General features: G+C 67.8%; 60 protein-coding genes and 1 riboswitch (1 of these 61 running past the window's edge). Of the genes, 37 read left to right on the top strand and 23 right to left on the bottom strand.

Going from position 1 to position 55,394, the window contains the following annotated elements; all coding sequences use genetic code 11:
* Positions 1–297, top strand: partial view of a TetR family transcriptional regulator gene (locus CUR96_RS09120; RefSeq protein ID WP_102193000.1) — the 3' end only. Its footprint begins 300 nt before the window's first position; 297 of the gene's 597 nt are visible here — the last part of the coding sequence; the start codon falls outside the window, past its left edge; it ends in the stop codon at positions 295–297.
* A 31-nt stretch (positions 298–328) separates the two neighbouring features.
* Here CUR96_RS09120 and CUR96_RS09115 read toward each other — a convergent pair whose 3' ends face one another.
* A complete protein-coding gene (locus tag CUR96_RS09115) occupies positions 329–775 on the bottom strand; it encodes a MarR family winged helix-turn-helix transcriptional regulator (protein WP_102192999.1) in 447 nt (148 codons plus the stop codon).
* A 90-nt stretch (positions 776–865) separates the two neighbouring features.
* On the opposite strand from CUR96_RS09115, the gene CUR96_RS09110 reads away from it, so the two are divergent.
* The 3 genes from CUR96_RS09110 to CUR96_RS09100 are packed head-to-tail and all read left to right on the top strand — an operon-like array spanning position 866 to position 2,870.
* Positions 866–1,333, top strand: a complete 468-nt coding sequence (locus CUR96_RS09110) for a redoxin domain-containing protein (protein WP_180968986.1) — start codon at positions 866–868, stop codon at positions 1,331–1,333.
* Positions 1,334–1,365: 32 nt separating this feature from the next.
* The gene (locus CUR96_RS09105; protein WP_102192997.1) at positions 1,366–2,139 is read left to right on the top strand and encodes an ABC transporter ATP-binding protein; all 774 of its coding nucleotides are present in this window, start codon (positions 1,366–1,368) and stop codon (positions 2,137–2,139) included.
* Positions 2,136–2,870, top strand: coding sequence for an ABC transporter permease (locus CUR96_RS09100; RefSeq protein WP_102192996.1), 735 nt, complete (start codon positions 2,136–2,138; stop codon positions 2,868–2,870). Before CUR96_RS09105 ends, CUR96_RS09100 begins: the two co-directional genes overlap by 4 nt.
* 7 nt (positions 2,871–2,877) lie before the next feature.
* On the opposite strand, the gene CUR96_RS09095 is transcribed toward CUR96_RS09100, so the two are convergent.
* Positions 2,878–3,885: a LacI family DNA-binding transcriptional regulator gene (locus CUR96_RS09095; protein ID WP_102192995.1), complete on the bottom strand. Its 1,008-nt coding sequence runs from the start codon at positions 3,883–3,885 to the stop codon at positions 2,878–2,880.
* A 173-nt stretch (positions 3,886–4,058) separates the two neighbouring features.
* On the opposite strand from CUR96_RS09095, the gene CUR96_RS09090 reads away from it, so the two are divergent.
* The 4 genes from CUR96_RS09090 (at position 4,059) to CUR96_RS09075 (ending at position 8,494) form a co-directional block, all read left to right on the top strand.
* Positions 4,059–5,336, top strand: coding sequence for an ABC transporter substrate-binding protein (locus CUR96_RS09090; RefSeq protein ID WP_102192994.1), 1,278 nt, complete (start codon positions 4,059–4,061; stop codon positions 5,334–5,336).
* 67 nt (positions 5,337–5,403) lie between these two features.
* Positions 5,404–6,345: a carbohydrate ABC transporter permease gene (locus CUR96_RS09085; protein ID WP_102192993.1), complete on the top strand. Its 942-nt coding sequence runs from the start codon at positions 5,404–5,406 to the stop codon at positions 6,343–6,345.
* The gene (locus CUR96_RS09080; RefSeq protein WP_102192992.1) at positions 6,342–7,211 is read left to right on the top strand and encodes a carbohydrate ABC transporter permease; all 870 of its coding nucleotides are present in this window, start codon (positions 6,342–6,344) and stop codon (positions 7,209–7,211) included. The genes CUR96_RS09085 and CUR96_RS09080 overlap by 4 nt, the downstream gene beginning before the upstream one ends.
* 8 nt (positions 7,212–7,219) lie before the next feature.
* Positions 7,220–8,494, top strand: a complete 1,275-nt coding sequence (locus CUR96_RS09075) for a family 1 glycosylhydrolase (RefSeq protein ID WP_102192991.1) — start codon at positions 7,220–7,222, stop codon at positions 8,492–8,494.
* Positions 8,495–8,593: 99 nt separating this feature from the next.
* Here the strand turns inward: CUR96_RS09075 and CUR96_RS09070 are convergent, their stop codons facing one another.
* From CUR96_RS09070 to CUR96_RS09055, 4 genes are all read right to left on the bottom strand, one after another.
* Entirely contained in the window at positions 8,594–10,210 is a 1,617-nt protein-coding gene (locus tag CUR96_RS09070; RefSeq protein WP_102192990.1) for an SPFH domain-containing protein, read from the bottom strand.
* Positions 10,211–10,308: 98 nt separating this feature from the next.
* Positions 10,309–10,737, bottom strand: coding sequence for a MarR family winged helix-turn-helix transcriptional regulator (locus CUR96_RS09065; RefSeq protein ID WP_102192989.1), 429 nt, complete (start codon positions 10,735–10,737; stop codon positions 10,309–10,311).
* Positions 10,738–10,968: 231 nt separating this feature from the next.
* Positions 10,969–11,421, bottom strand: coding sequence for a Clp protease N-terminal domain-containing protein (locus CUR96_RS09060; RefSeq protein ID WP_102192988.1), 453 nt, complete (start codon positions 11,419–11,421; stop codon positions 10,969–10,971).
* A 6-nt stretch (positions 11,422–11,427) separates the two neighbouring features.
* The gene (locus tag CUR96_RS09055; RefSeq protein ID WP_102192987.1) at positions 11,428–11,631 is read right to left on the bottom strand and encodes a helix-turn-helix domain-containing protein; all 204 of its coding nucleotides are present in this window, start codon (positions 11,629–11,631) and stop codon (positions 11,428–11,430) included.
* 85 nt (positions 11,632–11,716) lie between these two features.
* Between CUR96_RS09055 and CUR96_RS09050 the strand changes: the two genes are divergently transcribed.
* Positions 11,717–12,631, top strand: coding sequence for an ABC transporter ATP-binding protein (locus tag CUR96_RS09050; RefSeq protein ID WP_102192986.1), 915 nt, complete (start codon positions 11,717–11,719; stop codon positions 12,629–12,631).
* Positions 12,628–13,458: an ABC transporter permease gene (locus CUR96_RS09045; protein WP_102192985.1), complete on the top strand. Its 831-nt coding sequence runs from the start codon at positions 12,628–12,630 to the stop codon at positions 13,456–13,458. Before CUR96_RS09050 ends, CUR96_RS09045 begins: the two co-directional genes overlap by 4 nt.
* Before the next feature lie 169 nt (positions 13,459–13,627).
* Here the strand turns inward: CUR96_RS09045 and CUR96_RS09040 are convergent, their stop codons facing one another.
* Together CUR96_RS09040 and CUR96_RS09035 are read right to left on the bottom strand one after the other, a co-directional pair.
* Positions 13,628–14,092: a DUF6326 family protein gene (locus CUR96_RS09040; RefSeq protein WP_102192984.1), complete on the bottom strand. Its 465-nt coding sequence runs from the start codon at positions 14,090–14,092 to the stop codon at positions 13,628–13,630.
* On the bottom strand, positions 14,089–15,114 hold the full coding sequence (locus tag CUR96_RS09035; RefSeq protein WP_102192983.1) for an NAD(P)-dependent alcohol dehydrogenase: 1,026 nt from the start codon (positions 15,112–15,114) through the stop codon (positions 14,089–14,091). Before CUR96_RS09035 ends, CUR96_RS09040 begins: the two co-directional genes overlap by 4 nt.
* A 131-nt stretch (positions 15,115–15,245) precedes the next feature.
* Between CUR96_RS09035 and CUR96_RS09030 the strand changes: the two genes are divergently transcribed.
* From CUR96_RS09030 to CUR96_RS09010, 5 genes are all read left to right on the top strand, one after another.
* Positions 15,246–15,932 carry a DUF2306 domain-containing protein gene (locus tag CUR96_RS09030; RefSeq protein ID WP_102192982.1) on the top strand — a complete coding sequence of 229 codons (687 nt, stop codon included), beginning with the start codon at positions 15,246–15,248 and terminating at the stop codon, positions 15,930–15,932.
* A gap of 4 nt (positions 15,933–15,936) precedes the next feature.
* On the top strand, positions 15,937–17,052 hold the full coding sequence (locus CUR96_RS09025; protein WP_102193008.1) for a sensor histidine kinase: 1,116 nt from the start codon (positions 15,937–15,939) through the stop codon (positions 17,050–17,052).
* Complete coding sequence (locus CUR96_RS09020; protein WP_102192981.1) at positions 17,049–17,726, top strand: response regulator; 678 nt, start codon at positions 17,049–17,051, stop codon at positions 17,724–17,726. The genes CUR96_RS09025 and CUR96_RS09020 overlap by 4 nt, the downstream gene beginning before the upstream one ends.
* Before the next feature lie 338 nt (positions 17,727–18,064).
* Positions 18,065–18,586 carry a glyoxalase superfamily protein gene (locus tag CUR96_RS09015; RefSeq protein WP_219721973.1) on the top strand — a complete coding sequence of 174 codons (522 nt, stop codon included), beginning with the start codon at positions 18,065–18,067 and terminating at the stop codon, positions 18,584–18,586.
* 362 nt (positions 18,587–18,948) lie between these two features.
* Positions 18,949–20,097 (top strand): Cmx/CmrA family chloramphenicol efflux MFS transporter, encoded by a 1,149-nt coding sequence (locus tag CUR96_RS09010; RefSeq protein ID WP_102192980.1) that lies wholly within the window; start codon positions 18,949–18,951, stop codon positions 20,095–20,097.
* A 728-nt stretch (positions 20,098–20,825) separates the two neighbouring features.
* Here CUR96_RS09010 and CUR96_RS09005 read toward each other — a convergent pair.
* Complete coding sequence (locus tag CUR96_RS09005; protein ID WP_102192979.1) at positions 20,826–22,256, bottom strand: MFS transporter; 1,431 nt, start codon at positions 22,254–22,256, stop codon at positions 20,826–20,828.
* Between the two features lie 115 nt (positions 22,257–22,371).
* On the opposite strand from CUR96_RS09005, the gene soxR reads away from it, so the two are divergent.
* Positions 22,372–22,806, top strand: coding sequence for a redox-sensitive transcriptional activator SoxR (gene soxR / locus CUR96_RS09000; protein ID WP_245861158.1), 435 nt, complete (start codon positions 22,372–22,374; stop codon positions 22,804–22,806).
* A 60-nt stretch (positions 22,807–22,866) separates the two neighbouring features.
* Here soxR and CUR96_RS08995 read toward each other — a convergent pair whose 3' ends face one another.
* The gene (locus CUR96_RS08995) at positions 22,867–23,445 is read right to left on the bottom strand and encodes a TetR/AcrR family transcriptional regulator (RefSeq protein WP_102192977.1); all 579 of its coding nucleotides are present in this window, start codon (positions 23,443–23,445) and stop codon (positions 22,867–22,869) included.
* Positions 23,445–24,323 (bottom strand): alpha/beta fold hydrolase, encoded by an 879-nt coding sequence (locus tag CUR96_RS08990; protein WP_102192976.1) that lies wholly within the window; start codon positions 24,321–24,323, stop codon positions 23,445–23,447. Before CUR96_RS08990 ends, CUR96_RS08995 begins: the two co-directional genes overlap by 1 nt.
* A gap of 163 nt (positions 24,324–24,486) precedes the next feature.
* Here CUR96_RS08990 and CUR96_RS08985 point away from each other — a divergent pair, with 163 nt between their 5' ends.
* The 3 genes from CUR96_RS08985 to CUR96_RS08975 all read left to right on the top strand — a co-directional run bounded on the left by CUR96_RS08985 (position 24,487) and on the right by CUR96_RS08975 (position 27,349).
* On the top strand, positions 24,487–25,362 hold the full coding sequence (locus tag CUR96_RS08985; protein ID WP_102192975.1) for an alpha/beta fold hydrolase: 876 nt from the start codon (positions 24,487–24,489) through the stop codon (positions 25,360–25,362).
* A gap of 88 nt (positions 25,363–25,450) precedes the next feature.
* Positions 25,451–26,302: an alpha/beta fold hydrolase gene (locus CUR96_RS08980; RefSeq protein ID WP_102192974.1), complete on the top strand. Its 852-nt coding sequence runs from the start codon at positions 25,451–25,453 to the stop codon at positions 26,300–26,302.
* 51 nt (positions 26,303–26,353) lie between these two features.
* The gene (locus CUR96_RS08975) at positions 26,354–27,349 is read left to right on the top strand and encodes an NADP-dependent oxidoreductase (RefSeq protein ID WP_102192973.1); all 996 of its coding nucleotides are present in this window, start codon (positions 26,354–26,356) and stop codon (positions 27,347–27,349) included.
* Positions 27,350–27,421: 72 nt separating this feature from the next.
* Here the strand turns inward: CUR96_RS08975 and CUR96_RS08970 are convergent, their stop codons facing one another.
* Both CUR96_RS08970 and CUR96_RS08965 read right to left on the bottom strand, forming a co-directional pair.
* Positions 27,422–28,135, bottom strand: a complete 714-nt coding sequence (locus CUR96_RS08970; protein WP_102192972.1) for an SDR family oxidoreductase — start codon at positions 28,133–28,135, stop codon at positions 27,422–27,424.
* 44 nt (positions 28,136–28,179) lie between these two features.
* Positions 28,180–29,256, bottom strand: a complete 1,077-nt coding sequence (locus CUR96_RS08965) for an alkene reductase (RefSeq protein WP_102192971.1) — start codon at positions 29,254–29,256, stop codon at positions 28,180–28,182.
* A 158-nt stretch (positions 29,257–29,414) separates the two neighbouring features.
* Between CUR96_RS08965 and CUR96_RS08960 the strand changes: the two genes are divergently transcribed.
* A complete protein-coding gene (locus CUR96_RS08960; protein ID WP_102193006.1) occupies positions 29,415–30,017 on the top strand; it encodes a TetR/AcrR family transcriptional regulator in 603 nt (200 codons plus the stop codon).
* Between the two features lie 53 nt (positions 30,018–30,070).
* On the opposite strand, the gene CUR96_RS08955 is transcribed toward CUR96_RS08960, so the two are convergent.
* Together CUR96_RS08955 and CUR96_RS08950 are read right to left on the bottom strand one after the other, a co-directional pair.
* Entirely contained in the window at positions 30,071–30,646 is a 576-nt protein-coding gene (locus tag CUR96_RS08955; protein ID WP_102192970.1) for a TetR/AcrR family transcriptional regulator, read from the bottom strand.
* Between the two features lie 59 nt (positions 30,647–30,705).
* The gene (locus CUR96_RS08950) at positions 30,706–31,185 is read right to left on the bottom strand and encodes a ferritin-like domain-containing protein (protein WP_102192969.1); all 480 of its coding nucleotides are present in this window, start codon (positions 31,183–31,185) and stop codon (positions 30,706–30,708) included.
* 170 nt (positions 31,186–31,355) lie between these two features.
* On the opposite strand from CUR96_RS08950, the gene CUR96_RS08945 reads away from it, so the two are divergent.
* The 5 genes from CUR96_RS08945 (at position 31,356) to CUR96_RS08925 (ending at position 35,903) form a co-directional block, all read left to right on the top strand.
* Positions 31,356–31,970, top strand: a complete 615-nt coding sequence (locus tag CUR96_RS08945) for a hypothetical protein (protein ID WP_102192968.1) — start codon at positions 31,356–31,358, stop codon at positions 31,968–31,970.
* 122 nt (positions 31,971–32,092) lie between these two features.
* Positions 32,093–32,698 carry a copper resistance CopC family protein gene (locus tag CUR96_RS08940; RefSeq protein ID WP_102192967.1) on the top strand — a complete coding sequence of 202 codons (606 nt, stop codon included), beginning with the start codon at positions 32,093–32,095 and terminating at the stop codon, positions 32,696–32,698.
* Between the two features lie 10 nt (positions 32,699–32,708).
* On the top strand, positions 32,709–33,242 hold the full coding sequence (locus CUR96_RS08935; protein ID WP_102192966.1) for a copper chaperone PCu(A)C: 534 nt from the start codon (positions 32,709–32,711) through the stop codon (positions 33,240–33,242).
* A complete protein-coding gene (locus CUR96_RS08930) occupies positions 33,242–34,477 on the top strand; it encodes a Dyp-type peroxidase (RefSeq protein ID WP_102192965.1) in 1,236 nt (411 codons plus the stop codon). Before CUR96_RS08935 ends, CUR96_RS08930 begins: the two co-directional genes overlap by 1 nt.
* Before the next feature lies 1 nt (position 34,478).
* Complete coding sequence (locus CUR96_RS08925) at positions 34,479–35,903, top strand: PepSY domain-containing protein (protein WP_102192964.1); 1,425 nt, start codon at positions 34,479–34,481, stop codon at positions 35,901–35,903.
* Between the two features lie 57 nt (positions 35,904–35,960).
* Here CUR96_RS08925 and aztD read toward each other — a convergent pair whose 3' ends face one another.
* The 4 genes from aztD to aztB form a co-directional block, all read right to left on the bottom strand.
* A complete protein-coding gene (gene aztD, locus CUR96_RS08920; protein WP_102192963.1) occupies positions 35,961–37,160 on the bottom strand; it encodes a zinc metallochaperone AztD in 1,200 nt (399 codons plus the stop codon).
* A gap of 32 nt (positions 37,161–37,192) precedes the next feature.
* A complete protein-coding gene (aztC, locus tag CUR96_RS08915; RefSeq protein ID WP_102192962.1) occupies positions 37,193–38,110 on the bottom strand; it encodes a zinc ABC transporter substrate-binding protein AztC in 918 nt (305 codons plus the stop codon).
* A gap of 1 nt (position 38,111) precedes the next feature.
* Positions 38,112–39,341, bottom strand: a complete 1,230-nt coding sequence (locus CUR96_RS08910; protein ID WP_102192961.1) for an ABC transporter — start codon at positions 39,339–39,341, stop codon at positions 38,112–38,114.
* A 68-nt stretch (positions 39,342–39,409) separates the two neighbouring features.
* Complete coding sequence (aztB, locus tag CUR96_RS08905) at positions 39,410–40,279, bottom strand: zinc ABC transporter permease AztB (protein ID WP_245861157.1); 870 nt, start codon at positions 40,277–40,279, stop codon at positions 39,410–39,412.
* 55 nt (positions 40,280–40,334) lie between these two features.
* Between aztB and aztA the strand changes: the two genes are divergently transcribed.
* Positions 40,335–40,979, top strand: a complete 645-nt coding sequence (gene aztA, locus CUR96_RS08900) for a zinc ABC transporter ATP-binding protein AztA (RefSeq protein ID WP_102192959.1) — start codon at positions 40,335–40,337, stop codon at positions 40,977–40,979.
* Between the two features lie 9 nt (positions 40,980–40,988).
* Here the strand turns inward: aztA and CUR96_RS08895 are convergent, their stop codons facing one another.
* A complete protein-coding gene (locus CUR96_RS08895) occupies positions 40,989–41,999 on the bottom strand; it encodes a GTP-binding protein (RefSeq protein WP_102192958.1) in 1,011 nt (336 codons plus the stop codon).
* An 83-nt stretch (positions 42,000–42,082) separates the two neighbouring features.
* On the opposite strand from CUR96_RS08895, the gene ykgO reads away from it, so the two are divergent.
* From ykgO to thiC, 4 genes are all read left to right on the top strand, one after another.
* Positions 42,083–42,205, top strand: coding sequence for a type B 50S ribosomal protein L36 (ykgO, locus tag CUR96_RS08890; protein WP_036311902.1), 123 nt, complete (start codon positions 42,083–42,085; stop codon positions 42,203–42,205).
* A 178-nt stretch (positions 42,206–42,383) separates the two neighbouring features.
* Positions 42,384–43,070 carry a phosphatase PAP2 family protein gene (locus CUR96_RS08885; protein WP_102192957.1) on the top strand — a complete coding sequence of 229 codons (687 nt, stop codon included), beginning with the start codon at positions 42,384–42,386 and terminating at the stop codon, positions 43,068–43,070.
* Entirely contained in the window at positions 43,067–43,879 is an 813-nt protein-coding gene (locus CUR96_RS08880; RefSeq protein ID WP_102192956.1) for a DUF1206 domain-containing protein, read from the top strand. Before CUR96_RS08885 ends, CUR96_RS08880 begins: the two co-directional genes overlap by 4 nt.
* A gap of 84 nt (positions 43,880–43,963) precedes the next feature.
* Positions 43,964–44,071, top strand: a riboswitch (TPP riboswitch).
* Positions 44,066–45,847, top strand: a complete 1,782-nt coding sequence (gene thiC, locus CUR96_RS08875; RefSeq protein WP_102192955.1) for a phosphomethylpyrimidine synthase ThiC — start codon at positions 44,066–44,068, stop codon at positions 45,845–45,847. (Overlaps the previous riboswitch by 6 nt.)
* Before the next feature lie 7 nt (positions 45,848–45,854).
* On the opposite strand, the gene thiE is transcribed toward thiC, so the two are convergent.
* On the bottom strand, positions 45,855–46,496 hold the full coding sequence (gene thiE, locus CUR96_RS08870) for a thiamine phosphate synthase (protein ID WP_219721972.1): 642 nt from the start codon (positions 46,494–46,496) through the stop codon (positions 45,855–45,857).
* A gap of 51 nt (positions 46,497–46,547) precedes the next feature.
* On the opposite strand from thiE, the gene CUR96_RS08865 reads away from it, so the two are divergent.
* Genes CUR96_RS08865 through CUR96_RS08850 form a run of 4 tightly spaced genes read left to right on the top strand, consistent with a single transcriptional unit; the run spans position 46,548 to position 49,750 of the window.
* Complete coding sequence (locus CUR96_RS08865) at positions 46,548–47,636, top strand: FAD-dependent oxidoreductase (protein WP_102192954.1); 1,089 nt, start codon at positions 46,548–46,550, stop codon at positions 47,634–47,636.
* Positions 47,633–47,872 carry a sulfur carrier protein ThiS gene (thiS, locus tag CUR96_RS08860; RefSeq protein ID WP_102192953.1) on the top strand — a complete coding sequence of 80 codons (240 nt, stop codon included), beginning with the start codon at positions 47,633–47,635 and terminating at the stop codon, positions 47,870–47,872. Before CUR96_RS08865 ends, thiS begins: the two co-directional genes overlap by 4 nt.
* Before the next feature lie 52 nt (positions 47,873–47,924).
* The gene (locus tag CUR96_RS08855) at positions 47,925–48,641 is read left to right on the top strand and encodes a thiazole synthase (protein ID WP_245861159.1); all 717 of its coding nucleotides are present in this window, start codon (positions 47,925–47,927) and stop codon (positions 48,639–48,641) included.
* 11 nt (positions 48,642–48,652) lie between these two features.
* Complete coding sequence (locus CUR96_RS08850; protein ID WP_245861156.1) at positions 48,653–49,750, top strand: ThiF family adenylyltransferase; 1,098 nt, start codon at positions 48,653–48,655, stop codon at positions 49,748–49,750.
* Between the two features lie 3 nt (positions 49,751–49,753).
* On the opposite strand, the gene CUR96_RS08845 is transcribed toward CUR96_RS08850, so the two are convergent.
* Entirely contained in the window at positions 49,754–50,989 is a 1,236-nt protein-coding gene (locus tag CUR96_RS08845) for a beta-ketoacyl-[acyl-carrier-protein] synthase family protein (RefSeq protein ID WP_245861155.1), read from the bottom strand.
* Between the two features lie 14 nt (positions 50,990–51,003).
* Positions 51,004–52,479, bottom strand: coding sequence for a class I adenylate-forming enzyme family protein (locus CUR96_RS08840; RefSeq protein WP_245861154.1), 1,476 nt, complete (start codon positions 52,477–52,479; stop codon positions 51,004–51,006).
* 142 nt (positions 52,480–52,621) lie between these two features.
* Here CUR96_RS08840 and CUR96_RS08835 point away from each other — a divergent pair, with 142 nt between their 5' ends.
* From CUR96_RS08835 to CUR96_RS08825, 3 genes are all read left to right on the top strand, one after another.
* On the top strand, positions 52,622–53,227 hold the full coding sequence (locus CUR96_RS08835) for a TetR/AcrR family transcriptional regulator (protein ID WP_102192948.1): 606 nt from the start codon (positions 52,622–52,624) through the stop codon (positions 53,225–53,227).
* Entirely contained in the window at positions 53,224–53,820 is a 597-nt protein-coding gene (locus tag CUR96_RS08830; RefSeq protein ID WP_102192947.1) for a GNAT family N-acetyltransferase, read from the top strand. Before CUR96_RS08835 ends, CUR96_RS08830 begins: the two co-directional genes overlap by 4 nt.
* A gap of 104 nt (positions 53,821–53,924) precedes the next feature.
* Positions 53,925–55,286, top strand: coding sequence for an FAD-binding oxidoreductase (locus CUR96_RS08825; RefSeq protein ID WP_102192946.1), 1,362 nt, complete (start codon positions 53,925–53,927; stop codon positions 55,284–55,286).
* Positions 55,287–55,394: the final 108 nt, after the last annotated feature.

Below are 55,394 nucleotides of genomic sequence, written 5' to 3'. Positions count from 1 at the left end.
GGGGAGTGGGAGAAGCCGGAGGTGCGCCGACGCGGTGTACTGCTGCTGCGCGCGACCGTCAGCAGCAAGCTCACGACACCGCTGTTCGCCGGGTTCCTCACGCGCGAGCTGCTCTCGCGGGTGACGGCAGCGATGGATGCGCCGGATGCGGAGCTGCGAGCGGGCCTGGTCGCGTCGCAGATCGGCGGATTGCTACTCGCCCGGTACGTGATGAAGGTACCCCCGCTCGTGGACGCCACCGTCGACGACATCGCCGCACAGGTCGGGCCCACACTGCAGCGCTACCTCTTCGGCTGACATTTGCGGGCGCGCGGCGCCCTCGGACCGTCTACTCGGCGAGCCGGCGAAGAGCGGAGCGGATCAGCTGCGTGTCCTCCGCGCCGAGAGTCTGCTCGATCTCACTGTTCATCTCGGCGGCCACCACCATAGCCGCGCGGCAGAACTCGACGCCGCGCCGATCCAGTTGAACCAGCGTGGCTCGCTGGTCGGTCGGATCCGTCTCCGCCGTGACATATCCGGCCGACTCGAGCGATCGGACCAGAACGCTCATGGCCTGCCGACTGATCCCCGCGCGGGCGGCGAGACTCGAGACTCGCGTGCCATCCGGATCAAGCCCGGTGAACACTGCGATATGCGCCGGATGCACCTCCGGGTACCCGATTCGCGTGATGCGTTCGAAGGCGTCGCGCATCAGCTTCGCGGATGCCGCGGCGATGAGCTGGCCGAGATCGTCCCGGGCGGCATCAGCGAACTCCCTCAAGACGTCACCGTGCATACGCAACCTCCTTGACACAAGTAGGCAATGGGGTTGACTATTAACGCAACTCCCTTACCTATCGGCCATCTTCCCAGATCAGAGGTCTTCATGTCGGATGCCCACACCATCGTCGTTCCCGCCATCGGCGCGTTTCTTCCCGACTTTCGGGTGGTCGACTCCGCGGATGCGATGTCATCACTCGCCGAACGCACGCGCGGAGACGGCAGCACGGTCGTCTTCTTCATGCGGGCGAGCACCTGCCCGATCTGCCGTGCCCACGTACGGACGCTGGAAGCGATGGCCGAATCTGGAGAACTGGGCGGGGCTCGGGTTGTCGTGGTGACGCCGGGTGGCGCGGCCGAGGCCCGGGCGGTCGCGCGCTCCACCACCCTCGACGTATTCGGTTCCGGTGATCACCACCGCGACGTCGGACTGGGCCGGTTCCTCACACTGCAGCACAGTGGGACGTTCGTGCTCGATGCGTCAGGGCGCGTGCTCGCCCGCCGAGCCAGTGCGCTGCCTACCGCGAGCTTTTCCAGGAAGGACATCCGCGAGACGCTCGCACGCACCCATTGACCGCGGCCCCGCTCAGGCGCATAATTCATCACATGATGAATAAAGCGGCCGTCGAGATCTCGCAGCTCCGCGTGCGGCGAGGGAAGACGCACGTGTTCGACGGCATCGACCTCGTGGTCCCGCGCGGCGAGATCACCGGGCTGCTCGGTCCGTCGGGATGCGGAAAGACGACTCTGATGCGATCCATCGTCGGGGTGCAGCGGATCGCATCCGGCGACGTCACCGTGCTCGGACAGCCGGGCGGTTCGAGCGCGCTGCGCGACCGTGTCGCCTACGGCACTCAGGGCGCGGCGGTCTACGGCGACCTCAGCGTCCGCCAGAACCTCAAGTACCTCGCGGCGCTGCTGAAAGCGCCGAAGGGCGACGTCGACCGCGTCATCGACGAGGTCGGTCTGGGCCCGCAGGCCGGGCAGCTCGTGGACTCGCTCAGCGGCGGCCAGGAGATCAGGGTCTCGCTCGCGATGGCGCTGATCGGATCGCCCGAACTCGTGGTACTCGATGAGCCGACCGTCGGCCTGGATCCGGTGCTGCGGACTGAGCTCTGGGGGCTGTTCCGCGGGCTCGCGGACCGCGGCGTCACGTTGATCGTGTCGAGCCACGTCATGGACGAAGCCCTTCGCTGCGACCGGCTGCTGCTCATGCGCGACGGCCGGATCATCGCCGACACGACGCCCGCGGCTCTCCTGGCGGACACCGGCACCGCCGATCCGGAGGCGGCCTTCCTCGCGCTGATCGAGCGCGATCGCCACGTCTCGGGCGACACCCGCAGATCTCGGCGCGAACTCCGAGAGGAGGAGGGCGAATGAACGGCATCCGCATGCTCGCCACGGCCGGCCGCGTGCTCGGGCAGCTGCGTCACGACCCTCGGTCGATCGCGCTGATGCTCGTCGCGCCGAGCCTGCTGGTCGGACTCTTCGCCTGGTTGTTCAGCGATCAGGAGGGCGTCTTCGACCGGTTCGGCGGGGCGATCCTGGCGCTGTTCCCGTTCATCGTGATGTTCCTCATCACGTCGATCACGACGCTGCGCGAGCGCAGATCCGGCACGCTGGAGCGGCTCATGACGACCCCGCTCGGCAAAGCGGACTTCATCCTCGGGTACGCGCTCGCGTTCGGCCTGATGGCGGTCCTGCAGGCCGTCGTGACGGTGTCGTTCGCCGTCGGCGTGTGCGGGCTCGACGTCGACGGTCCGCTCTGGCAACTCGGGCTCGTCGCGGTCGTCGACGCCCTGCTCGGCACCGCTCTCGGACTACTCGCCAGCGCCTTCGCGCAGACCGAATTCCAGGCGGTGCAGTTCATGCCGCTGCTGGTGTTCCCGCAGATCATCCTCGGCGGACTGTTCATGCCGCGCGATCAGATGCCCGAGGTGCTGTACGCGATCTCGGACTGGCTCCCGCTCAGCTACGCGATCGACGCGGTCAACGCCGTCGCGGCGGGCGAGGAGGGGCGGGACGTGTTCCAGCCGCTGCTCGTCGTGATGGCGTTCGCCGTCGGGGCGCTCGTGCTCGCGTCGCTCACCCTGCGGCGGCGGACGAAGTAGGTCGCGGTCAACTTGCGGCTGTCGATTCTCGTGTGACGAGCCGGAAGTCGACGACGACGTGGCGGGGTTCGGCCGGGCCGTCTGTGCCCAGCTGGTCGACCAGTGCTCTGACGGCCTCCTCGGCGATCTGAGTCGATCCGAGGTCGACCGTGCTCAGGCTCGGGATGGAGAATTCCGATTCTGCGATGTTGTCGATGCCGATGATGGCGACATCGGCGGGAACGCGCAGCCCTGCCTCCTCGAGCGCACGCATCGCACCCAGCGCGAGGCTGTCGTTGAACGCGACAACGGCATCGAAACGAGTGCCCGTCGCCAGCAGTTCGCGGGCCGCGTTCGCGCCGTTCATCTGGTTCCAGGGGTCCGCCTCGCAGACGAGTTCAGGATCGAAAGCCACCCCGGCTGCGTCCAGCGCATGTCGATAACCGGCGAATCGAAGACTCGCCGCATGTCGCGGGTCCACGATCCGTGCACCGATCGCGACGATCTGTCGTCGTCCGACGTCAAGCAGGTGCTGAGTCGCGACCCGGGCCGCCGCGGACTGGTCTGAGCTGACATGCACGGCACCGGGGCCCACCGCATGTTCGCCCAGGATGACCGTGGGTACCGGGAGGGCGACGGAGGTCAGTTCGTCGGCGAGGTGGTCCGAGGGGTTGAAGATCAGTCCATCCAGGTGGTGCACCCTCGCGCTGGCGAGGAATGATCGTTCGCGGTCCACGCTGCCGGTCCGCTCGATCTGCACGACGAGTCCGAAAGCCTCGGCGGCTGCGATCACCCGCTCCGCGAGCTCGGCGAAGTAGGCGACGCTCAGCGATGGGACGGCGAGCCCGATGACCCCGCTGCGGCCAGACCGCAACGTGCGCCCGGCGAGGTTCAATTTGTAGTCGAGAGACCTGATCGCAGACTCCACCCGCGACCGAGTGGTGGTGCTGACGTAGCCCGTTCCGTTGACGACGTTCGACACCGTCTTCGCAGACACCCCGGCGAGTCGGGCGACGTCTTGCATCGTGGTCACCATTCGCATCCTCCTCTCCTACCGTACATCGATGAACTGCCTCTTGACGTGGCCTTCGGCAGCGAGTAAACATATGTAGGTAATCGATTACCTACATCGATTACCGACACGAGCGGTATCCCGAGTCTCGTGACGGCGCACAGCAGCGTCAGCGATCACAATCAAGGAGGATTCTGATGATCAGGAAGCCGCACGCCGCGCGGTTGGCTGCCGTGGGAGCCGTTGCTCTCACGGCTGTCGCGCTGGGCGGATGCAGCGCCCCCGGCGGGTCGGAAGGTGGCGAGAAGACCACCGTGACCGTCTGGCACGGCTTCACGGAGGCGGACGGAAAGGTCGTCGACGCGATCACCGACGAGTTCAACGCCTCGCAAGACGACTTCGTGGTCAAACTCGAGGTCAACCCGTGGAACGTGATCACCGACAAGCTCCTCCCCGCGGTCTCGTCGGGGAACGGCCCCGACCTCGTCGTGCAGACTCCGGAGGCCGGGCAGGGATACGTGAACCAGGGTGTCTTCATGTCGTTGCAGGACTTCTACGACGATCCCGACTTCGAGGCCGACACCTATTACCCGAATGTCGTCGACGCGGTGACGTTCGACGGCGATGTGTACGGAGTCCCGATGGGGTACGCGCCCTTCGCCGTCTGGTACAACAAGTCGATGTTCGACGCCGCGGGAATCACTGAGTTCCCGAAGACATGGGAGGAGTGGATCGCCCTCGCCGAACAGCTCACGGTCGACGAGAACGGCGACGGGGCTCCCGAGGTGTACGGACTGTCGCTGGCAGACAAGACGCCGACGTTCCTGCCGACCTGGCTGGAGGGTGCCGGCGGGCACGTCTACGCCGACGGGGAGGTCGTTCTCGACACCGAGCAGAATGTGGAGACCTTGCAGTGGTGGCGCGATGCGTATGCCGGCAATTGGGGTCCTCGCGATATCACGCTGGCCGAGTCCGTCGATGTCTTCAAGGCCGGCAAGGCCGCCATGACCCTCATCGGCCCGTGGATGATCGGCATCGCGGACAGCGTGGACATGGAGGTCGGGGTGTTCGAACTTCCCTCTGGACCGGAGAAGGTCGCCGCGGATGCGGCCGCGAACTACTGGTGGCTCACCTCGCAGGCGGAGGATGCCGAGGCGCAGGGCGCGATGGAGTTTCTCGCGTATTTCAACTCGCACGAATCGCAGGTGAAGTGGGCGCTCGAGGCCAACTATCCACCGAATCGCACGGACATCACGGCGGAGGAGCTGGCAGAGAATCCGTTCGTCGCCGACATGCTGCCGTTCACGGAGCACACCTTCGTCCGGCTCGGCGGCCTGCCGGGCGGAGCGACAGACGTCAATGCCGAGCTCGACAGCCTCTCGGTGCACATCACGCAGGGCACCGGCGGCGATGTGGCGACTCTGGTGGCGGAGACTGACCGCTCGCTCACCGAGATCCTCGCGGAGTTCGAGTAGACCCCGCTCCCGGACGGTCGCCACACCAGCGGCTGTCCGGGAACGTGATCCATCAGGAGAAGCAGACATGAGTGAGACCACCGCCCGGCGCTACCGCCCACCGCGGCCCCTGGGGGGCCGTGCCCCCCATCGTCAGGAGCGCGAGCGGAGCTTGAAGGCAGCCGCCTTCCTGGCGCCTGCGCTCCTCGTGATCGTGGGCTTCGTGTTCGTGCCGGCAGGCATCGCGCTGTGGACTTCCTTCACCGATGCGAGCGGATTCGGAGCGGCCGAGTGGGTCGGGCTGGACAACTACATCGAAGCGCTGACGGATGCCACCGAACTGCGTGCCCTCCTGAACACGGTGCTCTACGCGCTGTTGTACGCTCCCGCGGTCATCGCGGTGGGCTTGGGATCCGCTCTCCTGCTCAACCGGAGCGACATCCCGTTCCGTTCGTTCTTCCGGACCGCGATCTTCATGCCTTTCGTGATCTCGATGGCGGTGGCCTCGCTCGCCTGGAACTTCCTCCTCGATCCGAACCTCGGCCTGATTCCTCACTGGCTGGGGGCGATCGGCATCCGTCTGGGCGATGTGTTCGCCAATCCCGCAGCCGCGCTACCCGCGGTGGCGGCGGTCGCGATCTGGAAGAACTTCGGCTATTTCATGGTGATCTTCCTCGCCGGTCTCCAGGGCGTGCCGGCGCAGCTCTACGAGGCCGCCCGTCTCGACGGTGCCGGAGCCTGGCGTCGGTTCCTCGCGGTGACGCTTCCCGGTCTCCGCGGAACCATGACGTTCATCGTGATCTTCGCGATGATCGGCGCGTTCCAGGCGTTCGATCAGATCTACATCATGACCCAGGGCGGTCCCGACCACGCGACCGAGACCATCGTCTACCGCATCTACGTCGAGGGGTTCCGTGATTTCAAGCTCGGGTTCGCCTCGGCCCTGTCATACATCCTTCTGATGATCACCCTCGTCCTCGGGCTGATCCAGTTGAGAATCGGCGCCAAGCAGGAAAAGGATCTCGAATGATTCCGGCATCCGTGAGCCGCCCGCATCGACGGCGGAATCGTTCCTCCCTGTTCTCCCGGGCAGCTGTGCTGATCGGGCTGATCCTCCTCACCCTCGCAACGACCTTTCCGGTCCTCGTCGTCGTCATCGGCGCCTTCTCCCCGGAAGTCGACGTGATCAGTGCGCCGCCGACGTTGTTGCCTTCGCGATTCACTCTGGACAACTTCGTTGAGCTCTCCGAACGGATCCCGCTTCTCCAGGAGGGCTGGAACTCGGTCGCCTTCGCGGGGGCCGTCACCCTGTGCTCCCTCATGTTCAATGCGCTGGCCGCCTATGCGCTGGCACGTATCGACTTCCGCGGGCGGAGTGTGATCTTCACGGTGCTCGTGGCGACCATGATGATCCCGTTCCAGGCGCTGCTCGTGCCGATCTACCAGATCGCATCCGACCTCGGCTGGGTGAACACGCTGGCCGGACTCGTGATCCCGCGCGCGGCCGACGTCGCCGGTATCTTCCTGCTTCGCCAGTTCTTCGTCACCCTGCCGCGGGATCTGGATTCGGCGGCGCGTATCGATGGGGCAGGGGAGTTCCGGATCTTCTGGTCGATCGTGCTGCCCAACGCCAAGCCCGCACTTCTGACCATGGCGTTGTTCAACTTCGTCGGCAACTGGAACGACCTCCTCTGGCCGCTCATCATGACCAACGACGCAGCGGTCCGCCCACTCACAGCGGGCTTGGCTCTGCTCACCGGGTCAGCCACCGGCGTCGCACCCTACAGCGTTCTGATGGCGGGATCGCTCGTGGCGATCCTTCCCCTGCTGATCATCTATCTGCTCATCCAGCGACGTTTCATCGAAAGCGTCGCCATGACCGGCCTGAAAGGTTGAGAACTCACGTGAAATGGTTCGAAGACGGCGCACTCCACTTCGGGGTGGGCATTGAAGACACGTTCATCCCGCAGAGCGGGCCGGGCGAACGGAGGCTCGATGAGTATGAGCTCACCGAGCATTATGAACACTGGCACTCGGATCTGAAACTCGCGACCGACGCCGGTGCGCAGTTCATGCGATGGGGCATTCCCTGGCACCGGGTGAACCCAGGCAGGGGACAGTGGGCTTGGTCCTGGCTCGACCAGGTCATCGACCGCTTCGACGAGCTCGGATGCCGACCGATCATCGACCTGCTCCACTACGGAACGCCACTCTGGCTGGAAGGCGAGTTCGCGCATCCGGACTTCTCCGACCACTTCGCAGAGTTCGCGACCACTGTCGCGGAACGCTACGCCGACCGCGTGACCGACTACACGCCGGTGAACGAGCCGATGATCCATGCCCGCTTCTGCGGCGAACTCGCCTACTGGCCGCCGTACCTGTCCGGCGACCGTGGATACACGACGGTCGCCGTCGCGCTCGCGAAGGGGTTCGCGCAGGCGCAGCACGGGATCACTGAGGTCCTGGGCGACGGTGCGACCTTCGTCCACGTCGATGCGACCACGCGTTTCGTGGGCGACGTCGAAGGGGAGCACCGTGAGCTGGTCGAGTTCCAGCGCGCGCAGACGTTCCTCGTCGAGGACCTGGTGACAGGCAGGGTCAAGGCCGATCACTCGCTCGCGGGGCATCTTGCAGAACATGGAGTCGGTGATGACACGCTCGCCTGGTTCCTCGAGCACCCTGTCCAGCCCGACATCATGGGCGTGAACTACTACCCGCGCCACTCGACCCAGTTGATGGAGGAGGGCGTCGTCCACCGCGGCGGGTTCGTCGATCCCTGGCCCATCCGGGACGACGGCGTGGAAGGTCTTGCAGAGTTGCTGAAGACCTACGCCCAGCGATACGGCGCGCCGGTGATGCTGACGGAGACGTGCGTGACCGACACGGTCGACGTTCGCATCGCGTGGCTCGAGGACTCGGTGCGGTGCGTCGAGGACCTGCGTGCGGCGGGCACCAACGTCGTCGGCTACACGTGGTGGCCATTGTTCGACATGTACGAGTGGACCTACCGCCACGCCACGGGGCCGCGTGCGGACTCGCTGCTCACGATGGGCATGTGGGATCTGGTCGAGTCGCCAGCCGGCCTGCAGCGTCGCCAGAACCCGCTCGCCGATCGATTTCGTGCTCTCGCGCAGTCGTCGGGCCAGATGAACGCCTCACGACGGGCGGGCGTCGCATAAAGAAGGCAACTGCTCCAGGAGCTTCTTTGGGTGAGCAACCCGGAGACGACGGATGCCGCGGCCGATATCGGCCGCGGCATCCGCTCTTCCTCGAAGGATCTACTCCGCGACGGGAGCCGCCGGAGCGGGAGGAGGAGGAGTCGTCGGAGACGGTGTGCGGGGCTTCGCGGGCGCGGTCGCGGTCGCCTCGGCCATTCCGGTGCCGAAGCCGCGCCCGACGGCCTGGCCCTGGATGATGCCGGCGAGGTCGAGGCCGGTCGCCGCGTGCACGCTGTCGAACACCGAGCGCAGTGCCTTCGCGCTGTCGGCGCCGATGACGCTCGAGGCGCCGTCCTCGCCGGAGGATCCGATGATCGAGACGTTGCCGATGGCCGCGTAGCCCTTGGCGAACTCGCCCATGATCGACGGCAGCACCTGGAGCACCTGCTGCGACAGGAAGGCGTCCTGGTTCGATGCGATGGCTTTCGCCTCGGCCTCGAGCGCGGCCGCCTTCGCCTCACCCTCGGCACGGATGGCGTCGGCCTCGGCGTTGGCGCGCAGGCGGCGGGCCTCGGACTCGGCCTCGGCGAGAGCGCGCAGGGCGTGCGCCTCACCGGCGGCCTTCGCCTGCGTGGCGGCGGCTTCACCGTCGGCCTTGGCACGGTCGGCCTGAGCCTGCTGCTCGGCGATGCGGGTGCGGGCCTCAGCCTGCTTGACCTGCTCGATCGCGGCCGCCTCGGCCGCTTTCTCGCGGGTGTACAGCTCAGCCTGCGCCCGGGTCTCGGCCTCGTAGCGCTGGGCGTCGGCGACGCGCTTGACATCGGCATCCAGCTGGGCCTGCCGGTTCTCGGCCTGCTGCTGGAGCACGGCCTGCTCGGCCTGCGCGCGGGCCAGGTGCTCGGCCTGCTCGGCTTCGGCACGAGCCCGGCCGATGCCGGAGTCGGAGTTGGCGGTGTTCGTGTCGAGCGCCGTCTGCTCGATCAGGTTGGCTTCCTTGTTGGCGATGTTCTTCTGGTTGATCGCGCGGTCGGCGTTGGTCTGCGCGATCTCGGCGGCCTGGCGCTTCGCCTGGATCTCGGGCGCGCCGAGCGACTGGATGTAGCCGACGGCGTCGGTGATGCCCTTGATCTGGAACGAGTCGAGGATGAGCCCCTGCTCGGCGAGCTCCTGCGAGACATCGGCGGCGATCTGATCGGAGAACTTCTTGCGCTCGCGCATCAGCTCGACGACCGAGAGGGTCGCGACGATACCGCGCAGGGCGCCCTCAAGCTGCTCGGTGGTGAACTGCTCGATCGCCTTGTCCTGCGATGCGAAACGCTCTGCGGCCCGGCGCACGTAGACGGGGTCGGAACCGATCTTGACGATCGCGACGCCGTCGACGTTGAGCGTCACGCTGTCGAGCGACTGCGCTTCGGCGTTGAGGGTGACCTGGCGAGAGCGCAGCGAGATGATCTCGTGGCGCTGCGTGATCGGGTTGACGAGCGACTTGCCGTTGACGATCACCGTCACCGGCGACTCCTCGGTCTCGTCGCGACTGCCCGCGATGCCGTCGGTGCCGGTGAAGGCGACGGTGCGCTGCACCTTCTGCTTGCGCCCCGAGATGACGAGGGCTTCATCGGCTCGGGCGACCTTGATCCAGCTGCGCGCGAGCAGCAGCACCACCAGCGCGACGACGATCGCGGCGACGATGCCGATGCCTATGAAGAAAAGGGTGCCGACGGCGTCGGTGAACTGCATGACTTCCTCCGTGTCCACTCCGATGACTCGGAGTCCTACGTGGAACTATGCCAGATCACGGGAAAGCGCCGTCTCGATGCGCACGCGGCGGTGGATGCTCAGGCGCGGCGCAGCTTCTCGGTGAGGTCGCGCAGCGTGCGCAGTTCCTCGTCGTCGAGGCTGGACATGCGCTCGGCGATCGAGCGAGCGTGCACGGTCGCCAACGAGCGGAACGCCTTGGCGCCGGCATCCGTCGCGCGGACGACCGATCCGCGACCGTCTTCGGGATCCGGGCATTTCGCGATCAGTCCGCGGGTGACCATCCGGTCGACGAGACGCGAGACGCTGGGCTGGCTGATGAGCATGTTCGCGGTGACATCGCGCAGGCGGGCGGTCATGTCCGGGGCCCGGGTGACCGTGAGCAGCACGTCGTACTCGGCCTGCGTGACGGCGGCATCCTCGAAGTCGGCGGCCATGTCGCCGAACAGCTGATGCTGTGCACGGAACAGGCTCTCCCACGCCTCGATGGCGAGCTTGCGGTCGGTCATTCTGACAGCGTACTGGGAACGGTAAAGGGCCGGTCGGAGAGGCTCCCGACCGGCCCTTGTCCCTTGCACCAAGAGTGTCCTGCAATCACATGCGGTGGATGCCACAGCAAACATTCACCGTGTGATAACTGTATAACGGCGGGGTAACGAATGCAACGGTTTGGTCACGGAAAGTTTTCAACGGGCAGGCTCTCGCGCCCACGCGCTCACCCGCCACGCTCCGTTGTCACCTCAGGTGGGCATGTGGGCCTGAGCTTCCGGTCCGAGATTTATCGCGTCCAGGAGTTCTGCGGCGGGGTCGGGGTGCTGACATTCGAAAAGGGCTGCCAGCAGGTGTCGCGGCTCGGCTTTTCGAACGTTCTCGGCCCCGGCGATGCCCACAGCTCGGGCAATCACACCGCGGAGCCCCGACGTGGGGGACACGCTTCCGGCTCGTCGGCGAGGGATCGGAGCGGGCGTCATCTCGACGTCGAGCCCGATGGCCGCCAGCGCGACGCGGTCGAGGTGCTCGGCGGCGTCCCGCGCCTTCTCGACGTCTGTCCCGAGGTGGCTGGCGATGGCCGGATCGTGGAGGAGGCCGAGCAGAAGGTGATCGGTTCCGACTCGGCGGTCTCCTCGCCTCGTTGCTTCTTCTGCGGCGTGCGCCAGCGCGGCTGTCGCCGTCGATGTGATCGGTCCAGACATCTCGACCTACTTCCTGTATTTGGCGTGAATCGATTGGCGGGATACGCCAAGCGCATCGCCGATCTGCTCCCACGACCAGCCCTGCGCTCGGGCGGCGCGAACCTGATGTGCCTCAACCTGCTCTGCCATCCGGTGAAGGGCACCGACAGCGCGCAGGCCGACCGCAGGATCCGTCGCCTGGAGTCGGGATTCGACGCTTTCGTCCATCATGTCGTCAGTCTGGCTTGACAAGGCGGAACTGTCAAGCCAGACTGACAACCGTTGTCAGGCCAGACTGACAGAAGGTGAGGGTGTGATGGACGATGGCGAGTTCGCTATCCGGGTTGACGGCATGCGGATGCGGTACGGGGCGAGAGACGTGCTGGACGGCGTGACCCTTGACGTGGTCCGCGGCGAGGTTCTGGCTCTACTGGGCCCGAACGGCGCGGGGAAGACGACCACGATAGAGATCCTGGAGGGGTTTCGCATGCGATCTTCCGGCCACGTATCGGTTCTCGGCGTCGATCCGGCGCGCGGCGATGAGGCGTGGCGGGCCAAGATTGGCATCGTTACACAGTCCTGGCGAGACCACGCGAAGTGGCGAGCGGGTGAATTCCTCGCTTACCAGGGGTCGTACTACGCGTCTTTCACGTCGACGTCCACTCCCCGGCCTTGGCCGGTCGCAGAACTGCTGGACGCGGTCGGCTTGACCGATCACGCGAAGACCCCGATCGGACGGCTGTCCGGCGGGCAGCGCCGCCGGCTCGATGTGGCCATCGGCCTCGTGGGGCGACCGGAGCTCGTACTTCTCGACGAACCGACGACGGGCTTCGACCCGGAAGCGAGAGCCGATTTCCACGCGATCATCCAATCGGTCACGACGCGGTACAACACGACGGTCCTGCTCACCACGCACGGTCTCGACGAAGCCGAGAAGCTGGCCAGCCGCGTAGCAGTGCTTGCCGGCGGCAGGATCATCGCCGACGGCACACCGCTGGAACTAGCACGACAGATCGTCGGTGAAGACGAGGTGCGCTGGTCTGAGAACGGGACGCAACACACCCATTCCGTGGCCGACTCCACTGGGTTCGTTCGAGAACTCTTCCTTCGGCGCGGCGATGCGGTGCACGATCTCGAAGTCCGCCGCTCTTCATTGGAGGACACCTACCTCGCCCTGGTCCGCAAGGCAGAGACAGCCCGCACCGCGCCCACCGAAAGGTCTGCGGCATGAGCGCCATCGCTATCCGGGCCGGCTTCCGTGCCGGCCTCATCGAGCTGCGCCAGGGATTCACCGGCAGCGCACTCATTGCCCAACTCTTCTGGCCGATCGCCACACTGGTCGCCATCTGGCTTCTTCGCGATCTGCCGTTCTCCGGCGCCCGACTCGGCCCGCTGATCCTGCCGAGCACGGCAGGGATGTTCGTCGCTTTCGGCATGCTGCTGACGGTGCAACAGCTGGCAACCGACCGCGAAGACGGCACCCTGCTGCGCGCGAAAGCCACCCCGTACGGTATTCGCGGCTACCTCGTCGGGAAGTTCGTCAACGTTTCCGCCACTGTTGTCATCTACCTGCTCATCCTGCTCATCCCCGGGGCGATACTCATCGGCGGTCTTTCGGTCAACGTCCCGGGAGTTCTCACGCTCGCCTGGGTGCTGGTCCTCGGGTTCATCGCCACTCAGACGCTCGGCGCCATACTGGGAGCGTTCGTGGAGAGCTCTCGCGGCGCCGGCATGCTGTCCGCGCCGGTGATCGGGCTCATCGCGATCTCCGGCATCTTCTATCCGATCGCCGCGCTCCCCGAGTGGCTCCAGTTCGTAGGCCAGGTCTTCCCTGTCTACTGGCTCGGCCTCGGCATGCGTTCAGCGCTCCTGCCGACAGACGCTGCTTCCCTCGAGATAGGCGAGTCCTGGCGCCACATTGAAACCGCGGGCGCCCTCAGCGCCTGGGCCGTGGCGGGACTGATCATCGCGCCCGTCGTGCTGCGCCGCATGGCCCGACGTGAGTCCGGTTCTCGCGTCGCACAACGACGTGAGAATCTCGAGACAAGAATCGGATGAGGCTAGGTTCGCGCCCGCCCCTTGCCTCATGGCGTGGGCACGCAGAAGGCCCGAGCGGAGCTGCCGTGTCTGCACCATGATGTCGGCGTTCTGCCGTGCGGCGCGGTCGCAACGTGCCGACGCCGAGGCTCCGACCCCCGCTCGGTCGAGATTCCGGACCTCGCGCGTCTCAACCGCTGGCCTTGGTCACCGACGGCGTGCTGCGGGGCCAGGTCCAGGCGTATCGCAGGATGAGGGCGAGAACGATCAGCTCCAGTGCGACGCCGAGGAAGTAGAAGTACATCCATGACTCGCCCAGCTCGCCGACCGCGTTGAAGGCCGCGAAGGGGACCTGTATCGAGGCCACGATGAGGTTCGCGATGCGGCTGGCCCTGGCCGGCAGCGTCATCGACAGCACGACCATGAAGATCGGGATCGCCAGGAGCGTCAGCGCGGTGATCGCCCAGGTCTGGGTGATGTCGAACTCCCAGACGACACCGATGAGGATGTCATCGACGACGCCGGGTTTGTAGAAGGCGAGAATGTCCACATAGATGTACAGGAACATGAAGCTCGTCCACGCGGCGGCGAGCTTGGCCCTGACCGGCACCTGCTGCTCTTCCAGTGCCGTGGCGGTGGATTGACGTGTACTCATCGGGTGCTCCTTTTGTCGTGTGAGGTTTCGGGGTGCGTGATGCGCAGCACCACGTTGCCCCGCTTGCGCCCGGTGTCGACGTAGCGGTGCGCTTCGACGATGTCGGCCAGATCGAAGGACCGGTCGATGACAGCCCGGTAGCGGCCGGAGTCCGCAAGGCTGACGAGGTGCGCGAGCTCGTCGGCGCCGGGCTTGCCGACGTTCCAGGTGACGAGCTTTCCCGAGCGGCGGGTCTGCCCACGGCTGCGCAGCATCGACCACAGGTCGCTGATGACGAGCAGGAGCGCCCCGCCGGGGTTGATGGATGCCTCTACGCGGCTGAAGAGGGCATTGCCGACGCAGTCGACGATCACGTCGTACGAGTCACCTGCTGAGGTGAAGTCCTGTCGGGTGTAATCGATGACCCGGTCGGCGCCGAGTGATGTGACCAGTTCGGCGTTGCTGCCGCTCGTGACGGCGGTCACGTCGGCGCCGAGATGCTTCGCCAGCTGGATCGCGGCGGTGCCGACCGCGCCGGATGCTCCGTTGACGAGCACCGAGGTGCCCGGCCCGATCGCGACCTGGTTGAAGAATCCCTGCGCGGTGATGCCGCCGAACACCAGCGTCACCGCCTCCTCGAGGTCCATGGTCTCGGGTGCCCGGGTGATCGCCCCATCGGCGGGCAGGCACACGTACTCAGCATGACCGCCGAACGCTGCGCCCATCGAGGCGATGACGCGGTCGCCGGGGGAGAAGGCGGTGACGCCCGAGCCGATCGCCGCGATGACGCCCGCGGCATCCATGCCCAGAACGGGCCGGCTGGGCCGGAACAGGCCGAGTCCGATGGCGGCGAGCATCCCGAGGCCGCTCGGGATGTCCCGAGCGCGAGATCTGTGGTCGGCGACGCTCACCGTGCTCGCGTGCACCCGGATGAGCACTTCGCCGGGCTTCGGCGAGGGGACGGCGCGCTGTTCGACGCGCACGACATCCGGCGCGCCGAAGCGGCGGTAGACGGCCGCGGTCATGGTCGTGTTGGTTGTCATGACTCGATGCTCGCGGTCTAGGGGATCCGCGTCATCGGCCAGACGGCCCTGATCCGCTCGGCCGAAAGTACGGCTCCGAGTCCGTGCTGAAGGCCGATATCTGAGGCGCCAGATCGGGCGAGCATCGAGACATGTCGCAACAGATGAGAACCAGTCGCCCACGTGCCACGCAGAAGGCAGAGAAGAGCGGGTGGCTTGCGATCACGGGCCTCCTCCTGCTCAGCGCAATCCCTGTGCTCGGTGGGGTGTTTCGCCTGAGGGAGATAGGCGCCGACCCCGAGAGCACCGCGCTCTTGGCCTCATCGGTGGCGATGGTCGCGCACATCGTTGCGATGACCGTGTTCTGCGTCCTCGGCGCATTCCAGTTTTCTCCGGCACTGCGAACACGGCGTGGTTGGCACCGTGCCGCCGGCCGTCTCCTGATCCCCGCTGGATTCATCGCGGCGCTGTCCGCCACCTGGCTCGCGGTCTTCTTCGGTGGCCGGCCGGATGAGTTCGCACTCGCGATGGTTCGCCTCGTCTTCGCGGCAGCGATGACGGTGTTTCTCGTGCGCGCAGTGATCGCGATCCAGCGCCGCGACTTCGCTGCGCACGGCGCATGGATGACGCGCGCCTATGCGATCGCCGTCTCCGGCGGAACTCAAGCGCTCGTCTTCGCGCTGTGGACGATCCCGCTCGGTGAGGTAGACGCCTTCGGCGAGACATGGCTCGTTGCCGCCGCCTTCGTGATCAACAGTGTCGTGGCCGAGTTGCTCATTCGCAGACGGTCCGGCCGGAGGACGCGCGAGGTGTCGAGCCGTGGTGCGCTTGTATCCTGACGTGGTGACCGGCCTCTTGCGTTCCGCGTGGAGTGCGCCGAGCGCGTCGCCCCCTCCGCCGCGCCGGGTCTGGCGGGATTGGGTTCTCCTGGCTCTTGTCGCCGTGCTGGCGGTGGTCGAGGGCACGTTCAGAACCGACCTGTCGCAGCCGGTGCTGATGGTGATCGCGTTGCTCGCTGTGCTGCCGACCGTGCTGTGGCGCCGCACGAAGCCGCTGGTGATGCTCGTCGTGGTGATGGTGCCGATCGACCTGCTCCTGCCCGACCCCGTCTTCTATACGAACCTCTTCGTCATGGTGATCGTGTACGCGGTGTATCGCTGGGGGTCAGGTCGCGACCTGATGATTGGGTCGGCCCTTCTCGTCGCGAGCCTCGGCCTCACGTTCGTCCGCGGGGGAGGCCTCGACGAGCTCGTCGGCGGATTCGCGCTGCTGCTGACGATGGCGCTGCTCGGCACCGCGTTTCGCTATCGGGCGGGATCACGCAGGCGCCTCCTCGACAGCATCCGGATGCGGGAGCGTGAGCACCTTGCCCGTGACCTTCACGACACCGTCGCCCACCACGTCTCGGCCATCGCGATCCGCGCCCAGGCGGGTCTCGCGGTGGCGGGGCGAGACCCGCGTGCAGCGCAGGACGCGCTCGGTGTGATCGAGGCGGAGGCGGCCAAGACCCTGAGCGAACTGAGGTCGATGGTGCGAGTGCTGCGGCAGGGCGAGACGGCGGAGCTCGCACCGAACCCACAGCTGGGCGACATCGAACAGCTCGCCGGAACGCGGCCGGGCGGCGCAGACGTCACTGTGCAGGTCGAAGGCGACGACGGCAGCATCCCGCCTCCGGTGGCTGCCGCGGTCTTCCGTCTGGCGCAGGAGTCGGTGACCAACGCCCTCCGACACGGGCGGCAGGTCACCCGTGTCGAAGTGCTCGTGGAAGCGGACGAAAGCGGGGTGCGGTTGAGCGTGACGAATGACGGCGACGTCGCCGCGTCGGCGACGCCCGGCTTCGGCATCATCGGCATGACGGAGCGTGCCGCTCTGCTCGGCGGCACCTGCCAGGTGGGACCTGCGCCCCGCGGTGGGTGGGTCGTCACCGCGGTGCTCCCTCGTGTTGGATGGGCACCATGACCATCCGCGTGCTCATCGCCGACGACCAGGAACTCGTGCGCACCGGGCTGAGCATGATCCTCGGCGCGCAGCCGGACATCGAGGTCGTGGGTCAGGCAGCCGACGGCAACGAAGCGGTCGCCCTCGCTCGCAGCTTGCGACCGGACGTCTGCCTGTTCGACATCCGGATGCCCGGCCTCGACGGCATCGAGGCGACCCGCGTGCTCGCCGGCCCGGGCGTGGACGACCCGATGGCGGTCGTCATCGTCACGACCTTCGACCTCGACGAGTACGTCTTCGCAGCGCTGCGGGCGGGCGCCAAGGGCTTTCTGCTCAAGGATGCAGGTTCCGAGTTGCTCGCCCAGGCGATCCGCGCTGCTGCGAGCGGGGATGCCCTGATCGCCCCCAATGTCACGGTGCGGCTGCTCGAGGCCTTCGCCGGAGCGAGACCGGCTGCGCCACCCCCGCAGCCGGTCGAGCCGCTCACCGAGCGTGAGGAACAGGTGCTCGCGAAGGTCGCGAGCGGACTGAGCAATGGCGAGATCGCGAGCGAGCTGTACATCACTCTCAGTACGGTGAAGACGCACATCGCGAGCCTCATGACGAAGCTCGGCGCCCGCAACCGCGTCGAGATCGCCATCTGGGCGCATCAGACGGGGCGGATGCGCGCCCGAACCACCGGCGAGGCCCGCTGACTCTGCGCGCCCCAAGCGAATCCGCGCCACGCTCCCTGCGGGACCAGCCCACGAGCAGCCCTCCCTGGCGATATAGGCGGCACTGCGGAATGAAAAGAGGCGGGTGGTGCCTTCGCGACTGCAGGCCTCGCCGCAGTGAGATTCCTGACAACTCCGGTGAGACCCTATCGCTCAAGCGGAGCTGCTTTGCTAGAGTCGGCTCGGGTTGACGTACCCGCCGCTCGCAGCTTCGGCATGGTGAACACGTCGCTTCGATTCGATCCGCGTGCATCCTGTTCGAGCACGGCGACTCTGGCAATGCGAGCACCAGGACGGCCGCTCGATATCAAGGAGCAACCGTGATCCCTTTCACCATTGACGAAGCCAAGACCCTCGCGCGATCGCTACGCGACTCCCTACCGAACGGTGTGGAACTGACCCACGGCCAGGCCCTCGACCTCGTGTCGCGGACTCTGGGGTTCGCTGACTGGAACGAGCTTTCCGCGCAGTACAAGCAACCAGGCTTCGGCCCAGCGATGCCGGTTCTGCGTGTGTTCGACATCGACCTGGCTCGCTCGTTCTACGTCGACGTCTTGGCGTTCACGATCGACTTCGAGCACCGATTCGAACCCGGCATGCCGACCTTTCTCGGAGTCAGCCGTGGTGATGCTTCCGTGGGGCTCAGCGAGCACCACGGGGACGGCACACCCGGCTCCGTCGTCTGGGTGCCGACTCGTAACCTCGACGGCTACCGGTCTCACGTGACACGGGGTGCGTCGGGCAAGCTGCGGCCGAGCATCGACCGGGATGCACCCGGTGGCCCGACGATGACCATCATCGATCCGTTCGGGAACGAGCTGCGGTTCTGCGAACCGCAGTAGGCGCGCCGAAGCGATCGTTTCCGGAGATCGACAGTCTCGGTCGAGGTGCGTGAATCGCGACGGTAGATGTCAGCGCGATCACGGGATCACGGGGATAAATGTCATGTCTGATGCGCGCCCGACGTCGGGCCGTGGAGGCGATCGGTCCGGAAGCGATGGTTCGCGTCCTGTAAGAGACTCCGGTTACGGTGGTTGTGTGAGTGCACCCGAAGCATCCAAGGTCGAGCTGCCGGCACGCCGATAGCTCATGACCTCGACGTCGCCCCATCTGAGCGGGCGCCTCTTCGCGATTCCAATCGCACGTGTGTGAGTACCGATGTGCTGGTCCGCCCAGACCGACACCTCACCTCGAAAGATGCACCATGCCACTCGTCATCGTCCTACTCGCTGTCGCGGTCTTCGCGCAAGGAACATCAGAATTCATGCTCGCCGGGCTCCTCCCGGCAATCGCCAGGGACCTCGCAATCAGCATCCCGCAGGCGGGGCTCCTAACCTCAGCCTTCGCCGTCGGGATGATCGTAGGGGCCCCACTCATGGCCGCCATCAGCCGCCGATGGTCGCCTCGGCTCGCACTATCGAGCTTCCTCCTCATATTCATCGCCATGCATGTGCTCGGAGCACTAACAGAGGACTTCGGCGTCCTCCTCATCACTCGCATTGTCGCTGCACTCACCAACGCTGGTTTTCTCGCCGTCACCCTCTCCACGGTCTCGGCGCTCGTGCCAGCTGACCGAACCGCACGAGCGCTCGCGGTCATCCTCGGAGGAACCACCCTTGCGCTGATAGCGGGAGTTCCCGGTGGCGCGATGATCGGGGCTCTCCTTGACTGGCGTGCAGCCCTGTGGGGTGTGGCCGTCATCTCGGTGCCCGCCCTAGTCGCAGTAATCCTGGCGACCCCAATGCGGACGGCCAGCGAACAACGTCCCACGACGCTCTCGGATGAGCTTGCGGCATTGCGTCGTCCGGCGCTGCTCGTACCTCTCGGGCTCGGGGCGCTGGTCAACGGCGCAACGTTCTGCGCCTTCACCTATCTCGCACCTGTCGTGACAGAGTCGGCGGGCCTCCCGGCGGCGGCAGTGCCCGCAGTGTTGGCTGTCTTCGGTGTCGGATCGTGTGCCGGGGTGTGGGTGGCCGGACGGTACGGCGATCGCCACGCCACGAATATCCTCACGATCGGTGGAGCCGCATTGCTCGTCGGTTGGGGAGCGTTCTCGGCCCTGTCCACAGTCCCGTTCGCCGTGTTCACGCTCGCGCTCGTCCAAGGCGCGCTCTCCTTCGCTGTAGGGAGTATGCTGATCGCCGCGTCGATCCGCGCCGCAGTGACTGCGCCAACGATGTCGGGGTCGTTCGCGACAGCGTCGCTCAACATCGGTGCGGCCGCCGGCCCTGTCCTCGGCGGCCTCGCCTATGCGACCGCGGCCGGAGCGACCGGACCGCTCATAGTCAGCGCAGCACTGCTCTGCGCCGCAGCACTGACGTTTGCAACGACAAGAGGGATGGTGAAGTCATGATGACTACGGATGGGTCCAAGTGAACGCCGGAGACCCAGAACCCGGTCGGCGGCCGAACTGAATATGGTCAGCCTGATGAATCGTCCGCGTCGGCCGGTGCCCACACTCTCCCAGCGTTGAGCCGGGTCCACTGCTGGCGCGGTTCGTCCCATTCGCGCGCGACACGGTGAGCCAGATCGTGGAGTCCGGACCCCACCCAGCGATGACCGTCGCGTATTCGCCGTCGACGTCGATCAGCCTCGTGGCCGCGGAAAGGGACGAGCCACCTGCCGTCGCGAGTTGTGACGCGGAACCAATCGTGGCGACGAGACGCGGTCACCTCCATCGGATACTCCCGGCACAGGTTCGCCCAGTCGGTGGCCGAGCCGATCTCGAGAATCCGCCCCGCTCCGCGTACAGGTATGACGGTCGCAATCTCCCAGCCGGGAATGTCCTCCACAAGTTGGAGTGCGTCGATCGCGTTCGCTCGGGTCTCAAGGAGCTGCGGCACCGACCACCATATCCCCGAGAATCTGGCGTGCGGGTTTGTCGGGCGCTCCCGAGGGGTTCGCTTCTCTTCCTCCCGCTGCTCGGTGGCTCACCTCGCGAGGACTCCAGCCGAAGACCGTCCGATCGGCGCGCTGTCGGAGGCGAACCGCCAGTCGACAGCCCACTGTGCTGTTGCAAACGGCGCGGTCAGGGCGGGGGCATCATCACTGTCGACAGGGGCTCGGCGCTCTGCTCGGCCATCACGCGTCCTGCACCGAACTGGACGAGAGTCGCACGCCGATACCCCAACCGGCACGACGCGCGATGAACACGCCGAGCACGCTGATGCCTGCGAACGCGAGCATGAGCAGCCGGGCGGAGGCCGCGTGGTCGGGCGCCGCGATGTTCACCAGCACCCCGGCCAGGGCTGCACTGAACGCGCTCGCGATGATGAAGACGGTGTTGACCGCGGCGGCGGCCTTTGCGCCTTCCTCCTCGTCGGTCGTGCTGCCCAGAGCCGCGACGGTCAGGTGCGGGAACCCCAGCCCGATGCCCGCGCCTGCCAGGAACAGGGTCACGAACCACAGGACGATGACCAGGGGTGTGGGGCCTTCGTGCTGGAGGAGACCGTACGCGGCCAGGCCGAGGGCGACGACGAGCGGGCCGACGGTGATCAGGACACGGCGGGAGCGGATGCCGGTGGCATTGGCCGTGACGATCTGGGTCACGGACCATCCCAGCGACAGCGCTGCTCCCAGCAGCCCGGCGACGAACGGGATCAGCCCGCCGATCTCCTGGCCGAACAAGGGGATGAAGGCCTCGGTGCCGATCCCGAACGCCAGCACCGCGACGGCCAGGTAAACCCAGCCGAGCGACGATCCTTTGGCGAACGTCACCCGGGGCAGGATGCCGGTGCCGGCGTGCCGCTCGTGGCGGAGGAACCAGCCGCAGAGGCCGATGCCGACGACGAGGGCGACGACAGTGCCGGCGCCTCCCGGTACGACGCTCGCGACGCCCACCGCGCTCACGCCGCCTGCGAGGAGGATGAGGGAAACCCACGGGACCGGGTCGCTCGACCGTCCTCGCGCCGTTCGTGGGAGGGCTCGAACCGCGACGATGCCGATGAGGGCGCAGGCGACGGCCAGTCCGATGAACGTCACCCGCCACGCATCGAGCTGGGCGAACAGGCCACCGACGACCGGGCCCACGATGTTGCCCACACCCCACATCGCCGAGACGAGCGCGGCGGCGCGTGCCCAGAGCCGCTCGGGCAGGGAACGCTGGATGAGCGCGTAGCCGAGTCCGGCGAGCAGCCCGCCACCGAGGCCCTGGACAGCGCGCCCGAAGAGCAGTGCCGACATCCAGGGACTTGCCGCGCACAGCAGTGAACCGAGGGCGAACAGGCCGAGCGCCAGCAGGTATGCGCGAGTGGCCCCCTGCCGCGTCAGGATCCTGCTCACCAGCATCGAGCTCACCACCGAGGCGAGCAGGAACGTCATCATCGTCCAGGCGTAGAACTCGGCGCCGCCGATCTCCCCGACGATCGTCGGCAGCAGGCTCGTCGTGAGATAGACGTTGCTCGCCTCGAGCAGCACTCCGCCCGCGAGGACGGAGGCGACAGGGGCATAGCGGCTGCCGAGCAGCTCACGCCATTTTCCGCCGGATGCGGTCTCCTGCTGGGTCTGCGTCATCGATCGGTCCTTCGTCGCGTCGGGGGAGGTGATGGTCTTGGCGTCGATTCCGCCGACCAGTCGTCACGCTAATACCTCGAGTAAGCTTGAGGTCAAGTTCGAGAACGGAGGCGGCGTGGAACCCGACGATCTGCTCGCGATCGGCGAAGTGACGCGGCGCACCGGCGTGCCGGCATCCGCTCTGCACTTCTACGAGCAGCTGGGTCTTATCGCTTCGCTCCGAACATCCGGCAACCAGCGCCGATATCGCCGGCACATGCTCCGGCGGATCTCGCTGATCGTGGTCGCGAAGCGACTCGGCATCCCGCTCAGCGATGTGCAGGAGGTCTTCCAGAGCCTGCCGCTCGACGACCCGCCCTCGCAGCGCGACTGGCGACGCGTCGCTCAGCAGTGGCGCGCCCAGCTCGAGGTGCGTCGCACGCAGCTGGATCATCTGCAGCGCGAGCTCACCGGCTGCATCGGGTGCGGATGCCTCTCGCTGAAAGCCTGCCGCCTCCTGAACCCGGAAGATGCGCTGGGCATCGACGGACCGGGGCCGCGGCGCATCTGAGGCATCTCAGATATGCGGGTGCCTGTTTCCAGCCCGTTGAGATGTATACCGACTCTCGTTCTAGATCTCGAACGCCGAGACCATCCGCGCGAGTGCGGTGAACGCGCCCTCGAGCTGCTCGGGATCGAGGGGCCCCAATAGAGCGTTCGCCGAGAGCAGCCCGATCGTCGCGCTGGAGAGCGCGAGCGCCAGGTGTTCGGCATCGATATCGGTGCGGAGTCGCCCTTGCCCCTGCAGCCGTCTGAGCCACTCGATGACCAGGAGGTGCCTGGCGCGATATCGGCCGTCGGTGACGGCAGAGACATGACTGCCGAGGATGCCGCGGTCGTCGAGGAACGCCGCCGTCATCAGCCGATCGTCGAGAAGCGCCCGCACCGCGCTGCGATAGGCGTCACTGAGAGTGACGTCGTCGGTCAGGCCCGCATCCACTCGCGCCTGCATGCGGGCTCCCGCGCGCTGCAGCAGCGCGTCGAGGATGTCGGTCTTGCTCTCGAACTCGAGGTACACCGCGCCTTTGCCGATTCCTGCGCGCGCGGCGACCGACGCGACGCTGGTCGCGTCGAAACCCTGCTCGAGCACGAGTTGTTCGGCAGCGTCGAGGATCGCCGTGCGTCGATGGGGCAGGCGAGGGCGCGGCATCAGATCCCGCTCTCGAGGAAATCGACGATCGCCGCGGTGACCACGTCCGGTCGGTCGCGCTGCACCCAGTGCCCCGCACCCGGTACCTCGACGAGTCTCCCGGACGGGAGCAGCTCGGCCGCCGTTCGGGCGCGTGTGATCGCGACGCCGCTGTCATGACCGCCATGCACGACGAGCGCGGGGGTTGCGATCTCGCTGAGACGGTCGGTGTAGTCGGTTCGCAGACCGTGCGGCAGCACCTGGTCCCGTTGCCATTCACCGAACACTTCCAGCGCGGTTCCGGACGACGCCTCGTCGGCGACCGCTCGCACGAGCTCCGGGGTCCGCGACGACGGATTGCGCACGATGGAGCGCAGTCCGCGCTCCATCGCCGCAGGATTCTTCGCATACGACCTCGTCATGGCGGCGAGAAGCCCCGAGCGCAGAAGCAGATACGTCGCGTAGTGGGACAGGCCGCTGAACGCGCCGTCCGAGAGCTTCGGCATGAACCCGAAGCTTCCGAGCAGGATCAAGGCGCGCGGCCCGTCCGGGCGTTCGAGCGCGTGCCCGAGTGTCAGGCCGCCGCCGAGGGAGAGGCCGCCGACGACGTAGTCGTCGAGCTCCAATGCATCGACGACTTCTCCCACATACTTGATCAGCGATTGCTGCGTCAGCGGCCAGTCCGCCCTCGTGCTCTGACCGAAGCCGGGGTGGTCGGGAGCGAGCACCCGGTGGCCGGTGGCTGCGAGGGCGGGACCGAGCTCGCCCCAGGAGAGTTCCGCGCTGTCGCTGCCGCCGCCATGCAGGAGAAGGATGGTCGTGGTCGGCCGCGTCGCAGTCCATTCTGCGACCGAGACGGTGGCACCTTCGATATCCACCGAGAGTCGACGACTGAGCACGTCACTCTCCGTTCTGACCAGAAATACGTTTCCGGTCACTACGAGTGAACCACACTTCAGCGTTCGTGCCTACTGCGTCGCAGAGGTCGGTCCTTGACAAAGAAACTGAGTGCGCTCATAATCAAGTGTAGTCGTTATTGAGTGACCAAACTCGGAGGAACCCATGAACACCGCACCCGTCAACACCTCGTACGCGAAAGCCCCGAACAAGACCCTGACCGCGAGCGGGATGACTTTCGCCTATCGCGAGCTCGGCCAGGAGGAGGAAGTCCCGGTGGTGTTCTTCGTGCACCTCGCCGGCACCCTCGACAACTGGGATCCCCGGATCGTGGATGCGATCGCGCAGCATCGTCATGTGATCACCTTCGACCAGCAGGGCGTGGGCGGGTCGTCCGGAAAGGTTCCGGCGACGCTCGAGCAGGCCGCCGATGACGCCTATGCGTTCATCGCTGCGCTCGGCTACTCGAAGATCGACGTGTTCTCGTTCTCGATGGGCGGCATGATCGCTCAGGATCTGATCGTCAAGCACCCCTCCCTCGTGCGCAAGCTCGTGCTCACCGGTACCGGCCCGCGCGGCGGGAAAGGCATGGGCAAGGTCATCGGCACGACCTACTGGGATGTGTTCCGCGCGACGGTGACCCGCTCGGACCCGAAGGAGTTCCTCTTCTTCAACCGCGATGCGGCAGGAAAGAAGGCCGGCAAGGCCTTTGTGAACAGGCTCAAGGAGCGCACCGCCGACCGGGACAAGGACATCAAGCTGCCGGCGTTCCAGACGCAGCTGAAGGCGATCGCCAAGTTCGGGCGGTCCGCGCCGTCGGACCTCTCGGTCATCACGGGCCCGACCCTGATCGCCAACGGCGACAACGACAGGATGGTCCCTTCCATCCTGTCCAACGACCTCCACTCGCGGATCCGCGGCAGCGAGCTGATCATCTACCCGGACTCCGGGCACGGCGGCATCTTCCAGTACTGGGAGAAGTTCGCACCCGTCGCCGTGAAGTTCCTCACCGCTGCTGAGCCTGCGGCGACGGGGTCATGATCTCGGCCACGCCGAGATTCACACGCAAGGCCTTCGCCGGAAGCATCCAGCTCTGGAAGCGCGACGGTGATCGGGGGGAAACCAGCTCATGACACGGCATACAGACACCGTTCGGTTCCACGACGCCGTGACGCGATCCCTTCACGTCGACGGAGTTGAGATCGCCTACCGCGAGCTCGGTCCCTCGGAAGGCGTCCCGCTCATCGCGCTGAATCACCTCGGCGCGAATCTCGATGACTGGGATCCCCGCATCGTCGACGGGCTCGCGACGGATCGACGGGTCATCCTGCTCGGCTATCGCGGTGTCGGCAGATCGGGAGGGCAGGTGCGCGACTCGATGGAGCAGATGGCGGATGACGTGATCGCCGCCGTGCGCGCGCTCGACCTGCGCCGCTTCGATCTCTTCGGCCTTTCCATGGGAGGAATGGTCGCGCAGGAGGTCGTGCGGCAGGCGCCTGAGCTCGTCGCTCGGCTGATCCTGATCAGCACCGGTCCGGCCGGTGGACCCGAACTCACCGAGATGACCCGGGTGATGGTCGGCGGAACCGTTCGCGCCTCGCTCGCCTTCGCCGATCCGAAGGAGCGGCTCTTCTTCACGCGCAGCGCGGCGGGCAAGAAGGCTGGTCACGATTACCGGCGCCGCCTGCGGGAGAGGGATGCCGATCGCGACGGCCGGGTCGCCCTCGGCGTTCTGCGGGCGCAGCTCTCGGCCGTGCATCGCTGGGGAGAGGCGCCGCTTTCTACGATCGCGCGATTCGGCGGGCCGGTGCTGGTCCTCCACGGCGACAGCGACCGCATGGTCCCGGTCGGGAATGCGAGCGCGCTGGCCCGCGTGTTCCCCGCGGCCGACGTGACCGTCTTCCCGGATGCCGGCCACGGCGCCGCGTTCCAGAACCACTTCGAGGTCATCGTCGCCGTGCGGGCTTTCCTGCACCGGTGACGCGGCCGACTCGTGACATCACAACGAACACCGATCGAAGGAGCAAGACCCATGAGAGCGTTCGTCCTCTCGAAGTACAACACCGCGGTGCGGGAAGCAGACGTGCCGGAGCCGGTGGTCGGCGAGCGCGACGTCCTCGTGCGCGTGCAGGCTGCCGGGCTCAACCAGCTCGATGAGAAGATCCGGATCGGAGAGTTCAAGCTCATCCTGCCGTACCGTCTGCCGATCACGCTCGGCCATGATGTCGCGGGCACCGTCATCCGCGTCGGCGCCGGAGTCCGCGGTTTCAAGCCCGGTGACGAGGTCTACGCACGCCCGCGTGATCACCGCATCGGCACGTTCGCTGAGCGGATCGCGATCGATGAGAGGGACGTCGCACTCAAGCCGGCATCGGTCGCGATGGATGAGGCCGGTTCGCTGCCGCTCGTGGCGTTGACGGCCTGGCAGGCGTTGGTCGAGATCGCCGACGTCCGCCCCGGGCAGAAGGTTCTCATCCACGCCGGTGCGGGCGGCGTCGGCTCAATCGCCATCCAGCTCGCGAAGCACCTCGGCGCCCAGGTCGCCACGACAGCCAGCGCGGGGAACGCCGAGTTCGTGCGGGTGCTCGGCGCCGATCGGGTCATCGACTACCGTACCGAGGACTTCGAACAACTGCTCAGCGGATACGACGTCGTCCTCGACAGCCTCGGGCGTGAGAATCTCGAGAAATCTCTGCGCATCCTGCGGCCCGGGGGCAAGGCGATCGGCATCTCCGGTCCTCCGACTCCCGAATTCGCCCGCGCCGCTGGTCTCAACCCGATCCTCCGGCTCGCCGTCTCCGCCTTGAGCCGCAAGGTCCGCACGCAGGCCAGGCGGCTCGGCGTCGACTACACGTTCCTCTTCATGCGCGCCAGCGGTGATCAGCTCCGTGAGATCGCCGAGCTCGTGGACGGCGGAGTCATCCGCCCGATCGTCGGCCGCGTGTTCCCGTTCAACGAGACCGTCGCCGGGATCGACTCCCTGGCCGCAGGAGGCATCCGCGGGAAGGCCGTCATCAGCAACCCCTGAGGCTTCCCAGTTCGAAAGCCGGACAGACGAAGGCCCCGCGACTTATCGATCGCGGGGCCTTCGTCGTCTCGGCTACAGCACGGCGGAGGCGAGCTGCGGGTAGAGCGCCTCGAGCGGTGCGCTCAGGGCGGCCTTGAGCTGCACGGAGATGTCGTCGGCGAGCACTTCGTACTCGCCTGCCTCCGTCGCATCCAGCACCTTGGTCACGAGGACGGCGGGGTCGAGCTTCGGGTCGGTGACGTTCGCCGCCATCGCGGTGTCGACGTACCCCACGTGCACGCCGACGACGTGCACACCGGCCGGCGCCAGTTCGATGCGGAGCGAGTTCGTCGCGGACCACAGCGCGGCCTTCGTCGCGCTGTAGATGCCGGCGACTGCGTACCAGCTGAGTGCGGAGTGGATGTCGATGATCGCGGCTCCCGGCTTCGCCGACAGGATCGGGGCGAAGGCGCGAGCCAGGAACAGCGGGCCGAAGAAGTTGATCTCGACGTTCGAGCGGATCTCCTCGTCGCTGTGGGAGAGGATCCCGGGGCTCGAGACCGATGCGCCGGCGTTGTTGATGAGGACCGTGACGTCGGGGGCGGCGGTGACGGCTGCGGCGATCGAGGCGGGATCGGTCACATTCAGGGTGAGCGGCACGATGCGCTCGTCATCCCACTCGCGCGGTGTGCGAGCGGATGCATAGACCTTGGCAGCACCGCGCGCGAGGGCCTGGTGGACGAATTGCGTGCCGATGCCGCCGTTCGCGCCGGTGACGAGGACGACTGCTCCAGAGAGGGTGGGCATGATGTTGATCTTTCTGTAGGGGTGGGGGCGGAGGGGAGGGGGCGTCAGACTCGCGCGAGGAGCGGGTAGTCGACGTAGCCCTCGGCTCCGCCGGTGTACAGCGTCGCCGGATCGACCTCGTTGAACGGCGCGTCGGTTCGCAGGCGCTCGACGACGTCGGGGTTCGCGAGGGCGAAACGCCCCAGGGGTGCGATGTCGGCGAACCCGGCCTCGATGTCGTCGGCGATCTGCGCGCGGGTACGGCCGTAGCGCACGACGAGCACGGCGGTCGGCCACGCCTCACGCAGCGACGCCAGGAGCTCGTCATCCCCGACATGGTGCAGGTGCAGGTATGCGAGGTCGAGCGGGGCGAGCGCGCTGACCAGTTGCCGGTACTGCGCTCGCACGCTTTCGGTCTCGCCCTCGTCGATTCCGCCGAGCGGCATCGCCGGGGACAGGCGGATGCCGACCCGATCGGCGCCGATCTCGTCAGCGACCGCCTGAGCGACCTCCACGACGAAGCGCGAGCGGTTCTCGATCGAGCCACCGTAGGCATCGGTGCGGTGGTTCGCGTTCGGAGAGAGGAACTGGTGGAGAAGATAGCCGTTGGCGCCGTGGATCTCGATGCCGTCCGCTCCCGCGGCGATCGCCGAGGCTGCCGCTTGGCGGAAATCGGCGATCACATCCTGGATGTCGTCGAGGCTCAGTTCGCGAGGCGTCGGGATCTGCTGCGGGCCATTCGCGGTGAACATCTCCTGCCCGGGCGCGATCGCCGATGGGGCGACCGGCTGGCGGTGGTGCGGGGTGTTGTCGGGGTGGGAGATCCGCCCGACGTGCATGAGCTGCACGAAGAGCGAACCGCCGCCGGCGTGCACGGCATCCGCGACTCCGCGCCACCCGGCGATGTGAGCGTCGGTGTAGATGCCGGGGGTGTTCAGGTAGCCCTGGCCGTCCGCGGACGGCTGGGTGCCCTCGGTGATGATGAGACCGAGCGACGCGCGCTGACCGTAGTACTCGGCGACAAGAGGTCCGGGTGTGCCGTCGCGCTCGGCGCGATTCCGTGTCATGGGAGCCAGTGCGACGCGGTGCGGAAGCTCCACTCGCCCGAGGGTGAACGGCTGCCAGAGAGATGAAGAGGTCATGCGGGGCTGATCCTTAGGTGTGCGGCGAGTCGTCACCTCCGGGAACCGGGGTCGGTTCTCGGGATGCGTGGGAGAATGAGGCGAGATTCTTCCGAGCCCACCCACTAGTGACTATGATCACAACTGAGCTTAATCACTATTTGTTCCCGAAGGACATCATGACTGTCGACACCCGCCCCCTCGGCCGGCGCGAGCGCAACAAGCTCGACAAGCTCGAACGGATCACCGCCGCCGCCGGAGAGCTCTTCGCCGACCGCGGCGTCGACGACGTCACGACGCAGGAGATCGCCGACCGCGCCGACATCGGCACGGGAACGCTGTTCCTTTATGCCAAGACGAAGGGTGAGCTGCTGCTGCTCGTGCAGAACTCGATGTACGCCGAGGCGCTCGAGCGGGGTCGCGCGGCCGCTGCGGCTGCGGACGGCGTTCTCGAGGGAGTGCTGGCCGTCGTCCGGCCTGTCGTCGAGTGCAACCGCAAACAGATCGACAACGGCCGCACCTACCTCCGGGAAATGGTGTTCGGCGACCCCGAGGAGCCGCACCACAGTGAGGCACTCAGCCTCACGGCTCAGACCGAGGAGCTCATCGCCGAGGTCATCGGCCGCGGCGAGGGCGTCTCGGTCGACGCCGCTCGGGCTCTCGCCCACATCGTCTCGGCTGTCATGTTCGTCACGATGGCTGCCACGGTGAATGCGGAGCGGTCGATCGAGCAGATCCTCGCCGACATCACCGAGCAGCTCAGGGTGATCCTGCCTCGCTGAGGTTCCGTCGCGGCGCTGCCGATGCGCCTTGCCTGTTTTCGTGGACGAGGTGGCTAGCGCTTCTCCGCGATCAGGGAGGTGAGCGCGGAGATGAGCGCCTGAGGGGTTGTCTGCCACATCTGAGGTGAGAGGTGCCCGCTGGCACCCATGCTTGCTATTCCGTGAGCGCTCGTGAGGAGCATCGCTCCGTACAGGTGCGCGTTCTCGTCGCCCACGATGCGTCCGACGATTCGCAGGAATTCGGCCTGTGCGCGACCGGCCGCCTCGATCGAAGCCTCCGGATCCTTCGCGGGCAGCGTGAACATCATCTGATACACGGCGGGCTCGTCGCGGCTCACCGTGATCAGTGCTTCCAAGGCCGACTCGAGAAGGTCGGCTTCCCCGCCGACGCGGGGAGTGCTCACGCGTGCCAACTCTGCGGCGATCCGGTCCCAGCTCTCCGCGCCGACCGCCGCGAGGAGGCTCTCCTTGTCGGCGAAGTGCCGGTACGCCGCACCGCGCGACACGCCGGCCCGTGCGCCGATCTCGCGGAGAGTCACCTTCTGCGGTCCGCCCTCGTTGAGAAGCTCGCGGGCGGCATCCAGGAGCGAGCGACGTGTGGCTGCAGCAGATTCCGAACGACTGACCATGCCACAATCATACGGTTGACGGCGTCACCTGAAGTCGGCGCGAGTGTCGGCCAGGGGATCTACGCGGCCATCTCCTGAAGCCTGGTCAGCAGTTCCTCGCTCGTGTGGGTCTCCTGGTCGAGATTGTCCTGGAGCAACCGCGCGGCTTCCGCATGCACAGGCGTGACAGCCACGATCAGGCTCCGATAGGCCGAGATCTCGTAGTGTTCATTGCCCAGCGCAGATGACAGCGTCACCTGGTCGCGGAGCGATGGGGCGGACTTGCCGATCAGCGACTGCGCCTGCTTCGAGATGCCTTTTGTGCTCGGTGACGGGGCAGTGGATTCTGGCAGCTCGAGCAGGGCGAACACCCGGCGAAGGTTCTCGATCTGTTCCTTCGTCTCATCCTGATGGTGACGGAAGAGCTTCTTCACATCCGCCGAACGTGCCGCGCCGGCAAGCTCCTTCAGTGCTGCGAGCGAGTCGTCCTCCATCGTCAGGGCGGTGCGGAGCTGGTACCGGAGAAGGTCCTGCGGAGACTCGAGCTGTGTCTGAGACATGGTGTCGTTCCCTTTCGTTGTCACGGGTCTGTCACATTAAGGGGGAAACCTGCTCAGGGTTCAGGGGCTTGATCTTTCATGGTGCTGCGAGCTAGGGACGACGGGCGCGCCTGCTGGTCGTGCAGAATCAGGCGACCTGAGGCGTCGTCGAGGAGTGCAAGGATGGTGAGGTGACCCCGACCAGGAAGCCCGCCGTCGTTCGCGGCTTCGCGGCGGCGACTCTGGCGACATTCGCGGCGCTTGCGGGTCACATGACCGGCGGAGGCCAGATGCCGGGACCTCTGGGCATCGTGGTTCCGTGGGTCTTCTCCTTCATGATCTGCGTGCTGCTGGCAGGGCGGAAGCTGTCGGTCATCCGGCTCAGCGCGTCCGTGGTCGTCAGCCAGCTCCTGTTCCATGTGCTGTTCGTCCTGGGCACCGTCAGCCCGTCCGGAATCACGACACCGCACGTGCACGGGGCGCCGATCATCCTTCCCGTCGGTCCCGCCGGCAGCGGCGTCGCCGAGGTCGTCGTCGCCGACAGCTCGATGTGGTTCGGCCACGCGCTCGCCGCGATCGTCACCGTCGTCGTCGCACATCGCGGCGAGCGGCTGCTCCTCGCGCTGCGAGCACTCGCCGTCCAGGCCGCACAGTGGGTGCAACGCCGCGTCGACGCCGTGCTGGCATCACCGAGCCTCGTCGTCCATGAAGAGGCCGACGCGCTGTTCGAGCGCGTCCGCCCGCTGGATGCTCATGCGCTGGCGACGCTGCGGGGACGCGCTCCGCCGGTTCTCAGCGCGATCTGATCCGCACCGGCCGCGCTCCGTCGCCGCCTGGTGTGCTTCCGCTCGGAAGCTCCTGCGCACCCGAGCTGCTCTGAACGTACCGTTGGCGCCGTCTGTCGGCGCCCGACGAGAGGCCCTTCCTCATGTCCCCTTTCCACAGGATCAGCGCGGCGCTCGCCGTGGCCGTCGTCGCCGTGCTGGCGACCACGACACCGGCATCCGCACACGACCAGCTGGTGTCCAGCACCCCCAGTGCGGGCGAGCAGCTCGCTTCGGCTCCGGAGAGCGTCTCCCTGACGTTCTCCGGAGACCTCATCGTCCTCGATGCGTCCATGACCGGAGCCCTGGTGATGGTCGTCGACGAATCGGGTGACGACTGGGCCACCGGAGAGGTCGAGGTCGAAGGGAACGTGGTCACCGCGCAGCTCGAGGCCGGAATGCCGGTCGCGGGCTATCAAGTGCGATGGCAGGTCGTCTCGGAGGACGGGCACCCGATCTCGGGCGTGATCCCGTTCACGGTCGGCGAGGCCGAACCGATGGTCACGGCATCGACGGGCAGCAGTGCGTCAGACGGAGCGTCTGACGCGGAAGATCAGATCGCAGGTGAATCGAGCAGCCTCCTCCGGATGCTGCTCATCGGCGCAGGAGGGGCAGCTGTCGCTGCCGCCGGCTACGCGCTCTATCGATTCCTTCGTCGCCCCAGGGCGACAGCCGCCTCGCCGGACACGGGCGAGGCGGAGAACCTGTGAAAGGCAACAGATGAACACCTTCAAGACCCTTCCCCGTGCCGCGGCGTTGCTCGCCGTCTCGTTCCTCGCCCTGACCGGCTGCGCGGCCGCCACTGCGCCCGCCGCAGTGGATTCCGCGCCGGCCGGCGACGTCGTCACCATCGAGGACGCCTGGGTGAAATCAGCCGCCGAAGGCATGTCCGCCGCGTTCGGCACACTCGTGAACAGCGGTGACGAGGATGTGACGGTCGTCTCTGTCGAGTCCGACGCGTCGCCGATGCTCGAGCTGCACGAGACCGTGGAGAACGAGGCCGGAGAGATGATCATGCGCGAGATCGAAGGCGGATTCGTCATCCCCGCCGGCGGTGAACTCGCGCTCGAGCCGGGCGGAAGTCACATCATGCTGATGAGCCTCACCGAGCCTCTGCAAGCCGGCGACGAGGCGACCTTCACCCTCACCTTCTCCGACGATTCGACCTACGAGTTCACCGCGCCGGTGAAGGACTTCTCCGGCGCCAACGAGAACTACGAGGACGGCGACGATCACGAAGGCATGGATCACTGATGCCGGCGCCCGCTGAGGGCGCGCGCACCGGTCACGTCCGCTCGACCCGGCGGCAGTTCCTCCTCGGAGGAGCTGTCGCCGGGATCGGCGCGGCCGCGGCGATCGGTGCCGACCTCGCTCTCAATCGCACGGATCCCGACGACGCACCACCGTCGACGCCGATGAACGGCGACGCGACGGTGCCGTTCTTCGGTGAGCATCAAGCCGGCGTCGACACCGCCGCCCAGGCGCACGGGACTTTCATCGGCCTCGATCTGCATGACGGAGCCGATGCCGCAGCCCTCATCCGCTTGATGCGCATCCTCACCGACGACGCGGCCCGTCTCACTCAGGGACGGCCGGCGCTGGCCGATTCCGAGCCGGAACTCGCCCTGTCTCCCGCACGCCTGACCGTCACGTTCGGCTTCGGCCCGGAGTTCGTCGCGCGTGCAGGCGGGACGAGACCCGGATGGCTCGCCCCGCTGCCCGCGTTCGGCATCGACCGACTCCAGCCGGAGTTCTCCCATGGAGATCTCCTGCTGCAGGTCGCCGGCGATGACCCGCTCACCGTGGCGCATGCGACGCGGATGCTGCTCAAGGACGCGCGTGGCTTCGCATCCATCCGCTGGACCCAGCAGGGGTTCCGGCGTGCCTATGGCACCGAACGACCAGGCACCACGATGCGGAACCTGTTCGGACAGGTGGACGGCACGACCAATCCGCAGCCGGGCTCGAAGGACTTCGACCGGGTGGTCTGGTCGGATGACGGCTGGCTCGCCGGCGGGACGGGCATGGTGATCCGCCGCATCCGGATGGATCTGGACAAGTGGGACCGGCTTGATCGCAGCGGACGCGAAGCGTCGGTGGGAAGAACGATCGCGCACGGGGCTCCGCTGACCGGGACCGACGAGTTCGACGAGCCGGACTTCGACGCCACGACCGCCGTCGGCTTCCCGGTGATCCCGCAGTTCGCGCATATCCGACGGGTCCGCGGCGACGGCGACGAGCGCATCTTCCGCCGCGGCTACAACTACGACGAACGCCCGTACGGAGCCGAGGTCTCCGAATCGGGTCTCCTCTTCGTGTCTTTCCAGGCCGACGTCGAGCGCCAGTTCGTCCCTATGCAGCGACGACTCGACGAGCTCGATCTGCTCAACGAATGGACCGTGCCCATCGGCTCCGCCGTGTTCGCCGTTCCGCCGGGGTGCGCCGAAGGCGGCTTCATCGGCGAAACCCTCCTCACCGGAAAGCGCTGACATGACTCTGACCATTTCCGAGACCATGCGCCCGAAGCCGCCGCCCAGAGGCGGCAAGAACGGGCGCGGCTGGTTCGGCGCCCTTCTGCTGCGCCTGCACTTCTACGCCGGCGTCCTCGTCGGCCCGTTCATCCTCATCGCAGCCGTCAGCGGCGGCCTCTACGCGCTCACCCCGCAGCTCGAGCAGATCGTCTACGCCGATCAGTTGCACGTGCCGAAGAGCGAGACATCCCTCACCCTGGCCGAGCAGATCGGTGCAGCCGATGCGTACACGGGGGAGGCCGCGGCCCTCTTCGCCGTGCGCCCCGCACCCGAGCCCGGCGACACGACGCGCATCATGTACGCCGAGGACGGACTCGGTGACGGCGAGTCCCGTGCCGTGTTCGTGGACCCGGGCACCGGTGAGATCCGAGGAGACCTGATCGTCTACGGCACCAGCGGATCGACCCCGCTGCGCACCTGGATCAGCAACCTGCACCGCAGCCTCCACCTCGGCGACGCCGGGCGCCTCTACAGCGAACTCGCCGCATCGTGGCTCGGTATCGTCGCTGTGGCAGGGCTCGCGCTGTGGATCATCCGCATCCGCCGAGCTCGCGTCAAGAAGGACCTCATCCGGCCGAACCGCAGGCACACCGGGTATCGCGCGCTCTTCGGCTGGCACACGAGCATCGGGATCTGGATGCTCCTCGGAGCGCTGTTCCTCTCGGCGACGGGCATCACCTGGTCCCAATACGCCGGAGCCAACGTCGACGCGCTGCGGGGCGCCTTCGACTGGGCGACGCCGGCTGTCAGCACCAGCCTCGACGGGGGAGCGGCGGCAGCGGACGAGCATACGCACCATCACGCACCGGAGAGCGCACCGACGGGGCGGGCGAACCCCGCCACTTTCGACGCCATGCTCGCGATCGCCCAGCGTGAGAACGTGAACACCGGCGAAGTCGAGATCAAACCGCCGGCGGAACCGGGCACGGCCTGGACGACCCGGGAGATCAAGAGGAGCTTTCCGACCGAAGGCGATTCCCTCGCCATCGATGGCACGACCATGCAGGTCGTCGATCGCGCCGATTTCGCGGACTTCTCGCTCGCCGCGAAGCTGGCCAGCTGGGGCGTCGGCATCCACATGGGCGTCATGTTCGGGCCGGCCAACCAGATCGTCCTGTTCCTGCTGGCCACCGGTCTCGCCGCGATGGTCGTGCTCGGCTACCGGATGTGGTGGAAGCGGCGCCCGGTGCACAGCGAGGGCCGCCTCGTCGGCAGTCCTCCTCGGCGCATGCTGCACGACGCTCCCTGGTGGGGCGTCGGCGCTGTCGCGGTCGTTGCCGCCCTCATCGGTCTCTGGTTGCCCCTCGTCGGATGGACCCTCCTCGGGTTCGTCATCCTCGACACCGCGATCGGCCTGCTCGCATCCCGGAGGGCCGGCGCCTGAACGCACAGAGGGGCGGAGCTGTTCGCTCCGCCCCTCTGGGTCGTTCCTGTTCGCGGGTCAGCCCGCGGCGGGAGCGATCTCGACCGGCGCGACATCGAGCTCGGTGCTGGCGAGCACCCTGCCCGAGGTCAGGTCGACGGCGTGCACGCTGTTCGCTGCCGGTTCGGTGACGTAGGCCACGTTCCCCAGGACGACGATGGCCGGGTGAGCGTCCTGCCATTCGGCCGGACCCTCCCACGCCTCGATGACCGGGTAGCTGTCGGTGATCTCACCGGTCTCCGGGTCGAGAACGTGGATCGAGCCGTCGGTGCTGAGGATGTAGGCGAGATCCTCCGGGCCGCGCACCACGTCGCGGAAGGTGTACTCGACGCCGTCCGGAAGATCCACGACCTCGAGGGTCTTGGCGATCGTGTCGATGAGCGTGACGGCGCCGAGGAGGTAGCCCTCCGCGTCGACGTCGTTCTTGTAGTCGCCGACGATGATGGGGCTCGTCTCGCTGACGTATGCGTTGCCCATCCGGCCGTACGGCTGGTCGGGTGAGCTGAGCTTGACGATCTCGCCGTTCGCGTAGACGAGCGCGCCGTTCTCGCACCCGAAGACGACGACCTCGTCCTTCGCGGTGCCCTCGCCGTGAACGCCGGGGCACTGGTCGGACGAAGCGATCTCCGCGCCGGAGGCGTCCTTTGCGACGATGCCGTTGCGGCCGTCGGCATTCCCCACCGTGGTGAGGAAGGTGCCGTCCTCCAGTACGACCGAGACGCCGTGATGGGCCTCGACGCCGGGGACCGTCTCGACCTCGGGCAGCTCATCGGCGCTTCCGAGGTCGGCAGAGTCGAAGATCGTCGTGTCGCTGGTGCCGTCGGCGTAGAGGATCGTCTTGCCGGCGTGGCGGACGACGTGGCCCGGTGCGTCGGCGGGGAACACCAGGTCGGTGAGCTCTGCCTCATCGGAGGAGCCCGCGCCCGTGTCGAGCACCTGGAAGCCCTCGCTCATCGTGACCATCACGTGGCGGTCGTCGCCGGCCGGGCTCAGTCGTGTGAACGGCTCGGATTCGAAGTCGGCGACGGTGTCGAGGCTCTCGCCGTCGAGCACGAGAATGCCGCCGTCATACGAGATCGCGACCCTCGAGCCCGCCTCGGTGTCGGCGGTGGAAGCGGGAGCGGTCGAGTCGCCGCCGGACGAGCACGACGCGAGCGTGATGACGGCGCCGATGGCCGCGGCGCTGATCAACGCGCGGCGAAGGGGGGAGGTTCGCATATGCATGCCTCTTTCTGATGGGGGTGGTGGTCTCACCGCGTGAGACCGGTGGTGATGCGGTCGGTGTTGACGCGCATCATGGTCAGGTAGTCGGGAGCGCCCTCGTCGGGTCCGGTGAGCGATTCCGTGAAGAGCTCGATGACCTCGACCTCGACATTCGCCTCGCTCGCGAGGGCCTGGACCAGGCGGTCCGGAGACGACGACTCGGCGAAGATGGCGGGGACGCCGGTCTCCTCGATGGCGGTGACGAGATCTGCGAGGTCGGATGCGGAGGGCGCGGCCAGAGTCGTCCCACCGGGGATCACGGCGCCGACGATGTCGAAGTCGAAGCGCTCGGCGAGGTAGCCGAACACGTGGTGGTTGGTCACCAGTGCTCGTCGATCCTGCGGAATCGTCTTGAACGCGGCCGACATCTCCGAGTCGAGGGCGCGCAACTCATCGCGATACTCGCCGACGCTCTCCTTCAGCGACTCCGGGTCGATACCGTCGATGCCGGCGAGCACCGGCTCGATCGCATCGACCACGTCGATCATCCGCTCGGGGTCGGTCCAGAAGTGCGAGTCCGGCATGCCTTCGGCGTCGCCCTCGCTGTAGTCCAGGACCTCGATCGCGTCACCGGCGACGAATGTGGGAACGCCCTCGGCGCCGGCAGCGTCGAGGTGCTGCTGCAGCCCCTCTTCCAGGCCGAGGCCGTTCGAGACGACAAGATCCGCTTCGCGAAGAGTCGCCGCCTCCTGCGCGGAGATCTCGAAGGAATGGGGGTCGGCGTTCGGCTTCATGAGCGTCATGACCTGCGCCTGATCTCCGACCAGCTCCTCGACCACGTCGCCGAGGATGTTGGTGGACACCACGATGAGGGGGCGTGTATCCGCAGACGCTGCGCAGGACGCGAGGCCGGCCGCGGTGAGCCCGGCAAGGGCGAGTGCCGCCAGGATTCGTGTCGAACGCATGTCATCGTCCCGTCTCGGCGACGAACGCCGGCTCGGTCGCGGTGTCGAAGGTGCGTGCGATGCGTGCGCCGTCCGCGTAGTCGATCTCGTACAGCCGGTGCTCGGCCGGCGCACTCAGATACGCCCTGTGCTGATCGGCGATCAGCGTCGGAAACGCGCCGGCCATCATGGAATCGGCCACGAGCGGTTCGGTCTGGGCGAGGAGCGACCCGTCCTCTCCGTTCAGCACGAGGACCCGTCCGTCCTGCGTCAACGCGAGCAGGTGGTCGTCATCGTCGTCCACCGCGGTGACGTGCACGAGCGGGACGGGCGAGGGGAGGAGTTTCCACGATCTGTTGCGGGTGTCCAGCAGCCAGATGCCCTCTGACCCGGCGAGGCCGGCGACCGTGGGGCGGCCCTCCCGGTTGTCGAACGATCTCGCCGCCGGTGCTGTCGCGCCCTCCGGATACGGGATGCGCTCCACCTGCAGTTCGTCGTCGGCGACGTGCGCGAGCAGGGCCCCGTCACGGCATCCGATGACGGCGCCGACGCGCGTCGTGACGGTGCCGGCGGGATCGGCGCAGGGTTCCTCGAGGCCCGTCTCGGTGCCGTCGGTGGAGTAGCCGACCACCGTGGCGGCCACTCCGTCCACCGCTTCGGTGACCAGGGCGAAGGATCCGACGGGGACGACGAGGCCGTCGTGCGGTTCCCGCTCGATGCGGAACTGCTCGGTGATCTCGCCCTTCGACAGCGCCTCGGTGTCGAGCAGCACGGCGTCGCCGGAACCCGCGAAGGAGATGCCGGTGCCGCCGCTCGTGGACAGGTTGGATGTCGCGACATGCGCGGGCCCGTCGCCCGCCACGGAACCCAGTAGGCGCGGTGCGGCGCGGTAGTAGTGGAAATGATCGATGTGATCCCAGGTCCACACTCCGCTGTCGACGATCTCCAGCCCGGCACCCGCGTCGGCGAAGAGATAGCGGCCGTCGGTCGACATGCCCGTGGGCGGAGCCACCTCGCCCAGCTCGGTCAGACTCTCGTCGAGCAGGTCGAGGTGGGTGACATTGCCGTCGGGGGCGATCCAGGTCAGGCCGAGCTGCGGTTCGGCGACTTCTTCGGCGCCGGTGATGGCTCCGTGGCCGTCGCCTGCGGCATCGTCCTCCGAAACGGGGGCAGCGGAGGGTCCGCTCGAGCAGGATGCGAGGGTGAGGATGAGGGCGCCGGTGAGGGCGACGAGGGCGATGCGGGAACGCACGGGATCCTTCCTGGTTGTGTTCGTGCAGGTGCATCCGACACGGCCATCGAGCCGTGTCGGATGTCGCTTCATCGCGACGGCTGGTCTTCGACGCTCGGCGTCCGTGACCGGGTGGAATCGAGAGCCGCGCGCGCCGCCCACGACACGCAGGTGAGCAGGATGGCGGCGGCGGCGACGGATGCTCCGGCGGCTGTGGCCGCGTACCACGACGCCAGGAGTCCCACGAAGACGGCGGTCACGCCGAAGAGCGACGCGAGCATCATGCGGGTGGGAATCCTGGAGGTCCAGTGGCCGGCGGCGACCGCCGGGGCGAGCAGGAGCCCGACGACGAGCATCGATCCCACGGCCTGGTACGACGCGACGACGGCGAGGGTGACCAGTCCGACAAGGGCGGCCTGCGCGACCTGCGGCCGCAGCCCGAGCACCGACGCGATGCGTTCGTCGAGCGCGAGAGCGACGAAGGAGCGGTGACAGAGCAGGGCGACGGTCAGCCCGACGACCGCGGCGGCGGCCAGCAGGATGAGATCGCCGTCATCGATGGCGAGGATGTCACCGAACAGGATCGCCGTCGCATCCGTCGCGAAGCTGCCGGAGTGCGAGATGATGATGACCCCCAGCGCGAGCATCGAGACGAACAGCAGACCGATGCTGGTGTCGTACGACAATCTCGCCCGACGCTGCAGCGCGCCGATGCCGAGGCTCATCGCGATGGCGCTCAGCGCCCCGCCGGCAAGCACCGGCAGCGACAGCACGGTCGCCAATGCGACCCCCGGAAGCATGCCGTGCGCCAGCGCCTCACCGAGAAATGCCATCCCGCGGATGACGACCCACGTGCCGACCACGCCGCAGAGGATCGCTACCAGGGCACCGCCGAGGAGTCCGCGCTGAACGAAGTCGAGGGCGAACGGGGCGAGCGCGGCGGCAGGAAGGGCAGTCACGATCAGTGAGCCTAGAGGTTTATGAGAATGATTATCAAACTCGTAAGCTGGTTCCATGAGTTTCCCGACCCAGGCGGACACGACCGCTGCACGACTGACGAGCATCAATGTGTCGTTCGAAGGGCGCGCAGCGCTGTCGGCCGTCGACGCCGACGTTCGCGCCGGTGCGCTCACCGTCATCACCGGGCCGAACGGCGCGGGGAAGTCCACGCTGCTCGAGGTCCTCGCGGGTACGAGGGCGCCGGCGTCGGGGACGCGAATCGTCTCCGGCGCGATCGCCTTCGTGCCGCAGCGGGCCGCGATCCCGATGCGCCTGCCGGTGTCCGTGAACGACGTCGTCAGTGTGGGGGCGTGGGGCCGTCTTGGACCCTGGCGGCGGATGGACTCCACGGCGCGGGGGCTTGTGAAGGACTCCCTCGAGCGACTCGACATCGACGTACTCGCCCGGCATCCGTTCGCGTCCCTCTCCGGAGGGCAGCAGCAGCGCACGCTGCTGGCGCAGGGGCTGGCGCGGAAAGCGGATCTCCTGCTTCTCGATGAGCCGACGACGGGGCTGGATGCCGCGAGCAGCCTCCGCATCCGTGCTGTGCTGCGGGAGGAAGTCGAGCGCGGCGCGGCTGTCGTCTGCGTGTCCCACGACCCCGCCGTCATCGCGGATGCGGAGTACACGATCCGGCTCTCGGACGGCCGGGTCGCCTGACCACGCCACTCACGGCGACTCCTCCACGATCAGCGGCCACGCGGGCAGCGGATCGGCGAATCGTCTCCATGCCGCCGGACCGGCCGTCAGCTCGTCGTCGGTGAGGGCGGCGACGTCGAGGGCGCGACGGAGTCCTCCCGGATCGAGGTTCAGGCCGGTGAGCGAGATGTCCTGCGCCGTCGTCGCCGTCTCGATGTCGGAGGAGAGCGGGTCGATCCAGATAGCCGAGCCGACGTGGTCCCAGCGCGCCAGGATGCCGGGGCGCGTGGCGAGGCGGCAGAACCCCGCTGAGCGGAGGACGGTGCCGTATGCGCCGGCGTCGATGTCGTTCAGCGCGGCGGACAGTCGGGCGGGGTGGAACGGGCGCTGCTGCTCGTATCGCAGGGTCGTCACCCGCGGATCCGTCATGTAGGGGTCGTGCTCGTCGTTGAGGGCATGGACCCACCCGGCGCGCTCGAGCAGCGGTGCCGGCTCCTGTTGCGCCGAGGAGAGGGAGCGGATGTCTTCCGCTGCCTCTCGGGAGAGGCGGACCCGAGCGGTCGGATTGAGATGGGAGGCGATCGTCATGAGCAGGGCGAGGTCTGCGGTGGCGACCGTTTCCCAGTTCACGAGGATGATCAGCGTCGCGCCCTCCAGAAGGGAGACCGCGCGCCGGGCGCGTGCACCGAAGTCGCCTCGATCGTCGCCCTCGGCCACCACGTCGATGAGCGGCCTGCCGTCGTGAAGGTCATCGAGCATGTGCACAGCGTCGACGACGCAGATGACGGTGGATCGCGGGTCGGCGGCGAGGCCGAGGTGCGGCAGGTCGAGGTCGGCCGAGACGTCGGCGACGATGCGAGGGGGCGTCGCTGCGGCGAGTGGCGGCGCCGTCGAGAGCTGCAGTCCCTCCTCCCGCTGGGACGGCGGGCGCTCCGCGAGCAGGATGAGGTACCCGTTTGTCGCGCTCGCGAGCGATGCCGCGTATCTGCGGCGCTCCGGTGCGCACACTCCGACGACGACGAGGGGATCCCTGTGCTCCACGAACGACCTGCTCTTTCCTTTTGGTGGTTTCCGCCTCTCACCCTAGTCTGTTAATGAGAAGGATTATCAATAAGGAGATCATCATGAAGGTTCGAGCGTCACTCAAGTCCTTGAAGAATCAGCCGGGCGCGCAGGTCGTGCGCCGCCGTGGCCGGGTGTTCGTCATCAACAAGCTCAACCCGCGTTTCAAGGGGCGCCAGGGCTGAGCCGAGGGCCCCATGCCGTCGTTCCGGTCGACCGGCGGATCCGGGCCGTGATGGCCACATATTGAGGTGTCCTTCCCGGCCCGCCAGCGGTACTGTCAATCGACGGGGCACGTGTTCCGCCGAGTGCGGTGACACTGGCAACGGCGACAGCAACGACAACGACGACTGAGGCGATCTCGTGAGCACTGTTGACATCCCTAGCGCCCGGGATCGCGCGGCAGCGCTCGTCGTCGGAGTCTCAGCCACCGCCGCTTTCGTCATTCTCCGCGTCGTCGTGGCGCTCGGCGGTCATGAGCCCCTCGCCGTCGACATCTGGTGGCACGATCTGATGGCTTCGGCAGTCAGCGACGTCGGCATCGTCATCGCCTGGATCCCCGCGGTCGTCGGCGGCACGATCGGCATGATCGTCGTCGGAGCCGTGCTGATCCTGCTTCTGCTGTGGCGCAGACGACGGTGGGATGCCGCGACGCTGGCGATCGCCATGGTCGCCGTCGTGGCCATCGGCGCGACGATGGCCGCGGTGATCGGCCGCACACGACCGCCGGACTCGCTCGCTGAACGAATGGCGACGTCATTCCCCTCCGGTCACACGGCCGTAGCGGCGACCGTTGCCATCGTCCTTGCCCTCGTACTCCGGCGCTGGTACGTATGGGCACTGGGTGCGATATGGATTCTCCTGATGATGTGGAGCCGGGCCTATCTCCAGGCGCATTGGCTCAGCGATGTGGTGGCGGGCATGCTCGAGGGTGTCGCCGTCGCCACGCTCGTCTGGATCGCGGTCGAAGCCGCGCGCGATCGTCACGCCGTCCGTTCCGTCGGCGTAGCCTCTCCCGAGCAACCGATCGAAGGCGCTGTGAACTCATGAACCCGAACAATTCAGCCTCGTCTGCGGCCAGGGCCGCGCAGGACTCCACAGCGTTCCGGGTTCTCGCCCGCGTCGGCTACGTGGTCCTCGGCATCCTGCACCTCCTGATCGGAGCCATCGCGATCTCGATCGCCACCGGAGGCGGCGGCGGGGACGCCGACCAGGGCGGCGCGATGGATCAGATTCAGAAGTCGCCGGCGGGTGCAGTTCTACTCTGGATCATCGTGATCGGTCTCATCGCGCTCGCGATCTGGCAGATCGCCGAGGCCATCGTCGAGCGCGACCCCGACACCAAGAAGAAGTGGGGCTACCGGATCAAGTTCCTCGGCACAGCTGCCGCCTATCTTGCGATCGCCGGCACCGCTCTGGTGTCTGCCCTCGGCGGCCAGTCCCAATCATCCGAATCCTCGCAATCGTTCAGCGCGCGCCTGCTGGCCGCGCCGGCGGGCGTCGCTCTGCTCGTGACCGTCGGTCTCATCGTCGGCGCGATCGGCATCGCCTTCATCGTGCGCGGCATCACCCGAGCGTTCAAGAAGCACCTCGTTCTTCCTTCGGGGAGCGCGCGCACCGGCATCATCGCGTTCGGCGTCGCCGGATACATCGCGAAAGGCGTCGCCGTCGCGGTGGCCGGCGTGCTCTTCATCATCGCCGCACTCACGCACGATCCCGAGACGGCAGGGGGACTGGATGCCGCGCTCCGCGCTCTCGCGGGACTCCCATTCGGCGCCGTCATCTTGTGGACGGTCGGTGCCGGGCTGGTCCTGTACGGCCTCTTCTGCTTCGCCCGTGCCCGCTACGCGCGAATGTAAGACGAGCAGATCTGCAGCGGAAGGACCCGTGCTGCTGCATCGTCGGCCACGGGACGCGTCGTCTTCGCCCCCGTGCTAGCATCATGCCGACCCCACGGGTGCCCGAGCACGGGCTGAGATCTGGCTGATGCTGCCTGCGACCGTCGAACCTGTCCGGGTAATGCCGGCGTAGGAAGCAGGAGCACTGTGAGCACCTTTGAAGAGGTGCGCGTTCTCGCGCACCATCACGACGAAGAACACGGCATCTCGGTGCCCGTCACCCGCATCTCGCTGGCCGATTCGCCGGATGCCTCCGCGAACGCTCCGTTCGATGTGTACCGCACCGAAGGGCCGCCATGCGAACCGGAAGCGGGCCTTCCGCCGCTGCGGGACGGATGGATCGTCGCGCGTGGCGACACCGAGGAGTACACGGGCCGGGCTCGCAATCTGCATGACGACGGCCGCAGCGCCACCCGGCGTGGCGCGGCCTCCGCCGAATGGCGAGGGGCGAGCCGTGCGCCGCGGCGCAGCCTCGAGGGCCGCACCGTCACCCAGATGCACTACGCGCGTCAGGGGATCATCACGCCCGAGATGCGCTTCGTCGCCGTGCGCGAGGCGTGCGATGTCGAACTCGTCCGCGCCGAGGTCGCCGCGGGCCGGGCCATCATCCCGGTGAACGTGAACCACCCGGAATCCGAGCCGATGATCATCGGTCGGGCATTCCTGGTGAAGATCAACGCGAACATCGGCAACTCCGCGGTGACGAGCTCGATCGCCGAGGAGGTCGACAAGCTGCGCTGGGCGACCAAGTGGGGTGCCGACACGGTCATGGACCTGTCGACCGGTGACGACATCCACACCACGCGCGAGTGGATCCTGCGCAACTCGCCGGTGCCGATCGGCACCGTGCCGATCTACCAGGCGCTCGAGAAGGTCGACGGCCAGGCGCACAGCCTGACCTGGGAGGTGTTCCGCGACACCGTCATCGAGCAGTGCGAGCAAGGCGTCGACTACATGACGATCCACGCCGGCGTGCTGCTGCGCTACGTGCCGCTGACGGCGAACCGGGTGACCGGCATCGTCTCGCGCGGAGGCTCGATCATGGCCGACTGGTGCCTTGCGCACCACCAGGAGAACTTCCTCTACACGCACTTCGACGAGCTGTGCGAGATCTTCGCCCGGTACGACGTCGCCTTCTCGCTCGGTGACGGACTGCGTCCGGGGTCCACCGCAGACGCGAATGACGCCGCCCAGTTCGCCGAGCTGGACACCCTCGCCGAACTCACCGACCGGGCGTGGGAGTTCGACGTGCAGGTGATGGTCGAGGGCCCCGGCCACATCCCGTTCGACATGGTGCGCGAGAACGTGGAGCGGCAGCAGGGGCTGTGCCAGGGTGCCCCGTTCTACACGCTCGGGCCGCTCGTGACCGACATCGCCCCCGGCTACGACCACATCACCTCCGCGATCGGCGCCACCGAGATCGCCCGCTACGGCACCGCGATGCTCTGCTACGTGACTCCGAAGGAGCACCTCGGCCTGCCGAACAAGGACGATGTGAAGACCGGTGTGATCACGTACAAGATCGCCGCGCACGCCGCGGACATCGCCAAGGGGCACCCGGGCGCACGCGACCGCGACGACGCCCTGTCGAAGGCCCGATTCGAGTTCCGCTGGCGCGACCAGTTCGCGCTGTCGCTCGACCCCGATACCGCTGAGGCCTTCCACGACGAGACCCTGCCCGCCGAACCGGCCAAGACGGCGCATTTCTGCTCGATGTGCGGACCGAAGTTCTGCTCCATGCGCATCTCGCAGGACATTCGTGACCGTTTCGGCGGTGTCGCCGAGCAGACCGCGATCGCGGGGATGCAGCAGCAGGCCGACGCCTTCCGCGAAGCGGGGGGAACCGTCTACCTTCCTGCGCCCGCGCTGCGGGAGCCGGACGACGGGGCATCTGCCGAGATGCAGCCAGAGCCGACTCTCCGCGGCTGAGAGGGTGTCACATCTCGGGCAGCCGGGCCCGCAATTGCCGCGCAGCCTCGGCCGGGTCGTCGGCCTCGGTGATCGCGCGCACGACGACGATCCGGTTCGCGCCGGCGGCGACGACCTCGTCGACCGTGTCGAGATCGATCCCTCCGATCGCGAACCACGGATGCGCGACACCGGCGACTCGATCCGCCTCGGCGGCCGCACGCACGAGGTCGAGACCGACGGCGGCGCGGCCGGGTTTGGTGGGCGTCGCCCACACCGGTCCCACGCAGAAGTAGTCGAGCACCGACTCGGCGCGGGCTGCGGCGAGCTGTTCGGTGTCATGGGTGGAGAGGCCGAGAGCGACGTCGTCGCCGACGATGCGGCGCGCAGCCGGCCGGGGCAGATCGCCCTGGCCGAGGTGCAGCACGGGCGCGGCGGCGGTGGCCGCGACGTCTGCGCGGTCGTTGACGGACCAGAGCCGACCGTGCCGCTCTGCCGCCTCGCGGAGGACGCCGAGCAGCTCGAGTTCCTCAGCGGCTTCGAGCGCCTTGTCCCGCAGCTGCACGATGTCGACGCCGCCCGAGAAGGCCGCGTCGACGAACTCGGCGAAGTCACCGCGGTCGCGGCGGGCGTCGGTGCACAGGTAGAGCCGGGCGGAAGAGAGCAGCATGCGGCGAGTGTATCGGTGCGCTGCGACGCCGTTGTGATCGGTGGGGGGATCGTGGGTCTCTCGATCGCGTGGGGGCTCGTGCGGGCGGGCCGCGACGTGCGTCTGGTCGATCCGGCACCGGCGACGGGAGCGACGTATGCCGCAGCCGGCATGATCACCCCGGTCAGCGAGCATCGGCCCACAGAGCGGGCCCTGCACGCCCTCGCTCAGGAGTCGGCGGCGGACTACCCCGCGTTCCTCGAGGCGATCCCCGGCGGAGGTGGGTGCGGATTCGAGGCTGCCTCGACCCTGCTCGTCGCCGTCGATGACGCGGACCGGCACGCCATCGACGAACTGGCCGCCCTCCGACCCGGAGAGGTCGAGTCGCTGACACTGCGCGAAGCACGCCGGCTCGAACCTCTCCTGGGTCCGCGGGCGACTGCGGTCCGTCGCGTGCAGGAGCACCGTGTCGACCCGCGGAACCTCGCTGCCGCACTGCTCGCCGCCCTGGGCGATCGCGTCGTGCGTGGGGCCGTTCGGAGCATCCTGCACGAAGACCCGAACGACCCGATGTCGCCCGCGATCGGTGTGCGCATCGATGACGGCGTGATCACCGCTCGCGAGGTCATCGTCGCGAGCGGCCTCGATGCTGCCCGCGTCGAGGGGATGCCGTTCCCGGTGACTCTGCGCCCGGTGCACGGAGACATCCTGCGACTGCGCGTTCCCGGGCGGTTGTGGCCGCTGCTGAACTGCACGTTGCGTGCGCGCGTGCACGGGTCATCGGTCTACCTGTTGCCGCGTGCAGACGGCACCGTGGTGGTCGGCGCCACCCAGCGCGAGCACGGCGGGGCCTCGGTGTCGGCCGGAGGGGTGTACGAGTTGCTGCGCGACGCGACCGCCGTCGTTCCCGCTGTCGCGGAACTCGAACTGCTCGAGGCCACGGCGCGGGCTCGGCCGACGACGCTCGACAACGCGCCGCTGCTCGGGCGTGCCGCGCCCGGTCTGATCATCGCGACCGGGTTCGGGCGTCACGGCGTGATGCTGGCGCCGATCGCCGCGGCATCCGTCGCCGCACTCGTCGACGGCGTCGCGCCGCCCCATATCGCTCCCTTCCGCCCCGACCGGTTCGCCGCGTCGCCCGTCCCCCTGGAGGTCTCATGATCGACGTTCATCTCAACGGCGCCCCCGCCCGCTTCGAACCCGCATCCACGGTGACCGACGTGGTCGCCGACCTCACCGGACGGAGCATCGGCCCAGACGGTCGTGCCACCGACGGCACAGGGCTCGGGCTTGCCGTCGCCGTCAACGCGACCATCGTGCGCCGAGGCAGCTGGGCTGAGACGGTCCTGCGCGCGGGCGATGAGATCGAGGTCCTCACGGCGGTGCAGGGTGGCTGAGCGGGAAGACGCCTTCGAGATCGCCGGGGTGCCGTTCTCGTCGCGGCTGATCATGGGCACGGGCGGTGCCGAGAGCCTCGCAGACCTCGGCGCCGCATTGACCGCATCGGGCACCGAGCTCACGACCGTCGCCGTGCGTCGCTACTCGCCGCAGGCGGGCACCCTCTATTCGATGATCGCCGAGCGCGGCATCCGCCTGCTCCCCAACACCGCCGGGTGCTTCACCGCACGCGAGGCGGTGCTCGTGGCAGAGCTCGCCCGCGAGGCGTTCGAGACCGACTGGGTGAAGCTCGAGGTCATCGCCGACGAGGACACGCTGCTGCCGGATGCGGTGGAACTGGTGGATGCGACGGAGCAGCTCGTGCAACGCGGATTCACCGTGTTCGCCTACACGAACGACGATCCCGCTCTGGCGCTGCGCCTGGAGCACCTCGGCGCAGCGGCGGTGATGCCTCTCGGCGCCCCGATCGGCACCGGACTCGGCATCCTCAACCCCCACAACATCGAGCTGATCGTCTCGCGCGCATCGGTGCCCGTCGTGCTCGACGCGGGGGTCGGCACCGCGTCGGACGCGGCGTTCGCGATGGAGCTCGGCTGCGACGCCGTGCTTCTCGCCAGTGCCGTCACCCGGGCGATCGATCCGGTCGGGATGGCGCGGGCGTTCCAGCACGCGGTCATCGCCGGACGGCTCGCCGCACGTTCCGGGCGCATTCCGCAGCGACGGCACGCTCTCGCGTCGTCGCCGATGTCTGGACGGCCGGACCTGTGAACCTTCCCCTTGTGAATCCAGCGGCACCCCTCGAAGAAGACGCTCGTTCCCGCTACGCCCGGCAGCTCGCGCTTCCCGGGATCGGCGACGCCGGGCAGCGCCGTCTCGCCGCGGCGCGGGTGCTCGTCATCGGCGCCGGCGGGCTCGGCACCCCCGTGCTCGCAGCGCTCGCCGCAGCGGGAGTGGGCGTCGTCGGCGTCGTCGACGACGACGCCGTCGAGGTCAGCAACCTGCATCGCCAGCTGCTGCACGGCACGGCCGACCTCGGACGACGGAAGACGACATCGGCTCGCGATGCGCTGCACCGGATCAATCCGGAGGTGGAGGTGCACGAGCACCGCGTGCGGCTCACCGCGACGAACGCCGACGAGCTCCTCACCGGCTACGACCTCGTCGTCGACGGCTCCGACAACTTCGACACCCGCTATCTCGTCGCCGATGCCGCCGAACGCCTCGGCATGCCCTGCGTATGGGGTGCCGTGCTCGGTTACGAAGGCCAGGTGACCGTGTTCTGGCCGCCGTACGGTCCCGGATACCGCGACCTGCATCCGGACACCCCGGGCGACGCGGCCACGTGCGCGACCGGCGGCGTGCTCGGCATGGTCTGCCACGCGATCGGAGCCGTGATGGCGGCGGAGGTGATCAAGATCATCACCGGCGCCGGGCGCACCCTGCTCGGACGGCTGCTCATGTTCGACGCTCTGGACGCCACCTGGCGCACGTTCGCGCTGTCACCCGACCCGGACCGTCCGGCGGCTGGTGCGACCGAGGCCGATGCATCCCCCGCGGTGCCCGTCGTGCTGCCGTCGGAGCTCGCACGCGAGCTCGCCCGCGATCCAGGACCGGTCGTCATCGACGTGCGCGAACCGGCCGAGGTCGCCGGATCTCTGTCGGGTGCATTGCGGATCCCGCTGGGCTCACTCGCGTCTTCGCCGGTCCTCGATGCGCTCGCGGCGACGACACCGGTGGTCACCGTATGCGCGTCGGGGGTGCGGGCGGCGCGTGCAGGGGCGCTGCTCGCCGAGCGCGGCTTCCGCGACGTCCGGTCATTGGCCGGTGCGGTGGGGGCGGTCGCAGACGCGACGGCACACATGGCAGACCGCGCGTGACGCCTACGCGGTCGTGAGCAGCAGTGCGGCGTTGTGCCCGCCGAATCCGAAGGAGTTCGACAGCACCGTCTGGGTGGCGTGGCGGCGGGGGAGATCGCGCACGAAGTCCCAGTCGCCGAACTCGGCGTCGTTGAGGTTGATGGTGGGCGGGAGCTGCTGATCACGCAGCGTCATCACCGCGATGATGGTTTCGATGACACCGGATGCTCCGAGCAGATGCCCCGTTGAGGACTTCGTGGCCGTCAACGGGATGGAGTGGGCGCGTTCACCGAGCGCGTGCCCGAGGGCCGCGATCTCGGCGCGGTCTCCGAGCAGCGTGCCGGTTCCGTGGGTGTTCACGTGATCCACCTGATCGGACGAGACGCCGGCGTCGGCGAGGCAGGCGCGGATCGCGGCCGCGGCTCCGTTCCCGTCCGGATGCGGGGCCGTCGGATGGTGAGCGTCGCTCGTGTCACCGAAACCGGACGCGACCGCCTGCGGACGGGCACCGCGGCGACGCGCGGAGTTCTCGGCTTCGAGGAGCACCGCTCCCGCTCCCTGGGACATCACGAAGCCGGAGCGCGACCGGTCGAAGGGGCGGGATGCGGATGCGGGGTCGTCGGCGTACCCGGTTGCCAGCGAGCGGAGGTTGGCGTTCGCGGCGAGGTGCACCGGATTCATGCAGTCGTCCATGCCCACGACGAGGACGGCATCCGCGTAGCCGTGGCGGATTCGGCGCATCCCCTCGCCGATCCCGACGGCGCCGCTCGCACACGCCGCGACGACGGCCTGGGTCGCGCCACGGGCGCCGCAGCGCTGGCTGAGGATGCCGGCGGTGGCGTCAGCCGTCCCGAAGACGACCAGAGCCGGCGAGACCTGACGCGGCCCTCGATCGCGGAAGCCGGATGCTGCCTGGAGGACGGTATCGACCGGACCCGAGCCCGTCGCGACGATGATGCACAACCGATGCGGATCCCAGGGCAGCGACCCGATGCGCCGATCCACTCCGGCATCCGCCAATGCCTCGTCGGCAGCCGCGATCGCCCACCGCTGCACCGGGCTCAGCCGCCGGGCGACGGGCGCGGGCAGACCCGTCGCCTCGGTATACCTGCCGACGAGACCGCCGACCCGAACCGATAGCCCGGCGGTGAGCTCCGCGGGAAGGAGGGTCACGCCGCTGCGGCCGTGGAGAACCGACTGCCACAGGTCGGGAGCGGTCGACCCGCTGGGGGTGACCGCGCCGACACCCGTGATCGCCACGGCGCGCGCCGCCATCACAGTCGCACGACGTCTCGCTCTGTCGACACGAGCCGCAGCGTCTCATCGCGGCGCACCTTGCCGCCACCGGTGCGGGGCAGCCCTGCCACCGCGTACCAGCGCCGGGGCACGGAAGCAGAGGGGAGCCGTTCCGCCGCCCACCGCTGCAGCGCACGCTTGGACGGCCGGTCGCCTTCGATGACGAGGCCGACCACGACCCCCAGCCGTCGATGCGGCTGCGCGATCGCGCAGGCCGCTCCGAGTCCCGGCATCCCGTCGAAGACCTGCTCCACCTCGGTCAGTGAAACCTTGTGCCCGCCTGTCGCCACGACGTCACCCCGGCGACCGACGAAGCTGAAGATGCGGTCTTCGAGGAATCCCTGATCGTGCACGGTCGCCCACCCCGCGGCATCCGACAGCACGGCCCGGGTGGTGTGCGCGAGGTACCGGTCGGAGCACGATGCTGACCGGACCCAGAGCGTGCCGAGTTCCCCGGCTCTGACCGGACGCCCGGCATCGTCGCGGACGGATGCCTCGACCCGCGGGTACAGCCGAATGCCGGTGCCGCCGGTGTCGCGGCTGTCGCCGATGAAGCCCAGTTCCCCGGCGCCGTAGTAGCTGATGATCCGTGCGTGGGGCAGCTCGCGGGCGACGATGGCACGGGTTCCTGCCGATAGAGACGCGCCACCGGTGACGATCAGGCGCAGCGCCGCGAACCGACCGGGCGCGCGGCGTGCGGCATCGGCGAGGGCGTGCAACGCGGACGGCACCGTGACGAGGCGGGTGACCTGCTCACGCTCGGCCCGGGTCGTCAGCCACAGATCGGCGAGCCGGTCGGCCAGGTGCACTCGGCCGCCGGTGGCGAGCCCCTCGAAAAGGGCATACAGGGTGAGGCTGTACGAGAGCGGTCCCGGCGCGAAGGTGGCGACTTCCGGATCAGCCCCCAGGAACTCGCGCGACACCGCGAGGTTCGCCCGATACTGCGCGCGCGTCTTCAGGAAGGCCTTCGGGTCGCCCGTGGTCCCCGAGGAGAACAGCATGAGGAACGGCGCGGTCTCCGCGTTCTCCGGACGGGCGATGTCGTCGGTGGGGTGAGCATCGACGTCGCGCGGGTGGATGGCGACGCCGCCCCACCCGGCGGACCGGAGCGCCGCAGGCAGACCCGGTGCATCCGTGATCAGGATCCGCATCCGCGCACTCTGGATCATCCGGACCTGCAACGCCACCGGCCACTGCGGGTCGACGACGGCGAGGACCGACGGGCCGGCCTCCAGCCCGACCACGAACCGCGCTGCCGTGAAAGCCGAACGAACGCAGATCCCGACGACCGGCGCCTCTGCGGGATCGGATGCCCCCGCGAGCGATGATGGCAGGCAGCCATCGACGAAAGCGGCGATCCGTCGAGCGTCGCGGTCGAGTTCGGCATAGGTGAGGTGCGCATCCGCGCTGACGAGCGCGACCCGGTCGGGATCGATGGTGGCGACACGGCGCACGGACGACGAGACAGGCGTGATCGACTCTTTCCGTGCGGATGCGGACGGGGTGGCGCCAGTCTACTGAACGGTGTTCAGGGAGAAGTGGCGAAGCCGCTCGGTCGTCCGTACAATGAACAGATGTTCATTGAAAAGGGGAGCCATGCCGCGCAGTTCTGAGCAGAACGAGGCGCTGCGATCGGCGACCCGCTCGGCGATCGAAACGGCCGCCGTACAGGTGTTCGCCCGCCGTGGCTTCGCTGCTGCGAGCATCCGGCAGATCGCTGATCAGGCGGGCATCAGCACAGGGTCGATCTATCGGCACTACTCCGGCAAGGAAGAACTGTTCGAGGAGTTGCTCGCTCAGGCCTCGCACGGTATCGAGGGTGCTGCGACGCGATTGTCGGAGGAGGGCGATCCGAAGGGCATGATCCTCGCGTTCACTGAGGCTTATCTCGTGGCGCTCGCGGCGGACGACGGTGCGGCGGAGTTCTCGACGGTCATGGAACACGGCATCACCACCGACACTCCTCTCGGCACCGCTGAACGACTTGCGCCGATGCAACAGACGCTCTGGCGCGCGTTCTCTGCGCTGGTGCGTCGAGGTCAGAGCGAAGGTCAGTTCGTCGATGGGGATCCTGACCAGCTGACCGCGTGCTACTTCGCGATGATCTCCGGCCTCACCACGATGCGCATCACCATGCGCGACCGATTCTCCGAACCCGACACCGCCATGATCCTTCGAATCCTCACGGGAGAGACCAGATGACCATCCAGATCACACGAGCCGACGAGCTCGGAGAACGGCACCGGCGCGACATCGCGGCGGTGCTCGTGCGCGGATTCGCCGAGGATTTCGCCTTCTTCTCGAAGGACCCGGAGGTCCTGACCGACGCGTTCGCACCCATGATCATTCTCGAGCGCTTCCATGTCGCCATGGTCGACGGTGCGCCGGCCGCTGTCGCCGTGGTGACCGAAGGCGATCAAGAATGCTTCGATCCGGACCGGCGCGAGCTCCAGCGCACTCTTGGCGTGATCCACGGCGCCATCAGCCATCGCATCATCCGCAGCCAGTTCATGGGTGCCTATGAGGGCGCCCGGCCGGGACTCACCGAGATCGCCTTCGTCACGACGGCGCCCGAGCATCAGGGCAAGGGCGTGGCCTCCGCCCTTCTGCGTCGGATTCTCGAGCAGCCATCGGACGGCTTCGTTCTGCGTGACATCAAGGACACCAACGCGGCGGCACTCGGGCTGTACGCCAAGTTGGGGTTCACGGAGATCCAGCGCCGGCCGATCCGATTCGCGAAGCGCGCGGGGTTCTCTTCCTATGTCTCCATGGGACTGAGAGGCGTGGGCCAATAGCGACGGCCCGCGAGCCCCGTGCGGCGAGGGCCCGGTCACATTCCCGCCGCGTCCGTCGTCTTCTTATCGACCCGTCATCTCGGCGGGCATCAGAAGGAGACACCATGCTCGCATCGCTCGACGTTCAGCTCGCCGACTTCACCGGCGCGATCATCACCCCCGATTCCGAGAGCTACCCGCAGGCGGCACGCACCCCGATGGCCTCGGCCGCGCCCTCGCTCGTGCTGCGCCCGACAGACACGACCGACGTCGCGCGCGCGATCCGGTTCGCCGCCGCATCCGGCCTTCCGGTCGCCGTCCGCGGAGGCGGCCACTCGGTCGCCGGCTTCAGCACCGTCGACGGCGGGATCGTCATCGATCTGCGCGCTCTCGACTCCGTCGATGTGCTACCCGATCGCCGCGTGCGCGTCGGCGGTGGCGCGCTGTGGCGGCACGTGGTCGACGCCCTCGGCCCGCACGGTCTGGTGATCTCGTCGGGAGACACCGCCGACGTCGGAGTCGGCGGACTGACTCTCTCCGGCGGCATCGGCTGGATGGTGCGCCGCGACGGACTCACCCTCGACCACCTCCGGAGCGTCGAAATGGTGACGGCATCCGGCGACGTTCTCGTGGCGGATGCCGCGCACCACACCGAGCTCTTCTGGGCGCTGCGCGGCGGCGGCGGCGCATACGGCATCGTCACGGCGTTCGAGTTCGAGGCGCACCCCACACGGACCGTCGCGTTCGCGGCCCTCACCTTTCCGGCCGATCAGGTCGAGTCGATCGTCACCGGATGGGTCGCGCACATGCGGCAGGCGCCGAACGCGATCGGATCGACCGTCGTGCTGGCCAACCCGCTTGCCGGCGGACAGGATGCTCCGGTCGCGGTGACGCTGGTGCGATCGGACGGAGGCGACCTCGACGAATCCGTCGCCGCCCTCGCGTCGATCGCGGCCCCGATGTCGGCGGACGTGCGGCGACGCGCCTACGCGGAGATCCTGCATCCGGGGGCGGAACTGCCGCTCGGACTGCGCGCCGTGGTGCGCAACGGGTTCGTCGCGCCGGACGCCGCGGATGACGCCGCCCTCGCCGTCGCCCGGGTCGCGAGGGAAGCACAGCCGTCGTCGATCGTGCTCCACAGCCTCGGCGGGGCGTTCGCCGATGTGCCGGTGGACGCCACGGCCTTCGCCCATCGCGAGGCCGAGCTCATGATCACGACCTTCGCGGTCGGTCCGGATGCCGCAGCAGACGGCATCCGTGTGCGGATGGACGAGGTATGGAACGAACTCGAACCGTACGTCACGGGCGCATACGCGAACTCGCTCGACGGATCGGCGGCGGATGCTGTGGCGTCGATCTACCGCGCGAGCACCCGCGTGCGCCTGGCGCGGGTCAAGGCCGAGTACGACCCGGCCGACTTGTTCTCGCGCAACTTCGGTGCACGTCCCGCACCCGCACCCGCTCCCGCAGACGCGAGGCAGGGTTGATGCCAGGAACACCGGAACGGCCGGTCCGGCGGCTGCCGGACCGGCCGCGGCTCGTGCTCAGTGGATCGCGTACACTGCGCCACCGACGATGACGGTGACCGCAGTCGT

It is taken from the genome of Microbacterium aurantiacum, from assembly GCF_002872075.1.
Classification (GTDB): domain Bacteria; phylum Actinomycetota; class Actinomycetes; order Actinomycetales; family Microbacteriaceae; genus Microbacterium; species Microbacterium aurantiacum_A.
This window is presented reverse-complemented; position numbering and strand designations above follow the sequence as displayed.

Coding starts and splice junctions, on each gene's coding strand:
- aztA (WP_102192959.1), top strand. CDS start 40,335: ATGAGTTTCCCGACCCAGGCGGACACGACCGCTGCACGACTGACGAGC.
- CUR96_RS08925 (WP_102192964.1), top strand. CDS start 34,479: ATGACTCTGACCATTTCCGAGACCATGCGCCCGAAGCCGCCGCCCAGA.
- thiS (WP_102192953.1), top strand. CDS start 47,633: ATGATCGACGTTCATCTCAACGGCGCCCCCGCCCGCTTCGAACCCGCA.
- CUR96_RS08835 (WP_102192948.1), top strand. CDS start 52,622: ATGCCGCGCAGTTCTGAGCAGAACGAGGCGCTGCGATCGGCGACCCGC.
- CUR96_RS09020 (WP_102192981.1), top strand. CDS start 17,049: ATGACCATCCGCGTGCTCATCGCCGACGACCAGGAACTCGTGCGCACC.
- CUR96_RS08980 (WP_102192974.1), top strand. CDS start 25,451: ATGACACGGCATACAGACACCGTTCGGTTCCACGACGCCGTGACGCGA.
- CUR96_RS09095 (WP_102192995.1), bottom strand. CDS start 3,885: ATGGTGACCACGATGCAAGACGTCGCCCGACTCGCCGGGGTGTCTGCG.
- CUR96_RS08975 (WP_102192973.1), top strand. CDS start 26,354: ATGAGAGCGTTCGTCCTCTCGAAGTACAACACCGCGGTGCGGGAAGCA.
- CUR96_RS09100 (WP_102192996.1), top strand. CDS start 2,136: ATGAACGGCATCCGCATGCTCGCCACGGCCGGCCGCGTGCTCGGGCAG.
- CUR96_RS09045 (WP_102192985.1), top strand. CDS start 12,628: ATGAGCGCCATCGCTATCCGGGCCGGCTTCCGTGCCGGCCTCATCGAG.
- CUR96_RS08995 (WP_102192977.1), bottom strand. CDS start 23,445: ATGCCGCGCCCTCGCCTGCCCCATCGACGCACGGCGATCCTCGACGCT.
- CUR96_RS08950 (WP_102192969.1), bottom strand. CDS start 31,185: ATGTCTCAGACACAGCTCGAGTCTCCGCAGGACCTTCTCCGGTACCAG.
- CUR96_RS09050 (WP_102192986.1), top strand. CDS start 11,717: ATGGACGATGGCGAGTTCGCTATCCGGGTTGACGGCATGCGGATGCGG.
- CUR96_RS08970 (WP_102192972.1), bottom strand. CDS start 28,135: ATGCCCACCCTCTCTGGAGCAGTCGTCCTCGTCACCGGCGCGAACGGC.
- CUR96_RS08880 (WP_102192956.1), top strand. CDS start 43,067: ATGAACCCGAACAATTCAGCCTCGTCTGCGGCCAGGGCCGCGCAGGAC.
- CUR96_RS09090 (WP_102192994.1), top strand. CDS start 4,059: ATGATCAGGAAGCCGCACGCCGCGCGGTTGGCTGCCGTGGGAGCCGTT.
- CUR96_RS09085 (WP_102192993.1), top strand. CDS start 5,404: ATGAGTGAGACCACCGCCCGGCGCTACCGCCCACCGCGGCCCCTGGGG.
- CUR96_RS08825 (WP_102192946.1), top strand. CDS start 53,925: ATGCTCGCATCGCTCGACGTTCAGCTCGCCGACTTCACCGGCGCGATC.
- CUR96_RS08955 (WP_102192970.1), bottom strand. CDS start 30,646: ATGGTCAGTCGTTCGGAATCTGCTGCAGCCACACGTCGCTCGCTCCTG.
- aztD (WP_102192963.1), bottom strand. CDS start 37,160: ATGCGAACCTCCCCCCTTCGCCGCGCGTTGATCAGCGCCGCGGCCATC.
- CUR96_RS09060 (WP_102192988.1), bottom strand. CDS start 11,421: ATGTCTGGACCGATCACATCGACGGCGACAGCCGCGCTGGCGCACGCC.
- CUR96_RS08830 (WP_102192947.1), top strand. CDS start 53,224: ATGACCATCCAGATCACACGAGCCGACGAGCTCGGAGAACGGCACCGG.
- CUR96_RS09010 (WP_102192980.1), top strand. CDS start 18,949: ATGCCACTCGTCATCGTCCTACTCGCTGTCGCGGTCTTCGCGCAAGGA.
- CUR96_RS09040 (WP_102192984.1), bottom strand. CDS start 14,092: ATGAGTACACGTCAATCCACCGCCACGGCACTGGAAGAGCAGCAGGTG.
- CUR96_RS08960 (WP_102193006.1), top strand. CDS start 29,415: ATGACTGTCGACACCCGCCCCCTCGGCCGGCGCGAGCGCAACAAGCTC.
- CUR96_RS08940 (WP_102192967.1), top strand. CDS start 32,093: ATGTCCCCTTTCCACAGGATCAGCGCGGCGCTCGCCGTGGCCGTCGTC.
- CUR96_RS09080 (WP_102192992.1), top strand. CDS start 6,342: ATGATTCCGGCATCCGTGAGCCGCCCGCATCGACGGCGGAATCGTTCC.
- thiE (WP_219721972.1), bottom strand. CDS start 46,496: ATGCTGCTCTCTTCCGCCCGGCTCTACCTGTGCACCGACGCCCGCCGC.
- CUR96_RS08930 (WP_102192965.1), top strand. CDS start 33,242: ATGCCGGCGCCCGCTGAGGGCGCGCGCACCGGTCACGTCCGCTCGACC.
- aztC (WP_102192962.1), bottom strand. CDS start 38,110: ATGCGTTCGACACGAATCCTGGCGGCACTCGCCCTTGCCGGGCTCACC.
- CUR96_RS09115 (WP_102192999.1), bottom strand. CDS start 775: ATGCACGGTGACGTCTTGAGGGAGTTCGCTGATGCCGCCCGGGACGAT.
- CUR96_RS09035 (WP_102192983.1), bottom strand. CDS start 15,114: ATGACAACCAACACGACCATGACCGCGGCCGTCTACCGCCGCTTCGGC.
- CUR96_RS09065 (WP_102192989.1), bottom strand. CDS start 10,737: ATGACCGACCGCAAGCTCGCCATCGAGGCGTGGGAGAGCCTGTTCCGT.
- CUR96_RS08855 (WP_245861159.1), top strand. CDS start 47,925: ATGGGCACGGGCGGTGCCGAGAGCCTCGCAGACCTCGGCGCCGCATTG.
- CUR96_RS09105 (WP_102192997.1), top strand. CDS start 1,366: ATGATGAATAAAGCGGCCGTCGAGATCTCGCAGCTCCGCGTGCGGCGA.
- CUR96_RS09005 (WP_102192979.1), bottom strand. CDS start 22,256: ATGACGCAGACCCAGCAGGAGACCGCATCCGGCGGAAAATGGCGTGAG.
- CUR96_RS08985 (WP_102192975.1), top strand. CDS start 24,487: ATGAACACCGCACCCGTCAACACCTCGTACGCGAAAGCCCCGAACAAG.
- CUR96_RS09055 (WP_102192987.1), bottom strand. CDS start 11,631: ATGATGGACGAAAGCGTCGAATCCCGACTCCAGGCGACGGATCCTGCG.
- CUR96_RS08935 (WP_102192966.1), top strand. CDS start 32,709: ATGAACACCTTCAAGACCCTTCCCCGTGCCGCGGCGTTGCTCGCCGTC.
- CUR96_RS09030 (WP_102192982.1), top strand. CDS start 15,246: ATGTCGCAACAGATGAGAACCAGTCGCCCACGTGCCACGCAGAAGGCA.
- CUR96_RS09110 (WP_180968986.1), top strand. CDS start 866: ATGTCGGATGCCCACACCATCGTCGTTCCCGCCATCGGCGCGTTTCTT.
- ykgO (WP_036311902.1), top strand. CDS start 42,083: ATGAAGGTTCGAGCGTCACTCAAGTCCTTGAAGAATCAGCCGGGCGCG.
- CUR96_RS08965 (WP_102192971.1), bottom strand. CDS start 29,256: ATGACCTCTTCATCTCTCTGGCAGCCGTTCACCCTCGGGCGAGTGGAG.
- CUR96_RS09070 (WP_102192990.1), bottom strand. CDS start 10,210: ATGCAGTTCACCGACGCCGTCGGCACCCTTTTCTTCATAGGCATCGGC.